Annotated in this window: 48 protein-coding genes (1 of these 48 running past the window's edge); 9 read left to right on the forward strand and 39 right to left on the reverse strand. The window is 69.8% G+C overall.

Going from position 1 to position 57,671, the window contains the following annotated elements; genetic code table 11:
* The 5 genes from ACFPZ3_RS51485 to ACFPZ3_RS51505 form a co-directional block, all read right to left on the reverse strand.
* On the reverse strand, positions 1–5,384 hold a 5,384-nt coding region (locus tag ACFPZ3_RS51485; RefSeq protein WP_379521772.1), incomplete at its 3' end, for an RHS repeat domain-containing protein.
* A 176-nt stretch (positions 5,385–5,560) separates the two neighbouring features.
* A complete protein-coding gene (locus tag ACFPZ3_RS51490; protein ID WP_379521773.1) occupies positions 5,561–8,791 on the reverse strand; it encodes a LamG-like jellyroll fold domain-containing protein in 3,231 nt (1,076 codons plus the stop codon).
* A 219-nt stretch (positions 8,792–9,010) separates the two neighbouring features.
* Positions 9,011–9,715: an alpha/beta hydrolase gene (locus tag ACFPZ3_RS51495; protein ID WP_379521886.1), complete on the reverse strand. Its 705-nt coding sequence runs from the start codon at positions 9,713–9,715 to the stop codon at positions 9,011–9,013.
* 11 nt (positions 9,716–9,726) lie between these two features.
* On the reverse strand, positions 9,727–9,957 hold the full coding sequence (locus ACFPZ3_RS51500) for an ATP/GTP-binding protein (RefSeq protein WP_379521774.1): 231 nt from the start codon (positions 9,955–9,957) through the stop codon (positions 9,727–9,729).
* A 56-nt stretch (positions 9,958–10,013) separates the two neighbouring features.
* Positions 10,014–11,468: a 3-hydroxyacyl-CoA dehydrogenase family protein gene (locus ACFPZ3_RS51505; RefSeq protein WP_379521775.1), complete on the reverse strand. Its 1,455-nt coding sequence runs from the start codon at positions 11,466–11,468 to the stop codon at positions 10,014–10,016.
* 36 nt (positions 11,469–11,504) lie between these two features.
* Between ACFPZ3_RS51505 and nucS the strand changes: the two genes are divergently transcribed.
* The 3 genes from nucS to ACFPZ3_RS51520 all read left to right on the forward strand — a co-directional run bounded on the left by nucS (position 11,505) and on the right by ACFPZ3_RS51520 (position 14,540).
* The gene (nucS, locus tag ACFPZ3_RS51510) at positions 11,505–12,167 is read left to right on the forward strand and encodes an endonuclease NucS (protein WP_379521776.1); all 663 of its coding nucleotides are present in this window, start codon (positions 11,505–11,507) and stop codon (positions 12,165–12,167) included.
* 213 nt (positions 12,168–12,380) lie between these two features.
* Positions 12,381–13,853 carry an aldehyde dehydrogenase family protein gene (locus ACFPZ3_RS51515; RefSeq protein ID WP_379521777.1) on the forward strand — a complete coding sequence of 491 codons (1,473 nt, stop codon included), beginning with the start codon at positions 12,381–12,383 and terminating at the stop codon, positions 13,851–13,853.
* A 144-nt stretch (positions 13,854–13,997) separates the two neighbouring features.
* On the forward strand, positions 13,998–14,540 hold the full coding sequence (locus ACFPZ3_RS51520) for a TetR/AcrR family transcriptional regulator (protein WP_379521778.1): 543 nt from the start codon (positions 13,998–14,000) through the stop codon (positions 14,538–14,540).
* A gap of 104 nt (positions 14,541–14,644) precedes the next feature.
* Here ACFPZ3_RS51520 and ACFPZ3_RS51525 read toward each other — a convergent pair whose 3' ends face one another.
* The 4 genes from ACFPZ3_RS51525 to ACFPZ3_RS51540 all read right to left on the reverse strand — a co-directional run bounded on the left by ACFPZ3_RS51525 (position 14,645) and on the right by ACFPZ3_RS51540 (position 18,216).
* On the reverse strand, positions 14,645–14,962 hold the full coding sequence (locus ACFPZ3_RS51525; protein ID WP_379521779.1) for an STAS domain-containing protein: 318 nt from the start codon (positions 14,960–14,962) through the stop codon (positions 14,645–14,647).
* 81 nt (positions 14,963–15,043) lie between these two features.
* Entirely contained in the window at positions 15,044–16,213 is a 1,170-nt protein-coding gene (locus ACFPZ3_RS51530; protein WP_379521780.1) for a sensor histidine kinase, read from the reverse strand.
* Positions 16,214–17,323, reverse strand: coding sequence for an ABC transporter permease (locus ACFPZ3_RS51535; protein ID WP_379521781.1), 1,110 nt, complete (start codon positions 17,321–17,323; stop codon positions 16,214–16,216). It lies immediately after the preceding gene.
* Positions 17,320–18,216, reverse strand: a complete 897-nt coding sequence (locus ACFPZ3_RS51540) for an ABC transporter ATP-binding protein (RefSeq protein ID WP_379521782.1) — start codon at positions 18,214–18,216, stop codon at positions 17,320–17,322. Before ACFPZ3_RS51540 ends, ACFPZ3_RS51535 begins: the two co-directional genes overlap by 4 nt.
* Positions 18,217–18,344: 128 nt before the next feature.
* Here ACFPZ3_RS51540 and ACFPZ3_RS51545 point away from each other — a divergent pair, with 128 nt between their 5' ends.
* Positions 18,345–18,938, forward strand: coding sequence for a cob(I)yrinic acid a,c-diamide adenosyltransferase (locus ACFPZ3_RS51545; protein WP_379521783.1), 594 nt, complete (start codon positions 18,345–18,347; stop codon positions 18,936–18,938).
* A gap of 274 nt (positions 18,939–19,212) precedes the next feature.
* Here the strand turns inward: ACFPZ3_RS51545 and ACFPZ3_RS51550 are convergent, their stop codons facing one another.
* The 24 genes from ACFPZ3_RS51550 to thrC form a co-directional block, all read right to left on the reverse strand.
* Positions 19,213–19,593: a DUF2550 domain-containing protein gene (locus ACFPZ3_RS51550; protein WP_379521784.1), complete on the reverse strand. Its 381-nt coding sequence runs from the start codon at positions 19,591–19,593 to the stop codon at positions 19,213–19,215.
* A gap of 28 nt (positions 19,594–19,621) precedes the next feature.
* On the reverse strand, positions 19,622–20,023 hold the full coding sequence (locus ACFPZ3_RS51555; protein WP_379521785.1) for a F0F1 ATP synthase subunit epsilon: 402 nt from the start codon (positions 20,021–20,023) through the stop codon (positions 19,622–19,624).
* Between the two features lie 66 nt (positions 20,024–20,089).
* Positions 20,090–21,538, reverse strand: a complete 1,449-nt coding sequence (atpD, locus tag ACFPZ3_RS51560) for a F0F1 ATP synthase subunit beta (RefSeq protein ID WP_379521786.1) — start codon at positions 21,536–21,538, stop codon at positions 20,090–20,092.
* 1 nt (position 21,539) lies between these two features.
* Positions 21,540–22,442 (reverse strand): F0F1 ATP synthase subunit gamma, encoded by a 903-nt coding sequence (locus tag ACFPZ3_RS51565; protein ID WP_379521787.1) that lies wholly within the window; start codon positions 22,440–22,442, stop codon positions 21,540–21,542.
* A 3-nt stretch (positions 22,443–22,445) separates the two neighbouring features.
* Entirely contained in the window at positions 22,446–24,095 is a 1,650-nt protein-coding gene (gene atpA / locus ACFPZ3_RS51570) for a F0F1 ATP synthase subunit alpha (protein ID WP_379521788.1), read from the reverse strand.
* A 23-nt stretch (positions 24,096–24,118) separates the two neighbouring features.
* Positions 24,119–24,928 (reverse strand): F0F1 ATP synthase subunit delta, encoded by an 810-nt coding sequence (locus ACFPZ3_RS51575; protein WP_379521789.1) that lies wholly within the window; start codon positions 24,926–24,928, stop codon positions 24,119–24,121.
* A complete protein-coding gene (locus ACFPZ3_RS51580) occupies positions 24,928–25,479 on the reverse strand; it encodes a F0F1 ATP synthase subunit B (RefSeq protein WP_379521887.1) in 552 nt (183 codons plus the stop codon). Before ACFPZ3_RS51580 ends, ACFPZ3_RS51575 begins: the two co-directional genes overlap by 1 nt.
* A 36-nt stretch (positions 25,480–25,515) precedes the next feature.
* Positions 25,516–25,746 (reverse strand): ATP synthase F0 subunit C, encoded by a 231-nt coding sequence (atpE, locus tag ACFPZ3_RS51585; protein WP_055506968.1) that lies wholly within the window; start codon positions 25,744–25,746, stop codon positions 25,516–25,518.
* Positions 25,747–25,817: 71 nt separating this feature from the next.
* Positions 25,818–26,612: a F0F1 ATP synthase subunit A gene (gene atpB, locus ACFPZ3_RS51590; protein WP_379521790.1), complete on the reverse strand. Its 795-nt coding sequence runs from the start codon at positions 26,610–26,612 to the stop codon at positions 25,818–25,820.
* A 69-nt stretch (positions 26,613–26,681) separates the two neighbouring features.
* Positions 26,682–26,897, reverse strand: coding sequence for an AtpZ/AtpI family protein (locus ACFPZ3_RS51595; RefSeq protein WP_379521791.1), 216 nt, complete (start codon positions 26,895–26,897; stop codon positions 26,682–26,684).
* Positions 26,898–26,962: 65 nt separating this feature from the next.
* Positions 26,963–27,385 (reverse strand): hypothetical protein, encoded by a 423-nt coding sequence (locus ACFPZ3_RS51600; RefSeq protein WP_379521792.1) that lies wholly within the window; start codon positions 27,383–27,385, stop codon positions 26,963–26,965.
* 130 nt (positions 27,386–27,515) lie between these two features.
* Entirely contained in the window at positions 27,516–28,802 is a 1,287-nt protein-coding gene (locus ACFPZ3_RS51605; RefSeq protein WP_379521793.1) for a glycosyltransferase family 4 protein, read from the reverse strand.
* Positions 28,803–28,859: 57 nt separating this feature from the next.
* On the reverse strand, positions 28,860–30,125 hold the full coding sequence (locus tag ACFPZ3_RS51610; protein ID WP_379521794.1) for a serine hydroxymethyltransferase: 1,266 nt from the start codon (positions 30,123–30,125) through the stop codon (positions 28,860–28,862).
* 58 nt (positions 30,126–30,183) lie between these two features.
* Positions 30,184–30,561 carry a hypothetical protein gene (locus tag ACFPZ3_RS51615; RefSeq protein ID WP_379521795.1) on the reverse strand — a complete coding sequence of 126 codons (378 nt, stop codon included), beginning with the start codon at positions 30,559–30,561 and terminating at the stop codon, positions 30,184–30,186.
* Positions 30,561–32,276 (reverse strand): hypothetical protein, encoded by a 1,716-nt coding sequence (locus tag ACFPZ3_RS51620; protein ID WP_379521796.1) that lies wholly within the window; start codon positions 32,274–32,276, stop codon positions 30,561–30,563. Before ACFPZ3_RS51620 ends, ACFPZ3_RS51615 begins: the two co-directional genes overlap by 1 nt.
* Before the next feature lie 1,228 nt (positions 32,277–33,504).
* Positions 33,505–34,152, reverse strand: coding sequence for an L-threonylcarbamoyladenylate synthase (locus ACFPZ3_RS51625; RefSeq protein ID WP_379521797.1), 648 nt, complete (start codon positions 34,150–34,152; stop codon positions 33,505–33,507).
* A 111-nt stretch (positions 34,153–34,263) separates the two neighbouring features.
* A complete protein-coding gene (gene prmC / locus ACFPZ3_RS51630) occupies positions 34,264–35,118 on the reverse strand; it encodes a peptide chain release factor N(5)-glutamine methyltransferase (protein ID WP_379521798.1) in 855 nt (284 codons plus the stop codon).
* Positions 35,115–36,167 carry a peptide chain release factor 1 gene (gene prfA, locus ACFPZ3_RS51635; protein WP_379521799.1) on the reverse strand — a complete coding sequence of 351 codons (1,053 nt, stop codon included), beginning with the start codon at positions 36,165–36,167 and terminating at the stop codon, positions 35,115–35,117. Before prfA ends, prmC begins: the two co-directional genes overlap by 4 nt.
* A gap of 89 nt (positions 36,168–36,256) precedes the next feature.
* Positions 36,257–36,475 carry a 50S ribosomal protein L31 gene (gene rpmE / locus ACFPZ3_RS51640; protein WP_379521800.1) on the reverse strand — a complete coding sequence of 73 codons (219 nt, stop codon included), beginning with the start codon at positions 36,473–36,475 and terminating at the stop codon, positions 36,257–36,259.
* Positions 36,476–36,613: 138 nt separating this feature from the next.
* Positions 36,614–37,249, reverse strand: coding sequence for a response regulator (locus tag ACFPZ3_RS51645; protein ID WP_379521801.1), 636 nt, complete (start codon positions 37,247–37,249; stop codon positions 36,614–36,616).
* 9 nt (positions 37,250–37,258) lie between these two features.
* Complete coding sequence (locus ACFPZ3_RS51650; RefSeq protein WP_379521802.1) at positions 37,259–38,515, reverse strand: sensor histidine kinase; 1,257 nt, start codon at positions 38,513–38,515, stop codon at positions 37,259–37,261.
* A 139-nt stretch (positions 38,516–38,654) separates the two neighbouring features.
* A complete protein-coding gene (gene rho / locus ACFPZ3_RS51655) occupies positions 38,655–40,766 on the reverse strand; it encodes a transcription termination factor Rho (protein WP_379521803.1) in 2,112 nt (703 codons plus the stop codon).
* A gap of 457 nt (positions 40,767–41,223) precedes the next feature.
* Complete coding sequence (thrB, locus tag ACFPZ3_RS51660) at positions 41,224–42,132, reverse strand: homoserine kinase (RefSeq protein ID WP_379521804.1); 909 nt, start codon at positions 42,130–42,132, stop codon at positions 41,224–41,226.
* A gap of 29 nt (positions 42,133–42,161) precedes the next feature.
* Positions 42,162–43,220: a threonine synthase gene (gene thrC / locus ACFPZ3_RS51665; RefSeq protein WP_379521805.1), complete on the reverse strand. Its 1,059-nt coding sequence runs from the start codon at positions 43,218–43,220 to the stop codon at positions 42,162–42,164.
* A 198-nt stretch (positions 43,221–43,418) separates the two neighbouring features.
* Here thrC and ACFPZ3_RS51670 point away from each other — a divergent pair, with 198 nt between their 5' ends.
* Positions 43,419–44,861 (forward strand): glycosyltransferase family 2 protein, encoded by a 1,443-nt coding sequence (locus tag ACFPZ3_RS51670; protein WP_379521806.1) that lies wholly within the window; start codon positions 43,419–43,421, stop codon positions 44,859–44,861.
* Between the two features lie 34 nt (positions 44,862–44,895).
* Here the strand turns inward: ACFPZ3_RS51670 and ACFPZ3_RS51675 are convergent, their stop codons facing one another.
* Entirely contained in the window at positions 44,896–46,536 is a 1,641-nt protein-coding gene (locus tag ACFPZ3_RS51675) for a glycosyltransferase family 2 protein (protein WP_379521807.1), read from the reverse strand.
* Positions 46,533–47,615, reverse strand: coding sequence for a glycosyltransferase family 2 protein (locus ACFPZ3_RS51680; RefSeq protein ID WP_379521808.1), 1,083 nt, complete (start codon positions 47,613–47,615; stop codon positions 46,533–46,535). Before ACFPZ3_RS51680 ends, ACFPZ3_RS51675 begins: the two co-directional genes overlap by 4 nt.
* A 309-nt stretch (positions 47,616–47,924) precedes the next feature.
* On the opposite strand from ACFPZ3_RS51680, the gene ACFPZ3_RS51685 reads away from it, so the two are divergent.
* From ACFPZ3_RS51685 to ACFPZ3_RS51700, 4 genes are read left to right on the forward strand one after another with little or no spacing between them, the layout of a single operon-like run.
* Positions 47,925–48,302: a hypothetical protein gene (locus ACFPZ3_RS51685; RefSeq protein ID WP_379521809.1), complete on the forward strand. Its 378-nt coding sequence runs from the start codon at positions 47,925–47,927 to the stop codon at positions 48,300–48,302.
* A complete protein-coding gene (locus ACFPZ3_RS51690; protein WP_379521810.1) occupies positions 48,299–49,798 on the forward strand; it encodes a glycosyltransferase family 2 protein in 1,500 nt (499 codons plus the stop codon). The genes ACFPZ3_RS51685 and ACFPZ3_RS51690 overlap by 4 nt, the downstream gene beginning before the upstream one ends.
* Positions 49,795–51,747, forward strand: coding sequence for a glycosyltransferase (locus ACFPZ3_RS51695; RefSeq protein ID WP_379521811.1), 1,953 nt, complete (start codon positions 49,795–49,797; stop codon positions 51,745–51,747). Before ACFPZ3_RS51690 ends, ACFPZ3_RS51695 begins: the two co-directional genes overlap by 4 nt.
* 52 nt (positions 51,748–51,799) lie before the next feature.
* Positions 51,800–53,506, forward strand: a complete 1,707-nt coding sequence (locus ACFPZ3_RS51700; RefSeq protein WP_379521812.1) for a glycosyltransferase — start codon at positions 51,800–51,802, stop codon at positions 53,504–53,506.
* Between the two features lie 161 nt (positions 53,507–53,667).
* On the opposite strand, the gene ACFPZ3_RS51705 is transcribed toward ACFPZ3_RS51700, so the two are convergent.
* The 4 genes from ACFPZ3_RS51705 to ACFPZ3_RS51720 form a co-directional block, all read right to left on the reverse strand.
* A complete protein-coding gene (locus tag ACFPZ3_RS51705; protein WP_379521813.1) occupies positions 53,668–54,957 on the reverse strand; it encodes a homoserine dehydrogenase in 1,290 nt (429 codons plus the stop codon).
* Complete coding sequence (gene lysA, locus ACFPZ3_RS51710) at positions 54,954–56,336, reverse strand: diaminopimelate decarboxylase (RefSeq protein ID WP_379521814.1); 1,383 nt, start codon at positions 56,334–56,336, stop codon at positions 54,954–54,956. The genes ACFPZ3_RS51705 and lysA overlap by 4 nt, the downstream gene beginning before the upstream one ends.
* 124 nt (positions 56,337–56,460) lie before the next feature.
* Positions 56,461–57,081: an anticodon-binding protein gene (locus tag ACFPZ3_RS51715; protein WP_379521815.1), complete on the reverse strand. Its 621-nt coding sequence runs from the start codon at positions 57,079–57,081 to the stop codon at positions 56,461–56,463.
* A 31-nt stretch (positions 57,082–57,112) separates the two neighbouring features.
* On the reverse strand, positions 57,113–57,671 hold the 3' end of the coding sequence (locus ACFPZ3_RS51720; protein ID WP_379521816.1) for a hypothetical protein. The gene runs 1,286 nt beyond the window's last position; 559 of the gene's 1,845 nt are visible here — the last part of the coding sequence; the start codon falls outside the window, past its right edge — the gene reads right to left on this strand; it ends in the stop codon at positions 57,113–57,115.

Genomic DNA, 57,671 nt, shown 5'->3' on the forward strand with positions numbered 1-57,671 from the left:
CGCCTGGCCGCCGCCTGGGCGAGCTTCCTGGCGATGATGCGGGCCGCGATCCTGGCCGCGATGCCCACGACGATCCAGAAGAGCTGGCCGTCGGGGTCGCTCATGGTGACCGGGCTGTTGTTGGCGTAGGCGTAGGCGTTGAGCTGCTGCGGGTCCTCCTCGTCGATCACCGGGTCGACCGAGAGGAAACGGCCGAGCTTGGGGTCGTACTCGCGGGCGCCGAGGTGGACGAGCCCGATCGTCGTGTCCTGCGTGCCGCCGACGAATCCGCGTTGTCCCGGCCACCATGGCGGTGGTGTCCCTCGGTCCTCACCGAACGGGGTCTGCCTGCGGATGGCCAGTTCGCCGTTGCCGGCGTTCACCGCGGCCTGCGCGGTGCCCTGGTGGTCGTTGGCCAGGAAGTAGACCTGGTTGTCCGGCGTGCGCACCGCGACGGGCTGGTCGTTGATGGTGTAGTAGCGGGTCTGCTCGACGACGTCCTTGGCGTAGTCGAGGCGCAGCTCCATGTCGTCGATGTAGAGGGTGGCGTCGGTCGGGGTCTTGCGGAGCAGGCGGTCGCCGTCCGCGTCGTAGACGAACGACGTGGTCTTGCCCGCTTCCGTCACCGACTCCAGGTTGCCCTCGGCGTCCCAGATCAGGCTCTGGTCCGAGGTGCCGATCTTGCGCCGGGTGGTGTTGCCCGAGACGTCGTACTCGAACAGGTCGGCGCCGACGCTCTTGAGAGCGTGCGGCTGCTGGCCGCCCTGCTGCGGGTAGGTGTAGTCGCGGACCGTCTGGCTTCCGCCGCCCCAGGCGTGCTTGGTCTCCTTGGTCCGGTTGCCGGTGGCGTCGTAGGCGTAGCTGACCGCGTACGGGGCCACGCCGCCGATCTTGCCGGACGTCGGGGTGCCGGAGGCGCAGTCGTCGGTGGCCGTCCACGCCGAGGTCATGCGGCGCAGGTGGTCATAGCCGAAGCACTGCGTGTCCTGGCCACTGGCCTTGTCGGAGATCTTGGTGACGTTGCCGACGGCGTCGTAGGAGTAGCTGAGGTCCAGGTCGGTCGCGGTGGCGCCCTCCCTGTCCAGCCGCATGCCGGTCATCCTGCGGGTGGTCTCGTCGTGGGTGTAGGTGAGCCAGGTCTTCTTGTTGCCGGTGCCGAGCTCGTACTGCAGGGTCTCGCCCAGCTTGGAGTAGCGGGTCGCGGTCACGTACGACGACAGGCCGGTGACCTTGGTCGGCTGGCTCAGCTCGTCGTAGCTGTAGACGACCGACTCCTCCGCCAGGCCGCCCGCGGCCGGGAAGCTGACGGACTGGACCTGGTCGTCGATCGTGTAGCGGGTGTTGAGCACGTACGAGCCGGCCAGCTTGCCCTCACGCTGGGGGACGGTGACCGTCTGGCGCAGCGCGCGGTAGTCGGCGTCGATGGCGTTGATCTCGGCCGTGTACGCCTGCCCGCCCACGTAACGGACGCTGGCGTTCATGTGACCCTTGGCCAGGGCGTCGTACTTCCACTCGGCCAGCAGCGGACCCGTCTCCGAGCTCTCGCGCATCTGCGTCTTGCGGCCGAGCTGGTCGTAGCCGTACCACAGGGTCTTGCCGCGGGCGTCGGTGGTGGTGACGATCTCGTCGGCGTCGTTGTACGCCATCGTCGTGACGCCCTTGTCCGGGTCCTCCGACTTGATCTCCCGGCCGCGGAAGTCGTAGTGGTGCCGCCAGACGTTGCCCGCCGGATCGGTCACCGTGGACAGGCGGCCGGCGTGGTCGTAGGTGTACTTGGTGGACTCGTACTCGCCGGTCGGGGTCGCGCCCTTGTACTGGCGCAGCTCGATGAGCCGGTCCTCGGCGTCGCCGATGCGGGTGGTCGCCGTGCCGCCCGCGGGCGGCGTGACGTGGATCCTGTCGCCCTCCTGCTTGGCCGTGGCCCGGTACTTCTCCACGCCCTTCGCCTTGAGCACCTGGGCGTTCATCTCACCGGCGCCGTCGAAGGAGGACACGACCTGCGCGGGCACGGCGGCGTCCGCGACCGCCAGCAGCTCGGTGGCGGGCGTCCCGGTGGAGAAGTAGCCGGTGTTCGACTTGTACTGCTCGCCCTGGGAGTTGAAGAAGGTGTCGGTGATCGTGCGGCCGTCGCGCAGGGCGGGGTCCTGCGTCTGGTCGTCCCTGGGCGCGGGTTCCTGGGTCTGGCGCTCGCGCATGAGGCCGTCGTACAGCTCGTGGCTGGCGGTGTAGACGCCGTCGGCGCCCAGCGTCTTGGTGGTCACCACGCTGGGTCCGTCGGTGCGCATGACGTAGGAGTACTCGGTGCTGGGCGACTGTCCCGCCGCCTTGCTGCGGTCCGGCTGCCAGACCTTGACCAGGCGGCCGAGCGCGTCGTGCTCCATGTCCACGCGGCGGCCCGCGGCGTCGATCTCCGCGACGGGCTCGCCCCAGGCGGGTTCCACGACGGTGCGCTCGGCATGGCCGAGCTGGTTGGTCTCGGTGACCTCGGTCGCGAGCGCGCCCGTGGCCGGGGTGTAGGCGGTGGTGGACTTGGTGCCGACCGGGTCGGTCTCGCTGGTCTCGCGGCCGTAGACGTCGTAGGTGTGGACGCTGTCGTTGATCGTCGCGCCCTCGGCGGTGACGACCTGCTGGACGGTGGTCACGTCGCCCTTGGTGGGCGCCTGGCCGAACGCCTTGCCGTCGTACTGGACCTTCTCGTCGGAGATGACCTCACCGGCGGCCAGCGTGGACACGGCGGTGCCGCAGCCCGCGGCGACCTTCTGGACCCGGCTGGTGTAGTCCAGCATCCAGGAGGTGTCGTCGCGGGCGTAGGTGTAGCGCGTGCACTCGTCGTCGTCCGCGGTGGCCAGGTCGCCCTTCTCGTCCACCGTGGCGAGCAGGCCCTGGGTGTCGTAGGTGCGCTCTTCCCCGGTACGCCGCCACTTGTCCCCCGGCAGCGCGGTCCGGGTGACCATGGACTTGGCCTCGACGATGTGCGCCGTCTTGGTGACGCCGCCCTGCGTGGACTCCGCGGTCTTGAGCGACCACGGCTGCTCGACGGTCGCGGTCAGGACGGCCCCGCCGTCGCCGTCGTGCATGACCTCCTCGCGCTCGAAGCCGGCGTACTGGTCGAGGTCGTCGACCTTGACGCCCTCGGTGTCCTCGACCTGCGCGACGCGCTTGGAGCCGTCGGCCTGCTTGTCGCCGTGCATGCCGCGGAAGTAGCGGAACTCCGTGAGCGTGCGCTTGGTGTCCTGGCCGTCGCCCTCGCGCACCCGTACCCGGCCGAAGCCGCGGAAGTCGGCCCACGTGCGGTGCTCGGGCTTGACCAGGATGTTGTCGGCGTAGTGCCAGGCGGCGCCGTCGAGATACTCGTAGCCGGTGACGACGTTCGGCGAGGCCGCGACGCGGTCCACCTCGATCGTCTGGGCCACCACGTACTTGTGGAACCAGTCGGTGACCTCAGCCTCGTTCGGCGGGGCCCAGCGCTGCGGGAAGCACAGCTTGGCGTTCTTGTCGGCGGCCGGCAACTCGCCGGGCTTGCACTCGGCGGGGGCGTAGTTGATCCGCAACTCGCCGCCGGTCTCGTTGTTCACCGCCTGGACGCGCCACTTGACCAGCGGGGCGCGGCCCTCGTTGGCGTCCACCCGGTTGGGCAGCTGCACGCCGATGAAGGTGGTCTTGGGCAGCGTGATCGTGCCGCCCACGAGGCCGGTCTGCTGCACCGAGGCCAGCCACAACGACGGGCTCAGCCCGTCACCCGTGGCGGGGAACTGGTGGGTCAGCGCCCAGGAGTCCACCGGGTAGAACGCGCCGGCGGCGTTGCGGACCTGGGTGGTGACCTTGGTCAGCCGCTTGCGGGTGAAGAAGGTCGGGGCCAGGCGGTCGGTGCACTTCACGCCCGAGTCGCAGATCTGGTCGAACGGCACGTCCGGCCAGCTACTGGCGGTCTCCTTCTTCAGCTCGGTCGCGGCGCAGGTGATCGTGCCGCTGGGCAGGCAGCGCTCGGCCACGTCGAACACCACGCGGGCCGCGGGCGTCTTGGTGAACAGCTCGCCGGACAGGTAGCCGTAGTCGATGCGGTTCAGGTAGGCGGAGCGGTCGTACACGGTGCCCAGTTCGGGCTTCATGTTGCGGCCGTAGTAGTTCTTCTCCTGCGTGTACCAGTACGTGCTGGCGTTGCCGTGGCTGTCCACGGCGTAGTCGAGGTTCCACCGGTAGGCCTGCTGGCACCAGGCGTTGGCCGGGGTGCTGGAGTAGCAGGGCTCGCCGCTGTTGTTGCCGAACACCGGCACCGTCTGCACCGACTTGGTCTCGGCCTTGCCGGTGGCCCAGCCGGGCAGCCGGTTCAGGCCGAAGCTGTACTGGGTGCCGTCGGCCGTGGTGACCCGCCAGTACTCGCCGTTGTTGTCGCCGTTGGTGGCGCCGGTGAGGGCCTCGATGCGGGTGCCGTCGTCGCGCTTGGGCCGCCACTGCTTGGTCGTGGCGTCCTTGACCAGCTCGACGGAGGAGTTGCCGAGCGACAGGGTGGCGTTGTCCTGGTCCCAGCACAGGTCGCCGGTCTTCTTGCCGTCGATCATGCAGGACTTGTAGCGGCGTTCGACGTAGCCGCCCGGGTTGAGCTCGAAGCCCTCACCGGCCCACGACGCCTGGTTGTTGGTGGAGGCGGTGCGGCCGTCCACGCTCTGCGAGGAGTAGCCCAGCGCGATGTCCGGCTCGTCGCCGCCCAGCGCGGGCGGGGTGCGCATGTCGTAGTTCCAGGTGAAGTCGCCGGTCTGGGTGCCGACGCTCCAGTCCGCCGTGGGCGCCAGGGAGGTGGCGGAGTGGTCGCCGGACTGGCCGGAGGGGGCGGCGGCCAGCGCGTACACGGCGCCGGTCTGGACCTCGGCGGTCAGCGTGCCGTCCTTGGCGTTGTTCTCGCTCTTCACCGGCTCCGGCTGCGGGCAGTTCGCGAGGGTCGCGGCCTTGAGCGCGCACTCCTCGATCTTGACCATGCCGAGGCGGGCGCCGTAGTCGCCGCCGTAGGCGTAGCGGAAGCCGGAGTAGTCGATCTCCAGGCGGGTCTTGCCCGCCGCCTTGAGCGACACTCCCTGGCCCGGCGTGACGCGCATCGCCGGGCCGAGGCGGTCGGTGTCGAGCAGTTCGACACCGACCGGGTCAGCGGCTTTCTGGGAGGCGAGCTTGACGGGGAATCCGGCCGCCAAGGTGCTGACGCCGCCGCCCAGCTCCGCCTTCTGCGGTTTGGGCCAGGTGACGCCCGGTGGCGCCTTCCACGCCTGTTTCTGCACGGGATCGGCCATCGGGGGAAGGACCGGCACCTTCGTGCCCGTGACCGGGCTCTCCTTCTGCGTGGACGGGGTCGGACGGGAGGCGGCCTGGGCCGGCATGGCGTAGGCGACCGGCGCGATCAGGATGACCGAGAGCACGGTCGCGAGCCGGCGCGGCCAGGGTGACTCTCGCTTGGCCTCCTGGAATCGGTTCCAGGAGGGGTCGGGAAGTTCGGGTTCGACGGCAGACGGAGGGCGATTCCAGCGGGATTCGGGCAGGTTTAACTCATCCGGGTCCATTGAACCTCTCCCAGCGAGGGGGGTGCGAATCGGGATTACTGTGCGGCTAGCTGGGCAATCTGCTCGGCGCTCAGCACGCCGTCATAGGTGCGGACGTCGTCGACGGTCCCCGGCCAGTAGCCGGTGAAGACGCCCGCGGCCTTCGTCCGGCCCAGTTGCAGCGGGCTGGTGGCGTTCCACGCGCTCAGATGATCGGTGATGGTCGTGGTGGACAGGCGGCCGTTGACGTAGATGCGGAGCTGACCGGCCAGCGCGTCGTACACACCGGCGATGTGGGTCCACTCCAGGGGGTTCGGGATGGCGTCCGACCGGGTCCGTACGAGTGCGGCGGTGTCGGTGTCGGCGGCGGCCATGCCGAGCGTCCACCGGCCCTGTTCCTTGTCGAAGCCGAGCTGGAACCCGGCGGCCCTGCCGCCCGGCTGCGCCACGGCCGCCGTGTCACGGGTCGGCAGGTAGTCGAGCTGGGTCCAGGCGCTGACGGTGAAGCCCGTCCTGGTGTTGACCACGGGCCCGGTCGTCTGGGCGTAGCCGTTCACGCCGTCCAGCGCGAGCGCGCCGTCCAGCCAGCCCGACGTCCACGAGGCGGCTCCGGAGAGCGTCGCAGCGCTCGCCCGGCCGGAGGAGTCGGCCGCCGAGGTGCCGGACTCCTCATCCAGCTTCCAGTGGCCGACCAGCGTGGCAGCGCTGTTGACCAGATCGGCGACCTCGTCGGCGAACATGGCGCGGCCGTAGACCCGCACCTCGTCCACGTCTCCCGGCCAGTATTCCGAAGCCGCCCCTGCGACCTTTCCGCGGCCGATCGTCAGGGGGCCTGTGGCGTTCCATGGTGCGGTGACGGCGACCGTGGACTCCAGCCGGCCGTTCACGTAGAGCGAGATCTGGCCGGCCGCGGAGTCGTAGACGCCTGTCAGGTGGGTCCATTCGTTCAGCCTCGGCGCGGCGGCCGACAGCGCGCGCGTCACCGGTGCGGCGTCCGCGTCGGAGCCGGTCACGCCAAGCGCCCAGCGGTCGTTGGTCTTGGAGTACTGCAGCGCGAACGCCCCCGTCCTGCCGCCCTCCTGGGTGACGGCGGTGGCGGTCGCGGCGGAGCCGGTCAGGCGGGCCCAGGCGGTGACGGTGTAGTTGCGTCCGGTGTCGATGACGGGGCCCGAGGTCCTGGCGTAGGCGTTGGCGAGCTTCAGCGCCGTGCCGTTCTTACCCGGCGTCCAGGTGGCGCCGGTGAGCGTGGCCGGGTGGGCGCCGGCCGCGTCGGCCGCCACCGTGCCCTGGCCGTCGTCCATCGGCCAGTGGCCGCTGGGGCCCTTGCCGCCGTTGACGTTGAAGACGTAGGTGCGGATGGGTCCGGACTGGCCCGCGCGGTCCTTGCTGCGCACCGACAGCACGTTGGGTCCGTCGTGGCGCGGCGTCAGCGCGATCGTGGCCGTGCCGTCCGCGGCGGGCGCGACCTCGGCCTTCGGCGTGGTGTCCAGGCCCCACACGTACGTGGCCACGTCGGCGACGCCGTTCGGGCCGAAGGTGAACGTTCCGGGGAGTCCGACGCCGTCGCTCCAGGCGTTCTCCGTGAACTGCGGTGAGGAGACCTCGGGCTCCCTGCCCGGGGCCGTGGCGTCCACGGTGGCCTCGCACCAGGGGCTCCAGGCGCTGTTGGCCTTGCCGTCCTCGGCTCGGACGCGCCAGCGGACCAGGGCGCCGTCGACATACAGGGCCTGCGGGATCGTGGCGGAGAAGGCGGTGCCGGAGGAGCCGAGCGGGGTGACGTACTCGCCGCTCTTGGTGCCCGCGGCGTCGTACCACTCGAAACGGCCCTTGACGGAGTTGTCGGCGTCCTTCAGCTTGGCCCACAGCTTGGGCGTGGGGGTGCTGATCACCGGGCGGTCGTCACCGGAGACACAGGGGCCGCCCGGGTCCGACCACGCGTCGGCGGCCACGGGGGCGCCGGGCAGCGAGTTGTACTCGATGACCAGGCTCGGGTTGTTCTTGAACTTCTTCCAGGCGTAGACGTCGGTCTCGCTGGTGGCCCGCAGGCCGATGGTGACGTTGGCCCAGTTGTTGGCGGCGGCGTTCACCACCTGCGGGGTGACGTCGAACTCCACGCCGCCGGGCAGGCACTTCGGGCCCCAGCCCTTGGCCACGTTCACGGTGGCCAGCTTGGTGACCCACGCGGGCTGCTTGTTCCAGGTGGTGGCCTTGCTGATGGTGTTGGTGGCCCACGCCTCGACGTTGCGGGCGGTGCACGAGTACGACCACGTCTCATACGTACGCAGCGTGGCCTTGATGATCTGCTTGCCGTGGATGGCCGTGCCGGTGTTCATCTGGTAGAACGTGCGGTTCTTCTGCGACTCGACGTGCCCTACCCTGGCGACGTCGCTGGAGTTGAGGTAGTTGGAGTTGGGCCAGTTGCTCCACACCGCGGTCCAGGCGTTGCGCGCGGCCGAGAAGTACGGGTCCAGATAGACGGGGAACTTCGTCCCGGGATCCGTCATCATCTTGCGATCCGGCCGCAGCCGCAGCTTCTTGCCCGCCAGCTCCACGCCCATCGTGGCCTCCCGCGCCTCCGGGGAGCGGCCCTCCTTGAGCGCCTGCTGGCTCGTGATGCCCTCGGAGTCCCACATCTTCGGCGTGGGGGCGATGAAGATCGTGCCCTCGTTCGCGTCGGTGGCCTCCAGGTTGCCCGCCTTGTCCGACTCCAGCGTCAGACCCTTGACGGTCAGCGGGAACGTCAGCTCCGTCATGTTCGCCGCGGCGGCCCGCGACTTGACCACCAGGACGTGCGAGAAGCCGTCCACGTCCGCGGTGACCTGCAGGTCCACGCCGGGCATGACCTCGGCGTAGGTGGCGGTGTCGCCCTTCAGCGTCGGCTTGGGCAGCGTGCCCGTCCAGCCGATGTCCATGGACTTGGCGCCGCGCGACAGGCGGGCCAGCGGGGCGCTGCCGCCGCCGGAGAGCGTCAGGCCGACCGCGGCGGCCACGGGCTCGACGGCGCCGTCGGGGCGCAGGCGGAGCGTGGTGTCCACGGGGACCCAGCGGTCGTCCTTGCGCACGCGGATCGGGCGGACGTTCAGCTCCATGGAGAGCGTGCCGTCCGGCTGGGCGTAGACCGTGCGGGTCTCGCTGCGCATCGACTCGACCTCGACGGGGCCGCCCCGCGTTCTGGCCTGCGCGACCGCTGCCCGCTCCGTCTCAGGAGGAGTCTGTGTGACCGGATCAGGAGTCTGTGTGGTCGCGGCCCGTTCGGGCTCGGCGACAGCTGGATGGACCACTGCCATCGTCGTGATAGATAACGCCGCCGCAACCAGCCCGTGCACTACCCGCATACGTTCCTCGCCCATACTGAGCTGGGGATTACGCGCGGACAGCGACCGCCCGGCGTCTCCACGATCTTCGGTTGACGATCGGATTCTTACCCTCACCCAGGCGCAGGTCCAGACTTCTGGTCATTCTGCTCAAGGAATTCTTCACGATCACCACTAATACGGAGATATCCGTCATACCTCCGTGGGCAGCGGCCAGGCGACCGGGTTGACCCGCTTGACGATCTCGTTCAGGGCGATGCGCACGTACGGTTCCCCCACCCACAGGTGCTTGGCCCCGTCGACCCCGATGACCTCCGCCTGCGGCACGCGGGCGAACCTGCCGCGGGCCTCCTCGGGCCGCAGGTAGTCGTCGAACTCGGGCACCAGCGCCACCAGCGGCCGCCCGAACCGCGCCCAGGCGTCCAGGTCGGCGTCGGTGGCCCTGTGCAGCGGCGGCGACAGCAGGATCGCGCCCTCCACCAGCGGATCGTGGGCCCACTTCAGCGTCAGCTCGGTGCCGAACGACCAGCCGACCACCCACACGTGCGGCAGGTCGTGGAATTCGGCGTACTCCAGCGCAGCGGCCACGTCGAACCGCTCCCCCTCGCCCCCGTCGAACGCCCCCTCCGAGGTGCCGCGATCGGAGGAGGTGCCCCGGGTGTTGAAGCGCAGCACGGCCAGGTCGGCGAGCGCGGGCAACCGGTTGGCGGCCTTCTTGTAGACGTGGCTGTCCATGAACCCGCCGTGGGTGGGCAGCGGGTGCAGGGTAACCAGTGTCGCCACGGGCGGCCGGTCGAGGGGCTGGGCCAGCTCGCCGACCAGGGTCAGGCCGTCGCCCGTGTGCAGCTCGATCGGCTCACGCCGGGCGGGCAGCACGGACGCCGCGCGAATCTCCACCATCGATCCCTTCAGTAGCGGCTGCGGCCGTGGCCGCGATCGAGTCTCTTACGCCAGCAGGCCGAGTGCCAGTGGCGGCGTTCCTCGTCACCGCCCGGCCAGTTCGGCCAGGCCACGATGTGCGGCTGGCCACTGCGGATCTCCTGGTCGCAACCCGGACAGCGGTAGTTCTTGTCCGAGGAGCCGCCGTTGAGCATGCGCACTTTCCACTCGCCGTCAGGCCATTCCTCCACTTTGTCCAAGCCGGTAGGGAAGCCGAAGGGGCGGGAGGACTCCCTGCGGCGGGCGCGGCGAGGGCTCATCGGCGCGGGAACTCGCTCGCGCCGGCGGTGACGAGCTGGTCGAGCAGGGGGGCGGGGGCGAAGGCCGGCTCACGATACTCGGCGTAGAGTGCCCGCAGCCCGTCGCGTACGCGGGCCAGGCCCAGGGACTCCAGCAGCTCGAAGGGCCCGGCCGGGTAGCCGCAGCCCAGGCGCATGGCCGCGTCGATGTCGTCGATCGAGGCATACCCCGAGTCATGCATGCGCACGGCGTCGTTCAGATAGGGGAACAGCAGCGCGTCCACCACGAACCCGGCCCTGTCCTTGACCGGCACCGGATCCAGCCCCAGGACCTTCATCAGGTCGATGGCCCCGCCGACCGCCTCGTCGGAGGTCAGTGCCGTGCGGGCGAGCTCGGCCACCCGGTCGCCGACGAGGTGCACGCCGAGCATCGTGGCGGGGTCGCGCAGGCGTACGGCGTGCTCGACCACAGGCCGGTCGTCGAGCCGCAACACGACGTCGCCGTTCGCGGAACGTTTGAACCCGGCCGCCCCCAGCCGCTCCGCCAGCTCCTCGGCGCCGGGGCCGCCTGCCACGTCGAACGTGGTCACCCCCGAACGCGCCGGGCCGCGCGGATGAGCGGTCTCCTCGCCGTAGAACCCGCGCCCCGACTTGCGCCCCAGCAACCCGGCGGTGACCAGCTCCCGCAGCAGGGGCGAGGGCGCGTGCCGGCGATCGCGGGTCTCGTCGAACAGCACCTCCATCACCTCGTAGGAGGTGTCGAGCCCGATCAGGTCCAGCAGCGCGAACGGGCCCATCGGCAGCCCCGCGCCCAGCTTCATCGCCACGTCGATGTCGTCGCGCCCGGCCACGCCCAGCTCCATCAGCACGGTGGCGTGGTTGAGATAGGGCAGCAGCAGCCGGTTGACCACGAACCCGGCCCGGTCCCCCACCGTCACGGCCGTCTTGCCCAGGCGCTCCGCCAGCTCCGCGATCTCCCGGACGACGTCCGGCTCGCTCACCACCGTCCCCACGACCTCGACCAGGCGCATCACCGGCGCGGGATTGAAGAAGTGCATGCCGATCACCCGGTCTGGGCGGCCGGTGGCGGCGGCGATGGCGGTGACCGACAGGGAGGAGGTGTTGGTGGCCAGCACGGTCTCGGGCTTGCAGATGCCGTCGAGGTCACGGAACAGGGAGATCTTGTAGTCGAGGATCTCCGGGATGGCCTCGACGACCAGATCGGCGTCGCGCAGGTCCTCGCGGGAGGTGGTCAGCGTCACCCGGCCCAGGATCTCCTCCCGCCGCTCGGGGGTGAGCCTGCCCTTGTCCACGGCGCGCGAGGTGGAGCGTTCGAGATGCCCTCTTCCCCTGGCCAGCGCCTCGGCATCGGCCTCCGCGCCGATCACGCGCAGCCCCGCCCGCGCGAACACCTCGGCGATCCCGGCACCCATGGTGCCGAGCCCGACCACTCCCACTCGTTCGAACGCCATGCGTCCAGTTTTCCAGAGGCACTAAGGTGGACCGTCATGCGGCTGGTCATCGCGCGCTGCAGCGTGGATTACATCGGACGGCTCACGGCACATCTGCCGATGGCGCCAAGGCTTGTGCTCATCAAGGCGGACGGCAGCGTGAGCATCCACGCCGACGACCGCGCGTTCAAGCCGCTCAACTGGATGAACCCGCCGTGCAAGCTCAAGGAGGACGGCGAGACCTGGACCGTCACGCACGGCAAGACCAGCGAGAAGCTGGTGCTGACCATGGAGGAGATCCTCCATGACTCCAGCCACGAGCTGGGGGTGGACCCGGGGCTGATCAAGGACGGCGTGGAGGCCCACCTGCAGGAGCTGCTCGCCGAGCACATCACGACGCTGGGCGACGGATATTCGCTGATCCGCCGCGAGTTCATGACGGCGATCGGTCCCGTGGACATCCTGTGCAGGGACGCGACGGGCGCGACGGTCGCCGTGGAGATCAAGCGGCGGGGCGAGATCGACGGCGTCGAGCAGCTCACCCGCTACCTGGAGCTCCTCAACCGCGATCCGCTGATATCCCCTGTCCGCGGCGTCTTCGCGGCTCAGGAGATCAAGCCCCAGGCGCGCGTGCTCGCCACCGACCGGGGCATCTCCTGCGTCACGCTCGACTACGCCTCCCTGCGCGGCATCGAGCCCGAGAATCCCACCCTCTTCTGACTTCCACGCCGGGAACGCCTGTGGGGGCGCTGACGGGCATATCGTCCTCGACGCTGCCCGTTACGCCTCCGCGGCGTTCGCGGCGGTCTGGGGCCGGATCAGCGGCGCCAAGGCCCCTACCACGGCCGCCGCGGCCGCTATCTGCACACGGCCACGGAACCCGGCCGGCAGTGCCGCCTGGTAAGTGGTGGGTTACCGGTTTATCGTGACGCCATGACCACGGTGACGTTCGACTCACTCAACCCGGCTACCGGCGAGATCGTCGGCAGTCACCCCAAACACACCCCCGACACCGTCCACCAGGCGGTCGCCCGCGCCGAGGAGGCGGCCGCGTGGTGGGCCGCCCTGCCCCCGGCGGAGCGCAGGCGACGGCTCCTCGACTACAAGGCGGTCCTGACCCAGAACATCAGGGACCTGACCACCCTGATCCACCAGGAGACGGGCAAGCCGCTCGGCGACGCCACCCTGGAGGTCGTCCTGGCCATCACCCACCTCGACTGGGCCGCCCGCAACGCCCAGAAGGTCCTCGGCCGCCGCCGCGTGGCGACGGGCATGATCGGCCTCAACCTGACGGCCACCCTCGAATACCTCCCCCTCGGCGTCGTCGGCGTCATCGGCCCGTGGAACTACCCGATCTTCACCCCCATGGGCTCCATCTCCTACGCCCTCGCGGCGGGCAACGCCGTGGTCTTCAAGCCCAGCGAGCTGACCCCGGGCATCGGGGTCCGCCTGGCCGAGCTCTTCCAGGAGTCCGTCCCCGAGTACGAGGTGTTCCAGACCATCACGGGCCTGGGCGAGACGGGGGCCGCGCTGGCCGCCGATCCCAGGGTCAAGAAGGTGGCCTTCACCGGCTCGACGGCCACGGCCAAGCGCGTCATGGCGGCCTGCGCCGAGAACCTGACGCCGATCGTGGCCGAGTGCGGCGGCAAGGACGCGTTCATCGTGGACGCCGACGCCGACCTGAAGGCCGCCGCCGACGCCTGCCTGTGGGGCGCGATGTCCAACGCCGGCCAGACCTGCGCGGGCGTCGAACGCGTCTACGTCGTGGACGCCGTCTATGAAAGTTTCATGCGCGAGCTGACCGCCGGGGCGACAAAGGTGAAGGCGGGCGAGGACTACGGCCCGATCACGATGCCTGGCCAGGTGGACATCATCAAGCGGCACATCGACGACGCCACCAAGTCGGGCAGGACGGTGACGGGCGGCCCCGACGCGGTGCGGGGCCCGTACGTGGATCCGGTGATCGTCGAGGACGTGCCCGAGGACTCGCCCGCGGTGCGCGAGGAGACGTTCGGCCCCACCATCACCGTGCGGCGCACCCGCGACGCGCAGGAGGCGCTGGAGCTGGCCAACGCCTCCGCGTACGGCCTGGGCGGCACGATATTCAGCCGCGACGCCCGCCGCGCGACGGAGCTGGCCCGCCTGATGCGCACCGGAATGACGGCGATCAACTCGGTCATCTCCTTCGCCGGAGTGCCCGCTCTGCCCTTCGGCGGAGTCGGCGATTCCGGGTTCGGCAGGATCCACGGGGCCGACGGTCTGCGCGAGTTCGCCAGGCCCAAGGCCATCTCCCGCCAGCGGTTCGCGATGCCCGGGATGAACCTGACTTCCTTCAACCGCGGCCCCGCCGAACTTGAGCGACTGGTCAGGCTTGTCACGTTCTTGCACGGACGACGTAAAAGATAATCTTCTTGCCCTTTCCCAAAACCGATCATCCGTCCATAATTGTGTGCTCTGGGGGCCACGATCATGTTGGACGGGTGGAATGTGAACCGGTCTTACCGGGGAATGTCGGCTGAGCAAAGGCTGGCGGACAGACGGGAGCGGCTGATGACGGCCGCGTACACGCTATACGCGAAGCCGGGTTTCGCGGCGACGACCATCGAAAGGCTGTGCTCGGAGGCCAGGATCTCCAACCGCGCCTTCTACGAATGTTTCGGCGGCCGCGAGGAGCTCCTGCAGGCGTTACACGAGCGCTGCGTGGAGGAAAGCCTGGCCGTCGTTGCCAAGGCGTTACAGGAGGCGCCGCACACGCTCGACGGAAGGGTCAAGGGAGGGATTCGCGCATATATCGAGTTCACAACGGCCGACTGGCGGCGGGCTCGCATCATGCACGTCGAGGTACGCAGATCAGGAGACGTCCTGGCGCTGTCGAGGCAGCGGGCGGTGGAGTCCTTCGCCCGGCTCGTGGAAGAGGCCTCCGCCGATTTCCCGCTGGCCCCGAACTTGAATCGGCGACTGGTTGCACTGGGAGTAATTGGGGCGTTACAAGAGCTGCTGATCGAATGGCTGTTGACCGAAGAGCAGCCGGAGATCGACGAACTCGTCGCCGTGGCCGTGCACATCTTCGACCGCAGCCTCGGCGGCGGTTGAAACGCATTCGCGCTTTTGCGTCCACGGACAACCGAAATCTACATTTTGTCTAAGTAAGGAAAGAGCGGGTAACGGCTGATCGTTACCCGCTCCGATATGTCACATCAGGCCACCGCGGCAGCCGGAACCTCCACGTGCAGCACCCGATTCAGCCGGGTCACCGCGAGTATCCGCATGATCCTCGGTGGCACCCCCCGAAGAACGAGGCGGCGTTGCACGCTCAACGCGCGCCGATGCGCGCCCACCAGCACTCCGAGACCGGTCGCGTCGATCATCTCCAGCTTGGAGAGATCGAGGATCAGGTCGCCCTCACCGGAGTCGAGCGCATCGTGCAGCCGCTCACGCACTCCCGCCGACGTGCCGGCATCGAGCCGGGCGCCTATCCTCACCACCTGGGCCCTCGGATTGCCCCGGACGCGCATGCCACCTCCTCAGTCACGCACGTAGCGTAGTCAAACCCCCGCGCGAAACGCGCGACGAGGTGAACCCTCGTCGTGAGTCCCCTACCCATCTATCGGCAATGACACGACTGCCTTGAGCAGGAACTCTCCATCCGGCGTGGGATGCGCCGTCATCTCGCCGCCCACGGCGGCCAGTCGCTCGCCCATCCCCGCCAGGCCGCTCCCCAGGTCCGCGGCCTGCCGCCGGGCCACCCCGTCATTGCGTACGACGAGCTCCGCCTCCCGCTCGGTGAAGCGGAGCGTGATGTCGCAGAACGTAGCGGTGCTGTGCTTGAGAACGTTGGTCACCGCCTCGCGCACCGCGTACGCGAACACCGGCTCCACTCCGTCAGGAAGCTCGCGGTAGGGCAGCCGCACCTCACAGCGGACCCCCGCCGCTTCGAGCACTCCTTTCACGCTATTCAGTTCGGCGGCCAAGTCAAGCTCGCGGTAACCGCGCACGGCCTGCCGCAGGTCCTTCAGCGCCTTCCTGGTCAGCCGGTTCACCTCGGCCATCTCGGTCTTGGCCTTGCCGGTGTCCACGTCCGACAGCCGTACGGCCAGCTCGGTCTTGACCGCGATGGCGGAGAGCTGGTGCCCCACGAGATCGTGCAGATCCCTGGCGAAGCGCAACCGCTCCTCGGCCAGCGCCAGCCGCGTGTGCGCCTCCCGGCCCTTGTGGGCCTCTTCCGCCAGCGACCAGATCCAGATCCAGATCCTGTTGGACATGGGCTGAAGCCAGCAGAAGATCCCGTAGAACAGCGTGTTGAAGAGCAACAGCTGACCCGGCGTCAGACCGAACCCCACGGCGGCCACGCTGACCCCCCACCCCAGCGTGGACAGTGCGGCGCCGACCAGCCACGTGCCCAGCGCGATCAGGCGGGCCGTGCGCCGCGGGAGCTCCAGCGTGGCGATGGACAACCAGCACACGATCACCCAGCCCCAGCTCAGCGCGTCGGCCCCGCCCAGGCCGGCCACCAGCAACGCGAGAACCGCCGCCACCACCACCTCTCTGGCGGGGTAACGGCGGCGGTCCAGCACCGCGTTGATGTTCCGGAGACTGAGCCAGGTGAAGCCGACCGCGGCGACCAGCGCGGGCGCGGTACGCCACCAGTCGATCAGTCCCACATCGAGACCGACCGCGACGTTGATGGCGATGACCCCCCACAGGGCGATGAAGCCCGAGATCAACACCTTCCAGGTGATGCGCCGCGCCCGCTCGATCTCGTTCATCTACCGGCTACGCAGCACGTCGCCGAGTTTCAGCCGGGCGCCCGTCCGCAACACCGCCCGCTCGTAGACCTTGGCCCCGAAGGACAGGACCGCGACCACGGCCGCCAGCATCACCAGCATGGACAGCCCCACCTGCCAGAAGGGCACCTCGGACGCGGCCATCCGCACCGGCATGATCATGGAGGAGAACGGCGGGATGTAGGAGACCACCGTGGCCAGCGTGCCCGTGGGCTCGTTGCTGACGTAGAAGGCCACGAAGTACGTGGCCATGATCATCATCGTCAGCGGCGTCAGCACGGTGCTGACCTCTTCCTGACGAGAGACCAGGGAGGCCATCGCGGCCGACAATGTGGCGAAGAAGGCGTATCCGAGCACGAACCACACCAGCACCGCCAGCACCAGCGCCGGCATTCCGGGAGGAAGGTCCGCGGCGCTGCCGGAGGCCGCCGCCGTGGCGAGCCCGACCACCGCGATCGTGAACAGGTTGATCAGGCCGAGCACGCCCAGCCCCAGGATCTTGCCGCCGAGCAGCTGCCACGGCCGTACGGAGGAGAGCAGGATCTCCACGATCCGGCTGCCCTTCTCCTCCACCACGCCCATGGCGACCGCCACGACCTGCCCCATGATCAGCATGAAGAGCACGAAGACGAGCAGGGTGGCGACGGCCTGACGAGCACCCTCGTACCGGGTGTCCGCGCCCACGGACTGCATCTCCAAGCGCGGGATGGCCACGCCGGCGGCGCCGAGCTTGAACTCACGGTTGACGCTCTGCAGGAGCACTTCGAGCTGGGAGTCGATCTCCCCGTCGGTGAACACCTTGGTGCCGTTGACCAGCACCGCGTCCACGTCCCCGTTGAGCACGGCCTGCTTGGCGGCCGCCTCGTCGGCGAACTTGCGCCACTCGAAGTCCACCTCCGGCGCCGCCGTGTGCAGCGGGAGCTGCTGGGAGTTGACGGTGCCGATGGTGTAGGAGTCGCCGCCGCCGATGACCGTCGGCAGGAAGGAGACCACCGCCACCAGCACGGCCGTGACGAGGAGGCCGATCACGAAGGCCTTGGTCCGGATCTGCGTGGTGATCTCGCGCCGGGCGACCAGCAACAGTCCGTTCACGCCACGGCCTCCTTGAAGATCTCGGTGAGCGTGGGTTGTTCGACGCCGAAGTGCTCGACGCGCCCCGCCTTCGAGGCGCGGCGCAGGATCTCCTGGTCGTCGCCGTCCGTCGTACGCAACGTGTGCCGATCCCCCTGCACGGTGACCGTCCCTGGCAGCCCGTCGGCCCAGCCGGGAGCCGGCTCGCGGACGACCACGCGCAACGCGTTGCCCTCCGCGGCCCGCAGGTCGGCCACGGTTCCGGTGGCCACCATCCGGCCGGCGGAGACGATGCCCACCGAGTCGCACAGCCGCTCGACCAGTTCGAGCTGGTGGCTGGAGAAGATCACCGGAACGCCGCCCCTGCACCGCTCCTGCAGCGCCTCGGCCAGCGCGTCCACCGCGATCGGGTCCAGCCCGGAGAACGGCTCGTCCAGGATCAGCACCTCGGGTTCGTGCACCAGCGCCACGGCGAGCTGCACGCGCTGCTGATTGCCCAGCGACAGCGCCTGCACGGCATCGCGCCTGCGCTCGGTCAGCCCGAGCCGCTCCAGCAGGTCGTCGGTGGCCTTCTTCGCGGCCTGCACGCTCAGCCCGTGCAACCGGCCGAAGTACTCGATCTGGTCGGCGACCCGCATCTTCTGGTACAGCCCGCGCTCTTCAGGCATGTACCCGAACCGCTGCCGGTCGTCGTAGCCAAGGGGCTCACCCCGCCAGCTCACCGAGCCGGAGTCTGCCTGGAGCACGCCCATCACGATGCGCATCGTCGTGGTCTTGCCGGCGCCGTTCGCGCCGACGAACCCGAACATCTCACCCGGCCGCACGGCGAAGCTGATCCCGTCCAGGGCGACCTTGCCGCCAGGCGCGTCGGGACCCCCGGTGAAACGCTTGCGCAGCTCGTTGATCTCGAGCATCAGGTCATCTCCTTCATCATGGGGTCAATAGTGGCCCAAACCGCGTTCGACCAGGTAGTCGCCGAAATCATCGGCCCCATGTGGATCCCGCGTGCGATCCGGATGACATTTGTCATTACGCTGAGGCCATGACGCGCGCCGACAAGGACAAGCCGGTCGTCCTCTCCCGCATCTACACCCGTGCGGGCGACGACGGCACCACAGCGCTGGTCGACATGAGCCGGACCTCGAAGACCGATTCCCGGCTGGCGGCCTACGCCGACGTGGAGGAGGCCAACGCCCACCTGGGGGTCGCGCTCGCCCACGGCACGCTCTCCGCCGACCTGGTGGCGGTGCTGATCCGGGTGCAGAACGAACTGTTCGACGTGGGGGCCGACCTGGCCACACCCGTCGTCGAGAACCCGGAGTTCCCGCCGCTGCGGGTGGAGGCGTCCTACATCACCTGGCTGGAGGAGCAGTGCGACCGCCTCAACGCCGATCTGCAACCGCTGCGCAGCTTCATCCTGCCCGGCGGCGACCCCGCCACTGCCTCGCTGCACGTGGCCCGCGTCACGGTCCGCAGGGCTGAGCGCACGACGTGGGCGGCCCTGCAGGAGCACGACGACATGAACCCGCTCACGGCGAAATATCTCAACCGCCTGTCCGACCTGCTCTTCATCGCCTGCCGCGTCGCCCACGCCGGCACCGAGATCCTCTGGAAGCCCGGCGGCAGCCGATCATAATCATCATCTTTTACGCGCTGCCGTGGCTCTCCACCCGCCGCACTTCGGCTGACGGCCCTCCAGGAAACGCCCTCTGACCCATCACCGCTGCCCCACCGCTACGCGAGCCCGCCTTGCCCGGTTACGTGGTTCACGATTGGCCACGGAAGTCGGCCGGCGGGGCGCTCCGTAACGGTGGCGCGCCACTGACCGGTCAGAGGGCGTTTCCCTGGACAGGTGCCGGCCGGGGACGGCGGGTGGCAGACCACGGCAGCGCGTAGAGGATGGAAGGTTTTCAGGCGACGTCGAGATAGGCGCTGGGGGGAGCGGATTCCAGCCAGGCCAGGAACCCTGTCAGGGCGTCGGCGCTCATCCCCAGGGAGATCCCCCGGGTGGTGCCCCCGCAGTCGACGGCGAACAGGCCGCCGTCGATCTCGCGACGGGCGGATACAACAAGGCCGCGCCTCGCGATAGCGTGGCGCGGCCTGAGTCGGATGCCCATGAGCGGAATCCAGTGGAGTTCCCCGTCGGCGTAGCGGGCTACCCCGCTCTGCCATCCGCGTTCTCCCTCACGCAGCCGGCAGGGCATGTTCCCCCGCGATCTGGCCAGCATCACACCCCGCAGGAATATGAGGGCGGCCAGCAGCACTATGAGAACCACTACCGTCGCTACCATGCCGCCCCCTGAACCCGCTTGAACAGTATTAAACCTCTTCGCCCGCCGCGCGCAGCCGAGCCTTGGCACGCTTGGCCTCGACCGCCGCGTCGGCGTCCTCCTGGTTGGCCTCGATCGAGGCCTGAGCCCGGTCGAGAGCGTCGCGAGCCGCCGCGACGTCGACCTCGGAACCGAGCTCGGCCACCTCGGCCAGCACGGAAACCTCGTCGTCGGCCACGGAGATGAACCCACCGTGCACCGCCGCCACCAGCTCCGGCTCGCCTTCCCGCTTCACGCGTAGCACACCGCCCTCGACGAGGACGCCGAGCACAGGTGCGTGTTGCGGCATAATACCGATCTCGCCGTCCACGGTCTTGGCAATCACCATGTCGGCCTCGCCCGACCAGATCTCACGCTCGGGTGAGACAACCCCTACGCGTAGCTTCGCCACTGGTGTAGGTTCCTTTCCGATCAGGTGGTGGTACGGCAATCAAGCCATACCACCACCATAGGGCGATTACCGACGCTCGAGTTCCTTGGCCTTGGCGATGGCCTGCTCGATGCCGCCGACCATGTAGAACGCCTGCTCGGGCAGGTGGTCGTACTCACCCGCGCAGAGGCCCTTGAACGAGGCGATGGTCTCGTCGAGGGGCACGGTCTCGCCCGGCTGGCCGGTGAAGGCCTCGGCCGCGTACATCGGGTGCGACAGGAAGCGCTCGATGCGGCGGGCCCGCTGGACGGTGACCTTGTCCTCCTCGGAGAGCTCGTCGATACCGAGGATCGCGATGATGTCCTGGAGCTCGCGGAACTTCTGCAGGATCCGCTTGGTCTCCTGGGCCACCCGGTAGTGCTCCTCGCCCACGATCTGCGGGTCGAGGATCCGGGAGGTGGAGTCGAGCGGGTCCACCGCGGGGTAGATGCCCTTCTCCGAGATCGGCCGCGACAGAACGGTCTGCGCGTCGAGGTGCGCGAACGCGTTGTGCGGGGCCGGGTCGGTGATGTCGTCCGCGGGCACGTAGATCGCCTGCATCGAGGTGATCGAGTGACCACGCGTCGAGGTGATGCGCTCCTGGAGCACACCCATCTCGTCGGCCAGCGTGGGCTGGTAACCCACGGCGGACGGCATACGGCCGAGCAGCGTCGAGACCTCGGAACCGGCCTGCGTGAAGCGGAAGATGTTGTCGATGAACAGCAGCACGTCCTGCCCCTGCACATCGCGGAAGTATTCCGCCATCGTCAGCGCCGACAGGGCGACCCGCAGACGGGTGCCCGGCGGCTCGTCCATCTGGCCGAAGACGAGCGCGGTGTCCTTGAGGACGTCCGCCTCCTCCATCTCCAGCCACAGGTCGTTGCCCTCACGGGTGCGCTCGCCCACACCGGCGAAGCACGAGGTGCCACCGAAGTTACGGGCGACCCGGCGGATCATCTCCTGGATCAGCACGGTCTTGCCCACACCGGCGCCGCCGAACAGGCCGATCTTCCCACCCTGCACGTACGGGGTGAGCAGGTCGATGACCTTGATGCCGGTGACCAGCAGCTCCGTGCGGGACTCGAGCTGGTCGAAGGGCGGGGACGGCCGGTGGATGCCCCACCGCTCCTCGATCTTGAGCGAGGAGGTCGGCACGTCGAGCGTCTCGCCCAGCGCGTTCCACACGTGGCCCTTGACGACGTCGCCGACCGGCACCGAGATCGCGGCGCCCGTGTCGGTCACCGCCTGGCCACGGACCAGGCCGTCGGTGGGCTGCATGGAGATGGCCCGGACCAGGTTGTCACCCAGGTGCTGGGCGACCTCAAGGGTCAGGGTCTTGGCCTCGCCGCCGAGGGTCACCTCGACCTTGAGGGCGTTATAGATCTCGGGCATCGCCTCGATGGAGAACTCCACGTCGACGACGGCGCCGGTGACACGTGCCACGCGGCCAGTGCCGGCCGCGGCGGCTTCTACAGTTTCAACAGCCTCTGCAGTCATTTCACTCTTTCCCCGCTGCGCTGTCAGCGAGCGCGTTGGCGCCACCGACGATCTCGCTGATTTCCTGGGTGATCTCCGCCTGGCGAGCCTGGTTCATCTGCTGGGTGAGCACCCGCATCAGCTCATTGGCGTTGTCGGTCGCCGACTTCATCGCGCGCCGCCGCGCGGCCTCTTCCGAGGCCGCGGACTGGAGCAACGCGGTGAAGATGCGCGACTCCACATAACGCGGCAGCAGTGACTCCAGCACGTCGCCGGCGGTCGGCTCGAACTCGAAGTACGGCGGAATCACGGTCGTCTCCGTCGCCTCGGTCTCCTCGACCTCCAGCGGCAGGACTCGCTTGACCACGACGTTCTGCGTGAGCATCGAGACGAACTCGGTCGAGACGATGTGGATCTCGTCGATCCCGTCGTCCGCCTTGAACGAGTCGATCAGCGTGGTCGCGATCTCCTTGGCGTCGGCGTAGGCCGGCTTGCGCGAGAACCCGACCCAGCTGCCGCCCATCTCGCGGTTGCGGAAGGTGTGCCAGGTGACACCCTTCCGCCCGGTGACGAACGGCACCACGGTCAGGCCGCGGCTCTCCAGCAACCCGCGCAGGGCCTCGGCCTCGCGCAGCGCGTTGGCGTTGAAGCCGCCGCAGAATCCGCTGTCGCTGGTGACGATGAGCACTCCCGCCCTGGCGGGGTTCTCCTTCGCCACGGTCAGCGGATGGTCGACGCTGGCCGCGTTGCTGACGACGCCGGTGACGGCGCGAATGATCTCACGCTCGTACGGCAGCGCCGCCTGCATCCGCTGCTGCGCCTTCACGATCCGTGAAGAGGCGATGAGCTCCTGGGCGCGCGTGATCTTCGCGGTCGACTTGACCGAGGTGATCCGCCGCCGCAGCAGCCTTAGCTGGGCACCCATGTCCTACTTCTCCGCCGCAGGCCGGACGACCTTCTTGATCTTTTCCTGACCGACCTCGTCCGCACCGAGCGGCGCCACCGGCTCGTCCTTGACCAGCAGCTCACCCGAGGAGGTGGTGAAGCCCTTCTTGAACTCCGTGATGGCGTCCTTGAGGGTGGTCACCGTGTCGTCGGCCAAGTCCCTGGTCTCGCGGATGGTGTCGAAGACACCCTTGTGCGAGGACTGGATGTAGTCCAGGAACTCCATCTCGAAGCGGCGAACGTCCTCGATCGGCACCTCGTCCAGCTCGCCCGTCGTGCCGGCCCAGATCGAGGCCACCTCGCGCTCCAGCGAGAACGGGCTGTACTGGGCCTGCTTGAGCAGCTCCACCAGCCGCTGGCCACGCTCGAGCTGCGCCTTGGACGCGGCATCCAGGTCGGAGGCGAAGGCCGCGAAGGCCTCCAGGTCACGGTACTGCGAGAGCGACAGACGCAGCGTACCGGCGACCTTCCTCATGGCCTTGGACTGAGCGGCGCCACCGACTCGGGAGACCGAGACACCGACGTTGATGGCCGGGCGCACACCCGCGTTGAACAGGTCGGTCTCGAGGAAGACCTGGCCGTCGGTGATGGAGATGACGTTGGTCGGGATGAAGGCCGAGACGTCGTTGCCCTTGGTCTCGATGACCGGAAGACCCGTCATCGAGCCGGCGCCCATGTCGTCGGAGAGCTTGGCGCAGCGCTCCAGCAGACGGGAGTGGAGGTAGAAGACGTCGCCGGGGAACGCCTCACGGCCCGGCGGACGGCGCAGCAGCAGCGAGACCGCGCGGTACGCGTCGGCCTGCTTGGTCAGGTCGTCGAAGACGATCAGGACGTGCTTGCCCTGGTACATCCAGTGCTGACCGATCGCCGAGCCGGCGTAGGGCGCGATGTACTTGTAGCCGGCGGGGTCGGAGGCGGGGGCGGCGACGATGGTGGTGTATTCCATCGCGCCTGCCTCCTCCAGGCGAGCGCGCACCTGCGCGACGGTCGAGCCCTTCTGGCCGACCGCGACGTAGACGCAGCGGACCTGCTTGGCGGGGTCGCCAGAGGCCCAGTTCTCGCGCTGGTTGAGGATCGTGTCCACGGCGATCGCGGTCTTGCCGGTGCCACGGTCGCCGATGATCAGCTGTCGCTGGCCCCGGCCGATCGCGGTCATGGCGTCGATCGCCTTGATGCCGGTGGCCAGCGACTCCTTCACCGGCTGCCGCTGAACGACGCTGGGGGCCTGCAGCTCGAGAGCGCGAACGCTCTCGGCCTCGATCGCGCCCTTGCCGTCGAGCGGGTTGCCGAGCGGGTCGACCACACGGCCGAGGAAGTTGTCGCCAACGGGCACGGACAGGATCTCGCCCGTCCTGCGGACCGTCTGGCCCTCCTCGACCTTGCTGAAGTCGCCCAGGATAACGACACCGATCTCGCGGGTGTCGAGGTTAAGTGCCAGGCCGCGCGTGCCGTCCTCGAACTCGAGCAGTTCGTTCGCCATCGCCGAGGGAAGGCCGGAGACATGGGCAATGCCGTCGCCGGCGTCGACGACGGTCCCGATCTCCTCGCGCGCGGCGCCTTCCGGTTCGTACGCCTGGACGAAGCGCTCAAGCGCGTCCCGGATCTCGTCCGGCCGGATCGTAAGCTCCGCCATCTCTACTCTGTCTCCCTATTCGCCTAGCCGGCCAACCGGCGGCGGACTTCTTCGATTCGTCCCACAATGGTGGTGTCGATGAGCTCGTCGCCGATGCGAACCGAGAACCCACCGAGCACTCGCTGGTCCACCTCGACGTTCAGGTGCACGTCGCGGCCATAAGAGACGCGCAGCCACGTGGCCAGGCGCTCCTTCTGTGCCTCGCTCAGCTCGACCGCGGTACGCACCACCGCCACGAGGCGCTGGCGCTGCTGCGCCACGAGCTGACTCGCCTCTTCCAGGCCCGTCTCCAGGCTACGCCCGCGCGGGTGCACCACCAGCTGCGTGATCAGACGCAGGCTGGCCGGTGCGACCTTGCCCTCGAGCAGGTTGCGCAGTAGGTCGCGCTTGCCCTCCTCGGGAGCGGCCGCGTCGGCGAGCGCACGGCGCAGGTCGGGGTTGGCGGCAACGATGCGGCTGAAGCGGAAGAGCTCGTCCTCCACCTCGTCGAGCCTGGACTGGCTCTCGGCCTCGGCGGCCGCGGCGACCACGCCGAACCGTTCGAGCGAGTCGGCCAGGTCACCGGAGCGCGACCACTTCGCCGAAACGGCTGCCTCGGCCGTGGCCATCGCCGCCTCGCCGACCTTGCCTTCGAGCAACGAGCGCGTGATGCTCGCCTTCTGCTCACCGGCCCTGGCCGGGTCGGACAGGGCGCGGCGCAGGCCGTGCTCACGGTCGAGCAGATCCGCGACCGCGAACAGCTCGTCGGAGAGCGTGCCGAGGTCAGCACTGCCGGCCACCGCGTTGAACCGCTCTTCGACGTCGGCCAGCGAGGCCCTGCTCAAACCGCGCATCAGCGCACCGCCTGCGCGTTGCTGTTCTCGAGCTCATCGAGGAACCGGTCCACGATGCGGCTCTGCCTGGCCTCGTCCTCAAGGGACTCACCGACGATGCGGCCGGCCAGGTCGGTGGACAGACGCCCGATCTCCGCGCGGAGCTGGGCGAAGGCCGCCTGCCGGTCCGCCTCGATCTGGGCGTGGGCCGCCTCGACGAGACGGCGGGCCTCGGCCTGCGCCTCCTCGCGGAGTTCGGCCTTGATCTGCGCGGCCTGCTCGCGGGCCTCCTCACGGAGCCTGCCTGCCTCACGCCGAGCCTCTTCGAGCTGGTCGGCGTAACGCTTCTGCAGGGCCTGAGCTTCGGCCTGCGCCTCCTCCGCCCTCTTGATGCCGCCCTCGATCGCGTCGGTCCGCTCCGCCAGCGTCTTCTGGATGCGGGGAACGAGGAGCTTGCCGACAACGAACAGAACGACGGCGAACGAGAAGATACCGACGACGAGCTCGTAGGTGTGCGGAATGAGTGGGTTAGCACCCTCCTCCGCTGCGAGGAGCGTAGCTGCCTTAATCATCATGGTCGCAGCCTTTCGTCAGGGTTTCTTCTGGCCTCAGAGCTGCGCGAAGATGAAGGGCGCGACCAGACCGAGCAGTGCGAGGGCCTCGGTGAGGACGAAGCCGAGGAGCATGTTCTGGCGGATCAGACCGTAGGCCTCGGGCTGACGCGCGATGGCCTGCACGCCCTGACCGAAGATGATGCCGACGCCGATGCCGGGGCCGATGGCGGCAAGACCGTAACCGATGGCGGTGACGTTGCCGGAGACCTCAGCGAGAACGCTCATTGCTGTTATTCCTTTACTGGACGGCCGGTGAAGGGAGTCCCACCGGTCATGGATATTCCGGTATGTGGTTCTCAGTGATCTGGGTGCAGCGAGCCGCCGATGTACATCGCCGCCAGCATCGCGAAGAGGAACGCCTGCAAGAACTGGATGAAGATCTCGAAGGCGGTGAAGATGATGGTCATGATCACGCCGACGATGCCGACGGGAGCTCCCAGCGGGGTGAGCTGTTCGAACAGGAACCAGAAGCCCACCATGCTGAAGAAGGCCAGCAGCATGTGACCGGCGAACATGTTGGCGAACAGTCGCACCGCGTGCGTGAACGGCGCGATCACCAGGTTGGAGAGGAACTCGATCGGCGCCAGCAGGAAGTAGATGCCCTTGGGCAGACCAGGCGGGAACATCATGTTCTTGAAGTAGCCGCCGGCGCCCTGGTGCTTGACGCCCAGGTAGATCTTGAGCACGTAGATCGAGAGCGCCAGCACCGCCGGGAAGGCGATGTGCGAGGCCACGGGGAACTGCAGGACCGGGATGACGCCCATGATGTTCCACAGGAAGACCAGGAAGAAGAGCGTCACCAGCAGGCCCATCCACCGGTCGGCGTCCTTGCCCAGGAAGGGCCGGGCGACCTGGTCGCGGACGAACATGTAGCCGTACTCGACCACGTTCTGCACGCCCCGAGGCACGACCTTGGGGTTGGAGAAGGCAGCCCAGGTGATGCCGATCACCAGAACGGCGCTGAGCAGCGCCAGCAGGACCGGCTTGGTGAACCAGTCGACCCCGGGAATGATCGGCGGCAGGTTGAACAGCTCATCAGGCGTAGGCGCCCCGAACTGGTCAGCGGGTGCGAGGACCGTCAGCGCACTCACGCGGCGTTCCCTTCAACGTCGTTGTGTGGATCAAGAGGATTCCCTCAGCGAAGCCGTCGCTGCGGCGGACTAGCGAGAGAACTTCCGGTACGCCAGATAGCCGGCGAGCACCAGCCCCAGGACGATGCCTATGGGGAAGAATGCGGACATGTCCAGCCACCGGTCCAGCAACCACCCGATGCCGCCATAGATAGCCATCCCGGCGAGCAGAGAGCTCGGGATAGCCCACATGGCATCGGCGAAGTCGCGACCGTCTTCTTCCGGTCGGCGTTCCTGTGCGCTCATCGCGGCCCTGACGATAGCAGGCAAGTAGAGGACTAGTCATATCGGACCCCGTCCGTGAACCAGCCTCATGAGTCGCCCTTACCGGGGACGTTGGCTTCGGGGTCGACGTAAAGCATCTTGGTCTTCACGAAGGCTCGGACTTCGAAACCCGTCCAGACCAGCGTGCACACCACGACGGCCCAGGCGAAGGCCTGGTTGTTCCAGGCCGTGGTGTCGCGGAACGAGACCAGCACGATCATGATTGCGACGATCTTGACGAGGTAACTGCCCATCGCGGCGATCGCCATCATCTGCGGGGAGATCCGGGCGGCATAGGAGACGGCTACCACGCTGACGCTGAAGAAAACCCCGACCAGCAAGGTGCCGATGACCGCGCCCAGTGCTCCCTTGCCGCCGGCTACCAGGAGCGCCACGACCACGGCGACCAGCCCGACCAGGGCGGTCGGAATCGCGGCGCTCTTAAGGACGCGCACGTCGTTGGCCTGCATGTATGCTCCATCAGCAAATTATCAAGCGAGCGTTTGCTACCTCCAGAACCGGAGTATCTGGAGTCCCTGCTCGTGAAAGATATCACAAGCTCACGGAAGGCCGCTTTTACCTGCCGCTTCTAGTTCGCGATCAAGGGCGGCTCGGAAATACGGGAATGACCGGGTTTCCCTCGGTCGTCGCGCGGGCGGTCGTGGATCCGTCCGCCGGCGGCACCTGCCGTCTGACCTGTGTGTCCGGCAGGATCGGCGGCATCGGCCCGGTGGGCGGGCCGTCGTCGTCGGGCTCCTTGCCCCGCGGGGCCGAGTGCGCGCCGCCCCTGCCCCGCCAGCGCGGAGCCGCCATCAGGACCAGCACGGCCAGGGCCAGCACGATGACCACGGGGAACATCAGCACCGGCACACCCTGCCGCGACATCAGCACCACGCCGAAGGCGAACAGGAACGCCCACGCGTACATGATCAGCACCGAGCGCCGCATCGAGTGGCCGATGTCCAGCAGCCGGTGGTGCAGGTGACCGCGGTCGGGCGCGAACGGCGACAGGCCCTGCGAGGTGCGTCTGACCACCGCGGTGATCAGGTCGACGAGCGGCAGGACCAGCACGGCGGCGGGCAACATGAGCGGCACCAGCACGCCGACCTTGTTCATGTCCTCGATGGCCGCCGGGTCGAGCGGGGTCACGGTCACGATCGAGGAGGCGAGCACCAGCCCGATCAGCATCGCGCCCGTGTCGCCCATGAAGATCTTCGCCGGGTGGAAGTTGTGCGGCAGGAACCCCAGGCAGGTGCCGATGAGGACGGCGGCGATGGCGGCGGTCGTGGTGATGTTGCCGACGCTCATGCTCTGCGCGAGGAAGATCGAGTAAGCCCAGGTGGCCATGGCCGCGATGCACACGATCCCGGCCGCCAGCCCGTCGAGCCCGTCCACGAAGTTGACCGCGTTGATGGTCACCACCACGACCAGGATGGTGATGATCGTGCTGAGCGTGTAGTCGAGGCTGGTGGAGCCGCCCCAGTCCTTGGGCAGCGGGATGTAGAGCAGCCGCATGTCGAAGAAGACCAGCACGCCGGCCGCCGCGATCTGACCCCCGAGCTTGATGAAGGCGTCCATGCCCCACCAGTCGTCCAGGAATCCGGTCAGCGTGATGAGCCCGCCCGCGACGATGAGCGCGGTGACCGCGTTGGCGTCGGACTCGGCCAGCGCGGCGCCGGTATGGGTGAGATGGGAGGCGGTCAGGAGGCCCACGACCAGGCCGCCGTACATCGCCAGGCCACCGAGCCTGGGCGTCGGCGTGGTGTGCACGTCGCGCTCGCGAACCTCGGGCATGGCGCCGATGCGAATGGCGAAGCGGCGCACCAGCGGAACCAGCAGGTAGGTCACCGCCGCTGAGATGAGCGCCATGAAGAGGTATTCGCGCACGTACCTAGTTTCCAGGATGCTCCGGCCGACTGTGACCGGAAAACGACTCAGACCAGCTTAATATTCGCTGAGATATGGCTGATGTATGGCAAGAAGCGCCGACACTCTGTCCCTGACCTCCGCCGCGGCGGCCGGATGCCGCACCGCCAGCGTCACCAGAGTGCCCACCTCCTTGAGTTCCCGCGGTCCCATCCCCTGGGTGGTCACGCACGGCGTACCGACGCGGATCCCCGAAGTGATCGTCGCCGGTTCCGGATCATACGGCACCACGTTCCGGTTGAGTGTGATTCCAGCGGCCGCGCACCTGCGCTCCGCCTCCGCCCCCGACACTCCCACATCACGCAGGTCGATCAGCGCCAGATGGGTGTCGGTGCCGCCGGACACGGCCCGCATACCCTCCACGGCCAGCGCCTCCGTCAGCGCCTGCGCGTTCGCGATCACCCGCCTGGCGTAGCCGGCGAACTCCGGCCGCATCGCCTCCGCGAACGCCACCGCCTTCGCCGCCACCACGTGCATCATCGGCCCGCCCTGCACGAACGGGTAGACCGCCCGGTCGATCTTCTTGGCCAGCTCCTCCGTGCACAGGATGGCGCCGCCGCGCGGTCCGCGCAGCGCCTTGTGGGTGGTGAGCGTCACGACGTCCGCGTACGGCACCGCCGACGGGATCACACCCGCCGCCATCAGCCCGATCGGGTGCGCCACGTCGGCCAGCAACCACGCCCCCACCTCGTCCGCGATGCCGCGGAAGGCCATGTAGTCGATCAGCCTCGGGTACGCGGTGGCGCCGCACACGATGAGCTTCGGCTGGTGCCGCAGCGCCAGGTCGCGCACCTCGTCGTAGTCGATGAGCTCGGTGTCGCGTCGCACCCCGTACGACACGACGTCGAACCATCTTCCCGAGAAGTTCACCTTCGAGCCGTGCGTGAGGTGGCCGCCGTGCGGGAGCGCCATGGCCAGCATCGTGTCGCCGGGCTGCAGGAGGGCGGCGTAGGCGGCCAGATTCGCCGAGGCGCCGGAATGAGGCTGGACGTTGGCGTGCTCGGCCCCGAACAACGCCCGCGCCCGCTCGACCGCCAGCCGCTCGGCCCTGTCCACCACCTCGCAGCCGCCGTAGTAGCGCCTGTCCGGGTAACCCTCGGCGTACTTGTTCGTCAGGGTGGAGCCCAGGGCGGCCATGACGGCCGGCGAGGTGAAGTTCTCGCTCGCGATCAACTGGATCCCGCCGCGCACCCTGTCGAGCTCGTCGATCAGGACCTGCGCTATCTCGGGATCTCGCCTCCGCAGCAGCCCGAAGTCCGGGCCATAGTAGGGCTCCGCACCCATTTCCCCACTGTACGACCTAATGTCCGGTTCTCCCATACACCGGCGGGGCCCGGAAATTTCATCGCGGGTAGTAGGCGTGCGGCGCGCTTGCCGTCGTGTGCACCCATCGCGGCGTATCGGCCGCCTCATCGCTGATCGCGGAGAGCACGGCGAGCCGGTAGGCGATGAGCCTCTTGCGCCATTCCTTGATGTCCTCGACGTAACGCTTCCCCACGGGCGCCTCCCACGTCTGGGGGCTCATGGCCAGGGAGTACGCCCTGTCGAGGACCGTGCTGAGGGTGTCCAGCTCGCTCTTGGCGGACTCCCACGCCGCCACGAGCCGTTTGTATTCGGGATTGAACAGCCAGGCGTGGGGGTCGTCCAACGCTTTACCCGGGATGAGGGGCGGGGTCTCGTCCACCCCCTTGTCCTTGGGGGCCGGTGGGTCGGCGTACATCACGCGCTCCTTTCCGGCCTACCGGACTCCACCGCACCCGGCGGACCGTCCTCTGGCATCCACGCATCCTTTCCGTACTCGCCTGGCGGGATCTCGAGGGAGGACATGTCCTGCGGCTGGATGTCGCGGTGGTGCTCGATCACGGTCGTGAGCGCGTCCAGATCGGGCGGTACGACCTCCGCCGCCACGACCTCAGTCCCATCATCGGCCCACCCCTGAACACCCATCCCCGACTCAGCCACCGTCTTGTAACCGGGTTCCACGTCGTAACCGATCAGAATCCCGTAGGCAGGCGACCCACCACGAACCCCACCCCCACCATCCCCCAGCACCCGCTCCCCCTCCACCGCAACGCTCGTCCCGGCTCCCCCTTGCACCGCAACGCTCGTCCCGGCTCCTCCCTCCACCGCAACGCTCGTCCCGGCTCCCTGCCCGGCACCGGCGACATCGCCGCCTTGCACCGCACCGCCCAAAGCGGCACCCGCATCCCGAGCCGATCCCGAGCCGTAAGCTCCTGCATCAGCGCCATCGCCTCCATACACCCCGACGCTCGCATTGACGCCCGCGCTGGCCTCCACGCCCGGAGCCGAGCCCGCTCCGTAGACGCCCGACCCCACGCCACCGCCCCCCTGCACCCCAGCGGCGCCGCTGCCTCCCCGCCCGTCCGTGCTCCCATCGGCATCCGTCGTCGTGGGTGGTGTGTCGGTGGTGGCGCCATTGGGCGTTTCGGCGGAGGGGTTGGTCGGCGGGATCGTGACCGGCTTCCCTCGCTCACCCGTCCCTTGATCGCCCGTCCCACGATCACCGGTGCCCTGGTCACCAGTCTCCTGGCCACCCGTCCCCTGGCCACCCTGGTCGCCCGTGCCGCCAGCGCCCTGGCCACCCGTCCCCTGGCCATCCTGATCGCCCGGACCCTGGCCACCCGTGCCGCCGGTGCCCTGGCCACCCTGGTCGCCTGTGGCGCCGGTGCCTGTACCGCCAGTGCCTTGATCGCCAGTTCCCTGGCCGCCTTGGTCGCCCGTACCCTGGCCGGTTCCCTGGCCGCCGCCAGTGCCCTGATCGGGTAGTTCGCCTGTCGGCGGGGCCGGTGTCGTGTCCTTGCCGCCCGGTGTGGTGCCCGTGTCGCCGCCCGGCGTCGCATCCTTGTCCGAATCGCAGGCATCGTCGGTGGCGGGGGGAGCCGTGTCGTCGGCTGGTGTGGTGGCTGCACCCGCCACCTCGCCCGTCGAGACGCCGTCCGAGGTGACGTCCGTTGGTGGAAGGGACACCGGCTGGCCTGCGCCCGTGCTCGGTCTGGCCGGGTCAACGGAACCCGTGGGGCCATCCGGCCTGACGTCCTGCTCAGCCCAATCGCCCTTGCCGTATTCTCCGGCCGGAACGTCCACACCGGGCATGTCCTGCGGCCCAATGTCCCGATGGTTCTCGATCACCGTCTCCAGCGCGTCCAGGTCGGGCGGATTCGCCCCTGCGGAGACCACGTCGCTGCCGTCGTTGGCGTAGTTGCCAATGGTCGTGGCATCGGCGACACCGGCGGGAACGTTCGGCATCTCGGCCGGTGGCACGCGATCGGGGTGCTGCAGCATGTCCTCCACGACCTCAGCGGTCGGCGGATCGAGCGGCACCTGCAGAACCTTGACCCCATCGACCACCACAACCTGTGGCTTGGCCGCGCTCTGCCCGTCCTGGACGGGATTGTCCGTCCCCCCACCATCCACCCCGACCCCGACACCCTGCCCCGTCCCAGTGCCCTGCCCGGTTCCAGTGTCCGTCCCCGTCCCAGTGCCCGTCCCCGTCCCAGTGCCCGTCCCAGTGCCTTGGCCGGTCCCGGTGTCCGTCCCAGTCCCAGTGCCCTGGCCGATCCCGGTATCCGCCCCAGTGCCCGTGCCCTGGCCGGTCCCAGTGCCCGTCCCCGTGCCAGTGTCCGTCCCCGTGCCCGTTCCTGTGCCTTGGCCGGTCCCGGTGTCCGCCCCAGTCCCAGTGCCCTGGCCGGCCCCAGTGTCCGTCCCCGTGCCGGTGCCCGTTCCTGTGCCCTGGCCAGCCCCGGTATCCGTCCCCGTGCCAGTGCCCACTCCTGTGCCCTGGCCCGTCCCGGTATCCGCCCCAGTCCCAGTGCCCTGGCCCGTCCCGGTGTCCGTCCCTGTGCCGGTGTCCGTCCCGGTTCCCTGGCCGATCCCAGTGCCCTGACCAGCCCCGGCGTCCTGTCCCGTCCCCTGGCCGGTCCCGGTCTCTGCCCCAGTGCCCTGACCGGTTCCGGTGCCAGTTCCGGTCCCAGTGCCCTGACCGGTTCCGGTGCCAGTTCCGGTCCCAGTGCCCTGGCCGGTTCCGGTGTCTTTGCCGTCGTCACAGCTCTTCCCGTCGGAGTCGGTGGTGCCGTCGGCCCCAGTCCCGCCCCGCGCGCCGGTCTCGCCGTCGGAGCCGGTCTTCCCGTCCGAGCCGGTCTTCCCGTCCGAGCCAGTTTTGCCGTCAGACCCGGTCTTGCCGTCGGAGTCGGGCTTCGCCCCGTCTGTGCCGGTCCCGCCGGTCCCAGCGCCGTCCCTAGCCGGAGGCGTCACTTCCTCATCCGCGCGCGGATTCCCGTACAGGTCCTGATCCCCGCGCACATCCTTCTGCCCGGCCCCCGCCGGCGGATCGACCCGTTTCTCCAGCGCCCCGAGCCGGACGTTGACGTCCTTGACCATGTCATCGACGGCATCGGCGATGTGCACAGGACGATGGGCGATCCCGGCGGACAGCCCGGCCTGGTGCATGACAAGCCTGATCCGGTCCTCGACCGTGCGCATCCGCGTGGCCGCGCTCTTCACCTCGGCCAGCAGGTCACGGACCAATTGGGGATCCATGCCGTCGTACTTGCCCATCGGCCACTCCCGGACGTATCGCAGCTCCGGGCCTTACCGTAATCATGGCCCGAGCGCGATAGCAGCCGGAATAAGCAGCCGGTATACCTCAGTCGTCGGTGGCGACGTAGCCGATGATGCCGCGCAGCTTCTCCACCGGGATGGCCCCGCGCCGCAACATCCGGGGCACGGCCGTGGTGAGGTCGAGGATGGTGGAGGGCGTGTTGTCGGTGGTCTTGCCGCCGTCGAGGTAGACCGGGATCGACTCGCCGAGTTGCTCCTCGGCCTCCTCGGCCGTGGTCGCGGCGGGCGCGCCCGAGCGGTTGGCGCTGGAGACCGCCATGGGGCCGGTCTCCTTGAGCAGTTCGAGCGCGACGGGGTGGAGCGGCATGCGGATGGCCACCGTCCCCTTGGCGTCCCCCAGGTCCCAGGAAAGGGCCCTGTTGGCCTTGCAGACCAGCGTGAGCGCCCCCGGCCAGAAGGCGTCTATCAGGTCCTGCCCGTACGGCCCCAGGTCGTCCACGAGCGCCGTGGCGGCCCTGACGGTGCCCACCAGCACGGGCGGCGGCATGTCACGGCCCCGGCCCTTGGTGTCGAGCAGCGCGGTGACGGCCGCGGGGGTGAAGGCGTCGGCGCCGATGCCGTACACGGTGTCGGTCGGCAGCACCACGAGCTCGCCTCTGCGTACGGCGGCCGCGGCCTCCGTCAGGCCCTCGGCCCGCTGTTCGGGGTCGGAGCAGTCAAAACGTCGTCCCACGATCTCTTCGCCTCGCTCCGCCCGGTAGACGAGCGGCGCTGTCGAGGCCTCCCCCTTCCTCCTCAGACGGCCGACGGTGCCAATGGGGCAGCCGAGCCGCTCGCGTGCATCCTAGTCCTGGCCCAGCCTGGCCGTGACGAAGCGGTCTCTTCTGGTGAGATCCTGGCGCAGACGTACGTCCCGCCAGCCGTTGTCCTCAGGGAAGGTCAGGTAGACGGACCTGCCCTGCTCGTCGGCGTGCTCCACGGCCATCCAGCCCCCTGGACGCAGCAGGCGGCGGGCGGTGCGCTCCACCGCGCGGACCTCGCCGAGCCCGTCGTCGCCCGAGCCGTAAAGAGCCCTGGAGGGGTCGTAGTGACGCACCTCTGGGTCGCGCGGGATCGCGCCGGGCGGGATGTAGGGCGGGTTGGAGATGACCAGGTCGACCTTGCCGTTGAGCTCGGGCAACGCCTCGGCGAGATCTTCCGGGTGCAGGTGCGTGCGGCCCTGGCCGTGCTCGGAGATGTTGCGTTTGGCCCATGTGTACGCCTCGGGGTCGACCTCCACGGCGTGCACCTCGGCCAGCGCCACCTCCTGGGCGATCGACAGCGCGATCGCGCCGGACCCGGTGCCCAGATCGACCACGAGGGGGGCGGTCACGTCCATCTCCCGCAGGGTCTCGATGGCCCATCCGGCCATGACCTCGGTCTCCGGCCGCGGCACGAACACGCCGGGCCCGACCGCGAGCTCCAGGTAGCGGAAGTAGGCGTGGCCGGTGATGTGCTGCAGTGGCTCGCGGGCCTCGCGCCGCGCGACGCCCTCCCAGAAGAGCGCGTCGAAGTCGGCGTCCCTGACCGTGTGGAGCTCACTCCTGCGCACGCCGTGGACGAACGCCGCGATCTCCTCCGCGTCCGTGCGCGGTGACGGAACGCCTGCCTCGGCCAGCCGGGCGGTGGCGAGCGCGATTTCGTCCAGCAGAAATGTCATGAGTGTTGTGCGAGCTTCTCCGCCGTCTCGGCGTCGATGAGGGCTTGGGTGACGGCGTTGAGCTCACCGTCGAGAACCTGGTCGAGGTTATACGCCTTGAAGCCGACTCGGTGGTCGGAAATACGGTTTTCCGGGAAGTTGTAGGTGCGTACGCGCTCGGAGCGGTCCATGGTGCGGACCTGCGACTTGCGCTCGGCCTGGGCGGCGGCCTCGGCCTGTTCCTGAGCGATGGCCAGCAGTCGCGCGCGCAGGATGCGCAGGGCCGACTCCTTGTTCTGGAGCTGGCTCTTCTCGTTCTGGCACGAGACGACGACGCCGGTGGGCAGGTGGGTGATGCGGACCGCGGAGTCGGTGGTGTTGACGCTCTGGCCGCCGGGGCCGCTGGAGCGGTAGACGTCGATGCGCAGGTCGTTGGGGTCGATCTGAACCTCGACATCCTCCGCCTCCGGGTAGACGAGCACGCCCGCGGCGCTGGTGTGGATGCGGCCCTGGGACTCGGTGACGGGCACCCGCTGCACGCGGTGCACACCGCCCTCGAACTTGAGCCTGGACCACACGCCCTCGTCGCCCTTGGCCCGGATGCCGACCGTGACGTCTTTGTATCCGCCCAGGTCGGAGGGCTGGCTGTCGATGACCTCGGTCTTCCAGCCGAGCCGCTCGGCGTAGCGCAGATACATGCGCAGCAGGTCGCCGGCGAACAACGCGGACTCCTCGCCGCCCTCGCCCGCCTTGATCTCCATGATGATGTCCTTGTCATCATTGGGATCACGCGGGATGAGCAGGTGCTTGAGCCGCTCCTCCAGCTGGGGGATGCGCTCTTCGATCTGCACGGCCTCGGCGGCGAACCCCTCGTCCTCCTTGGCCAGCTCCTTGGCGGCCGTCAGATCCTCGCGGGCCGAGCCGAGCTCGCGGTAGGTGCCGACGATCGGCGTGAGCTGCGAGTAGCGCTTCCCGAGCGTGCGGGCCTTGTTCTGGTCGGCGTGCACGGCGGGGTCGGCGAGCTGCAGCTCCAGCTCGGAATACTCCTTGAGCAACTCGTCGAGGTTCACCGTGGATCCCTTATTCGTCAGAAGATATGGCCTTCACCAACAACGCCGACCCGGCGCACCGGGGTGCGTCCGGGCCGGCGTCGGTGGAGCTAGTTGCCCGTGGCCTTCTTGCCGAAGCGCTTCTCGAAGCGAGCCACCCGGCCGCCGGTGTCGAGGATCTTCTGCTTGCCCGTGTAGAACGGGTGACAGGCAGAGCACACGTCGGCGTGGATCACGCCGTTCTTGGCGGTGCTACGCGTGGTGAACGTGTTGCCGCAGGAGCAGGACACCTGCGTCACGTGGTAATCGGGGTGGATGTCGCTCTTCATCGCTGTCCTTTCGGGGTGCGGCCGCCGGGTCGCCTTTACGAACGGCGTGAACCGGAGCCGCAAAATCGGTCAGCTACCAGTGTGCCAGATCGTGCAACCATCCCAGGCCGTCAGGCATTCCTGTCGATCTATCGCCTGTCACCGGCCCAGGTATGTGAGCACGGCGAGCACCCGCCGATGGTCCTCCGGCGCCGGCCCGAGCGCCAGCTTGGCGAAGATGCCGGAGATGTGCTTCTCCACCGCACCCTCCGTGACGACCAGCCTGGCGGCGATGGCGGTGTTGGAGCGCCCCTCGGCCATCAGGGAGAGCACCTCGCGCTCCCGGGGCGACAACGAGTCGAGCGGCGCGCCACGGCGCTGACGGCTGAGCAACTGCACGACCACCTCGGGGTCGATCACCGTGCCCCCGGCCGCCACCTGCCGCACCGCCTCCAGGAACTCGGCCACGTCGGCCACCCGCTCCTTCAGCAGGTATCCGACGGCCCTGCCGATGAGGTCGCCGGCGTAACGCTCCTCCACGTACTGGGACAGCACCAGAATCGGGAAGTCCGGCCGGGCCTCGCGCACCCTCAGCGCCGCCCTCAGCCCCTCGTCGGTGTGGGTGGGCGGCATGCGTACGTCGACGATCGCCAGGTCGGGCTCATGCTCCAGCACCGCCGCCACCAGCGAGGACCCGTCGGAGACGCTCGCGACCGTCTCGATCCCGCCGTCGGCCAGCAGCCGCGCGAGCCCCTCGCGCAGCAGTACGGAATCCTCGGCGATGACCACGCGCATGGCCCTTTATTACCACTCGCAGGGCAACTCCGCTCGTACCAGCGTCGGACCGCCCAGCGGACTGTGCACCACCAGCACGCCGTCGATGGTGGCCGCCCGGTCGGCCAGCCCGGACAGGCCGCCGCCGGGGCTGAGGGCCGCGCCGCCGATGCCGTTGTCCCACACGTCCACCACCACACCACGGTGGTCCCTGATCACCGTGACGGACGCCTCGGTGGCGCCGGAGTGCTTGGCCATGTTGGTCAGCGTCTCGGCCACGGTGAAGTACGCGATGCTCTCCACCGCGGGCGGCGGGCGATCCTCCAGCTCCACGGAGACGTCCACCCGGATCGGCGCCCTGGCGGCCAGCCCCGACAGCGCGGCGTCCAGCCCGCGGTCGCTCAGGATGGCCGGGTGAATGCCCCTGGCCAGGTTCCGCAACTCGGCGATGGCCGCCTTGGTGCCCGCGTGGGCCTGCGTGATGAGCGCCCTGACCTCGTCGGGATCGGTGTCGAACTTCGACTGCGCCCGCCCCAGGTCCACCGCCACCGACAGCAGCCGCTGCTGCGCGCCGTCGTGCAGGTCGCGCTCGATCCTGCGCCGCTCGGCCTCTGCCGCGTCGATCCCGCGCGCCCTGCTGGCCCGCAGGCGCTCCTCCTGGTTGCCCCCGAGCAGCACCGTGGCCAGCGTGCCGTGCAACCAGGCCATCCCCCGTACGAGATACGCCGTCAGCACCAGCACCACGGCCCCGAAGAACGCGACGAGGCCGGCGCTCATCCAGTCGTCGACCACCAGCTCGTCGTAGTCCTCCGAGCGCCCGTGCAGGGCGAGCAGCAGCGGCTGGATGAGCAGCATGACCGAGGTGAACCACCCGGTGAACGTCAGCACCACCTCGACCGCGCCGAGCGGCAGCAACATCAGCAGGTAACCCAGGTCCTGCCAGGTGGCGGGGTCGGACAGCAACCAGCGCAGATGGGCGCCGACCCCGCCCTCAGGCCGCGGACGGTACGGATCGGCGATCCTGACCCCGAACGCCGCCCGTAACATCCGGCGCTCCAGCATCGCCCCGCCGCGCCATATGAGCACGGTGGCCATCATGAGCGGCACACCCACCCAGACGACCGCCAGCGTGAGCGACAGCGGCACGGCCAGGCCGAGCACGACGAACCAGCCGAGCCCGAAGAACCCCGTGACCAGCAGGTACGGGGCCGCCCGCCAGGTCATCGGATCCACCACAACCCCGAGCGGGCCCTTGGCCCCGAGCGGCACACGGTCCTTCAGTCGCATGTAGTTCAGACTGCACGCGCGAAACCGTCCGGTGAATACGGCAGGCGGCACTTGCCGGGGTAGGGCTAACCCCCGCCCCCCGCGAAAAGCGAAGAAGCGGCAGGGGAAGAACCCCTGCCGCCCCTCCGAACGCGGGCCGCTAGTCGCGGTCGTTGCTCACCGTGGTCTTCTGGACCTGCAGGAGGAACTCCGCGTTGGACTTGGTCTCCTTCATCTTCTCAAGGAGCAGCTCAAGCGCCTGCTGCATGTCGAGCGCGTGCAGCACCCGGCGCAGCTTCCAGACGATCTGGAGCTCGTCCTTGCCCATGAGGATCTCTTCCTTACGGGTGCCGGACGCGTCGACGTCCACCGCGGGGAAGATCCGCTTGTCGGCCAGGGATCGGTTGAGCTTGAGCTCGGCGTTGCCGGTGCCCTTGAACTCCTCGAAGATGACCTCGTCCATCTTGGACCCGGTCTCGACCAGGGCCGTGGCGAGGATCGTCAGCGAGCCGCCGTTCTCGATGTTGCGGGCGGCGCCGAAGAACCGCTTCGGCGGGTAGAGCGCCGTGGAGTCGACACCACCCGACAGGATGCGACCGGACGCCGGGGCCGCCAGGTTGTAGGCGCGGCCGAGGCGGGTGATCGAGTCGAGCAGCACGACCACGTCGTGGCCCAGCTCCACCAGGCGCTTGGCCCGCTCGATGGCAAGCTCGGCGACCGTGGTGTGGTCTTCTGCGGGACGGTCGAAGGTCGAGTGGATGACCTCGCCCTTCACCGACCGCTGCATGTCGGTGACCTCTTCAGGCCGCTCGTCCACGAGCACGACCATCAGGTGGCACTCGGGGTTGTTGCGGGTGATCGCGTTGGCGATGGCCTGCAGCACCATCGTCTTACCGGCCTTGGGCGGCGAGACGATGAGGCCACGCTGGCCCTTGCCGATCGGCGAGACGAGGTCGATGATCCGCGTGGTGAGGATGTTCGGCTCGGTCTCGAGACGCAGGCGATCCTGCGGGTAGAGCGGCGTCAGCTTGTTGAAGTCGGGCCGGTTGCGGGCCTGCTCCGGGTCCATGCCGTTGACGGTGTCGAGGCGGACCAGCGCGTTGAACTTCTCGCGCCGCTCGCCGTCGCGCGGTTGCCGCACGGCGCCGGTGATGACGTCGCCCTTGCGCAGGCCGTTGCGGCGGATCTGGGCCAGCGAGACGTAGACGTCGTTGCTGCCCGGCAGGTAGCCGCTGGTCCTGACGAAGGCGTAGTTGTCGAGGATGTCGAGGATGCCGGCGATCGGGATGAGCACGTCGTCGTCGCCGACCACGGGCTCGCCGCTCTCGTAGCGCTCACGGCCACGACCGCGGTTGCGCTCCCTGAAACGGCCCCTGCGACCGCGTCCGCCACGATCGTCGTCGTCGCCACCGCGCTGGTCACGCTGGTCACGAGCGTCGCCGCGCTGGTCGCCGCGGTTGCCGGAGTCGGCTGCGCGCTCGCGCTGGTCGCCGCGCCCGCCGTCACGAACGCCATCGCGCCCGCCGTCACGAATGCCGTCACGGCCACCGTCACGAAGGCCGTCGCGGCCACTGTCACGAACGCTGTCGCGGCCACTGTCACGAACGCTGTCGCGCCCGCCGTCACGGCTGTCGGAGCGGCTGTCAGAACGGCTGTCGGTACGGCTGTCGGTACGGCCGCCGTCACCGCGGTCACCGGAACGGTCGCCGCGGTCGCCACGCTCGCGGCGCTCACCGCGACCACGGCGCTCGCGCCGGCTCTCGCCGCGCTCGGAGCGCGGCTCGCCCTGCGTGACCTCGGCCGACTGGGCCTCCTGCTGCTGCTCCACAACGGTCTCCACCGGGGCCGCGACCGGCTCGGGCGCGACGGCCACGGGCTCGGGGGCGGGCGCCGCGACGGGCTGCGGAGCGGGGTCCTCAACGGTCTTGGTGCGGGAGCGTTCCCTGCGTGTACGGGTGGGCCGCTCTGCCGCGGGGGCCGCCTCCGTCGTGGACGGGGCGGGTGCCTCCGCCGGTGCGGCTACTGCTGCGCCGTCTCCGGAACCGCCACCCTGCTTCTCCTGGATGGCCGCGATGAGCTGGCTCTTCCGCATGCGCCCGGTCCCGCTGATGCCCAGCTCCGCGGCCATCTTCTGCAGCTCGGGCAGCACCTTGGCGGACAGGCCGGTGCCGGAGCGACGCGCACGCGGCTTGGCCGCGGCGCGGGTGGGGGTGTCGCCGGACGCCGGCTCAGCGCCTGATGCGTCGGAGAGGAGTTCGGTGGTGTCGCTCAACTAAAAGGTCCTTCCCAGGGGTCGGGCGCCGGTTTCGTTCTGCCGGGCGTCCCGGAGGTGCTTGCGATCCGGCGGGACAGACCGGGTCGGGGTGCACTTTGCGATCTTCGGCTGTCGCTGGAGACAGTCGCCACTCTTGGGGAGGGGTTCGTCCACGCCGCCGATGGCCCTTGGCGCGTGGCCGACACCCCCCAGATTGCTGTCGCCAACCAGATGTCGAGATGATTCGAACGCGCAGGTCCCCGTCGTCGCCACCTCGCGTTGAGCCAACCGGGTGTGGGCCAACCGGAGGCAACGGATTCCGGGGAGACAGCCATGCCGCCCACGCCTCGCGACGTGAAGCATGATGCAGCGATGTATGGCTGACAAGCACGCACCCACCAAGGGGGCATCTGGTGCGGCTATCAGCCTAACATCACCAGCGCACACGGCTATTCCCTGAAGGTCTAAAGAGGCATCAGCGTGTCTCGGGGAACTGAACGTTCGCACCAACCGGGTCGACGTCCATAAGCTGGATGTGCCAGTCATTACCCACTTCTGGCGCGATCAAATCCTGCGTATCCGATGTCGAAAACGCAAGAACTGTGGGACCCGCTCCCGAAACGACCGCGGGCACGCCCACTGCACGCAGACGTTCTACCAGATCCGTGCTCTGCCTCATGGCAGGCGCGCGGTAATGCTGGTGGAGGCGGTCTTCCGTGGCGGCGAGCAGAAGCTCTCGTTCGGGCCGCTGGGTCAGCGCGGCGATCAGCAACGCGGCCCTGCCGGCGTTGAAGGAGGCGTCCTTGTGGGGCACGTCCTTCGGCAAGAGCCCCCGCGCGGCCTCCGTGGACAGCCGCGTCGACGGAATGACGACGACTGGACGGACACGCTGGTCGGGAGTCAGTTTCACCATATGCGGCGCGCCGGCGTGGTCGGACCACGCCACGGTCAGTCCGCCCGCCAGGCAGGGGGCGACGTTGTCGGGATGGCCCTCCATCTCGGTGGCCAGCGCGAGCACGTCGTCGTCGGAGAAATGTTCGCCATCGGCCAAAGCGCGCGCGGCGAGAATGCCCGCGCACACGGCGGCCGACGACGATCCCAGGCCGCGGGCGTGCGGAATCATGTTGCGGCAACGCAGGCGTATGCCTTCCGGCTGGGGCAGCCCCATGCGGCCGAACGCCGCGCGCATCGCCTTGACGACCAGATGCCCCTCGCCGAGATCCACCTCCCCCGCGCCTTCGCCCTCCACGGTGACGTGGACGCCGCGTTCGCCGGTGAGCGCGGCCTCGACCTCGTCGTGGAGGCTCAGTGCCAGCCCCAGCGCGTCGAACCCGGGCCCCAGGTTCGCCGATGTGGCGGGCACACGGATCTCAACGGTCCTCATCAGTTCACTTTTCTCCCCGTACGCCCCCGTCAGGCGAGGTTGAGCGCCGCCGCGGCGGCGTGGACGTCGATCGGGATGACCACCGGCGCCGGCGCTCCCGAGATGGCCCAGTCAGGGTCCTTCAGGCCGTTGCCGGTGACCGTGCAGACGATGCGCTGCCCCGACTCCACCATGCCCTGAGCGTGGGCTTGCAGCAAGCCCGCGACGCCGGCGGCCGAGGCGAGTTCCACGAACACGCCCTCCTCCTGAGCCAGCAGCTTGTACGCGGCCGCGATCTGCCGGTCGGTCACCGCCTGGATGATCCCGCCGGAATCGTCGCGGGCCGAGGTGGCCAGCGACCAGGAGGCGGGGTTGCCGATGCGGATCGCGGTGGCGATCGTGTGCGGATGTGCGACGGGCGCGCCCTCGACGATGGGCGCCGCGCCGCTGGCCTGGAAGCCGAACATGCGCGGAAGCTTCGTCGACACGCCGTCGTCGAAGTATTCGCGGTAGCCCATCCAGTAGGCCGAGATGTTGCCCGCGTTGCCCACCGGGATGCAGTGGATGTCGGGCGCGTCGCCGAGCGTGTCGACGATCTCGAACGCCGCCGTCTTCTGCCCCTGCAACCTGAACGGGTTGACCGAGTTGACCAGCGCGATCGGATAGCTGGATGACAACTTGCGGGTCATCTCCAGGCAGTCGTCGAACGACCCCTCGACCTGTAGCAGCGTGGCCCCGTGAACGAGCGCCTGGGCCAGCTTGCCCATGGCGATCTTCCCCCGCGGCACCAGCACGGCACAGGTCAGCCCGGCGCGTACGGCGTAGGCCGCCGCGGAGGCCGAGGTGTTGCCGGTGGAGGCGCAGATGACCGCCTTGGCCCCCTCCTCCACCGCCTTGCTGATGGCCATGGTCATCCCGCGGTCCTTGAAGCTGCCCGTCGGGTTGGCCCCCTCCACCTTGAGGTAGACGTCACACCCCGTGAGGGCCGAGACGCGGTGCGCGGGCACCAGCGGCGTGCCGCCCTCGAGCAGCGTGATGACCGGCGTCTTCGCGGTGACCGGAAGACGCTCGCGGTACTCCTCGATGAGGCCACGCCACGACCTGCTCATGATGACTCCCTACCTGCGGTGTTGGGCACAGAGTGTACGGGGTGATGGCGCCCGTCGCGGAGCCGCGTCCACGGGTCGGACTTGTTCATTGGACAGGGTCACTATTCAGGAAATTCTCAGCATCTCCCGATAAGGTCTCGGCAGGGGGTCACGACCATGAACGCGCGTCCTGCTCTGAGGCAGAACGACTATTCACCAGTGGCGGCACCGCAGCTCGGCGCCTGGTCACCCGCCCTTTCCGTGAGTGTGGTGATACCCGCTCACGGCGGGCAGGACAAGCTCGACCTGACGCTGGCGGCGCTGGCCGCGCAGACGTACCCGGAACACCTCATGGAGGTCCTGGTCGTCGACGACGGCAGCAGGCCGCCGATCCGGCTGCCGGAGATCCGTCCCGTCAACACCCGTCTCGTACCCGTACGGGACGGCTGGGGCATCTCCAACGCCGTCAACACCGGCGCCAAGGCCGCCGACGGCGAGATCATCCAGCGGCTCGACTCCGACATGGTGGCCTGCCGCGAGCACATCGAGGCCATGGCCCGGTGGCATCACGTCACGGACTACCTGGTCTCGATCGGGATGAAGAAGTTCGTCGACGCGCCGCCGGTCACCGCGGAGCAGGTCTACCGGGCGCGGCACCTGGGAGAGCTGTTCGACCTGGCCGCGGCCGTGTCGAGCTCGACCGAGGCGACGATCGCCAAGACCGACGGGCTGCGCAAGAGCCGCAATCCCTATCACGTGTGCACCGGGCCGACCTTCGCCCTGCCCCGGGAGGTCTTCCACGCCGTGGGCGGGCTCGATCCGACCGTGGCGCGGGGGGAGGACACCGAGTTCTCCTACCGGCTGGCCATGTACGGAGTTGTCTTCGTGCCCGAGATGGACGCCCAGGCCGTACACCTGGGGCTGCCTTCCCAGCATCGCGACCGGGAGCGGGCCGTGCGGGCGGTGGAGCCGTACCTGGCGCATCGGATTCCGCTGCGCAGGGACCTGCGCAAGGATCGGGGGCGGCGGTGGCTGGTCCCGTACGTGGAGGTCGTGCTCGACGTCGCCGGCGCGCCCGAGTCCGTGGTGCGGCAGGCGGTGGCGGCGGCGCTGGACGGCAAGGTGCAGGACGTCGTGGTGACGCTGGTGGGGCCGTGGTCACGGCTCGACTCCCGCAGTCGTTTCGCGCTGTCCGACCCGAGTTTCGAGCTGCGGCTCATGCGTGACCTGTTCGCGCACGACGAACGCGTCCGCCTCATCGACGAGGCCGCGCCGACGCCCGCGCCGACCCCGTTCCGCTACCGTGGGCCGGTGGACGTGCCGCTGCACCGGGCGACGCTGGAGCGGATGATCGAGTCGGTGCAGAAGGATCTCGCGGGCATCCTGGTCGTGGATCTGCCGGACGGGCGCACGGCCCGGCTCGAACGCACCTCCGCCCTGGGCCGCGCGGAGCTGCTCGCCGACGCGGGCGACGACGTGGACGACATCATCGACACCACCCATGGGGTACGCCACGAGCCGCCGGACCGCTTCTGGCCCGCCCCCACCCAGCCCGAGCCGGTCACCATCCCGGCCCCGGCGAAGGAGCAGGTGGAGCTCGCGGTCGAGCCGCCGGAGAAGACGCTGCTCCGCCGCCTGAAGTCGGCCCTGCGTCCCAACTGAGGGCGCCCCAACTGAGGGCGCCCCAACTGAGGGGTCAGCCGCGCAGGCGTTTGCGGAGCGCGCGTTTCATCGTGGCGGAGACCAGCGTGCGCAGGCCCTGCTGGGCGCGGCCGACGGCGGCGAGCTGGCGGCGCAGGGTGCCGACCTCGCGGCGCAGCTCCACGGTCGACTTGCGCCAGCGGCCCGCCTCCTCCCGCCACTTGGCCACCTGGCCCCGCAGTCTTTCGGTCTCCTTGGCGAGCCTGGCGGCCTCGGCCTGGGCCTCCGTGCGGGCCCGGTAGGCGCCCCGGCGTCCCAGCGGCGGCGCGGGGTCGGTGGTGAAGCCGCAGGTCTCGCCCTCCACCCAGGTGACGCCCGACACCGCGTCCACCACGTCGTCCAGGTCCTCCCCCGCCTCCGCCACGAGGCGGGCCCTGGCGAAGGCGGACACCCGTTCCAGGCGGGCCGCGACCACGCCCTCCGGCGACTCGTGGAGCAGCACGTTCACCAGGCCGAGGCCCTCGTCGCGGGCCAGGTCCAGCAGGCGCGCGAGGGTGTCCTCGCCGGGGATCCAGCCGGTGGGCAGGCGCAGCACGTACGGGACGGCGGGGTCGACGTCGTCCGAGGCGGCCAGGCGTACCCGGGCCTCGTGCTCGTAGTGGCCCTGGACCAGCACCAGGTCGAGATTGGGGTCCTTGAGCGGGGCACGGGGGTCGCGGGAGAGGGTGTCCCAGGGGCCGATGAGGTGCGCGGACAGGTCGGGCACGGTGCCCGCCAGCAGGGCGTCCACCGTCGCGCGCACGTCGTCGTATCCGGCGGTGCCGTCCACCACGGCGGTGACGTACGGGATCTTCCACCGCCGCCCAGGATGGCCCCTGAGCCAGCGGTAGGCCGGGATGCGGTCGGCCACGAACGCGTGGCTCACCCGGTCGATGGGCTGCTTGTCGCGCATCCGCATCGTCGGGCCGAGGTGGTAGGCGCGGGCCGCGGGTTCCGGTACGAAGACCGCGCCCGCCTGCCCCAGCCGGTAGCCCATCTCGGTGTCCTGGCCCAGGATCAGGTCGTCGTCCATCGGCCCCGCCGCCGCGATCAGCCGGGCGTTGACCGAGGTGGCGCCCCCGACGTGCAGGCTGAAGGGGCGTTGCGGGTTGTCGGTGAGGCCGTCGGTGCGCTCGACCAGGTCCACGATCCAGGCGTGCGGCTCGGCGGGCTCGAAGTGTCTCTCCAGGTCCTCGGGCAACTCGGCCGGCGGTTCCGCCTCGGTGAACCTGATGTAGCCGGTCACGACGAGGTAGGGGGCGGTGTGGTGCCAGCGCATGTGCGCCTCGATCGCGCCCGGGGTGAGCACGACGTCGGAGTCGAGCCAGTGGATCACCTCGCCGGTGGCCTCGGCCAGGCCCGCGTTGCGCGCGTTAGCCCGGCCCGGCTTCGCGCAGACGATCAGGCGGGTTCCGGCGGGGCGGGCGGCGGGCAGGCGCAGCGGGGGCTCGCTGCCGTTGTCGACGACGATGACCTCGGTGAGCGCGGCCGGGTACGTCTGCCTGGCCAGGGCGGCGAGCACCAGGTCGAGCTTGTCCTGGCCGCCGTAGGCCGGGATGACGACGCTGACCGTCAGCCGGGGCGTGAGGTGCTCCTGCGGGGCGAGCACCCGGTAGTCGTTGCCACGCACCCGGGCCGTTAAGCCCCGTGTGCTCATGCCGCTTCCATCAGCAGGCTCGGGCGGAAGCCGCGCCACTGGTTGGCGGCCACCTTGACGAAGTGGGCCAGCGGCAACTGCCAGGTGTGGTCGCCGCTGAGCCCCCTGCGCAGGACGTAGCCCAGCCCGTGGGTCCGGTAGATGCGAGCGTCCGCTTTTTTCGCTGATTTCAGGAATTCGAGATCAACAGCCCGTGGCAATCCAGGAAATCCGCCTATTTCCTGGAATTTCTCGCGAGGCACCATGATCGTGCCTCCGGCCACATGATCGGCCCAAACCTCGCTCGGATAGCTCGCCCCGCTCGCGAACGTCGTCCGCCTGATCGTCGCCTTCAACGGCTCCAGATAGAAGAACTCCGCGGTCGTGCCCACCACGTCGGCCCCGGCGTAGGTCAGCGCCATGAACAGGTCGGCCAGGTGCCGCGGGCCGTACCAGTCGTCATCGTCCCACTTCGCCAGACAGTCGCCGCTCGCCAGCGCCGCCGCCTGGTTGAGCACCTCGCCGAACGGCACGGAGGCGTCCGCCTCGACCCACCTCACGGGCAGCGAACAGGACTCGACCGCCTCGCGCACCTGCTCGAACGCCACCCCGTGCAGCCCCAGCAGCACCTCCGCCGCCACCTCGCGCTGGCGCTCCATCTGAGCCAGCGCGACGCCGACGAGGCCGGGCCGCTTGGTGGCCATCACGATGCTGACCTGGGGGTTGTTCTGGGGCGATGCGGCGTGGGCGAAGCGGCGCAACCGCACGCTGTGCTCCTCGCGCCGCAGGTCGGCCAGGGAACGCGCGGTGCCGTCGGAGGCGTGGCCGAGCCAGTCGCGGTCGGTGAGCAGCGCGGCGAGGCCGGCGGGCACCCAGGGCGCGGCGTGGCCGGCGGTCAGCGGGACCCCGGCCGCGGCCAGGCCCAGGAGGCCGTCGAGCGGCACGGGCGCGTCGGGCCACTCGACCTCCAGGCCGCGCAGCGGACGCAGCGCGGCCACGTCGGGCGGCAGGCCCTCGACCGCCCAGTCGGTGTCGGCCCAGTGCAGGCGGGCCAGCCCCTTCTCCGGCGTACGTGCGAAGCCGCAGGGGGTAACGGACATGGGTGGTGTGCTCCTCGACCGCTGGGACTCAATCGGCGCCTACCTTACGCCCGTTTTACCGGCGGGTAGACGCGGGCGCCGCATTCGGCAGGCCCGGCGGCGCAGGTCGAGCGGGCCGAAGTTTCCCTGTGATCCTTTCAGAACTTATGGCACGGTAGTTGCCAGTGTTTATTAAGGTGTCAATAATCCCATGATGTCCGTGATGCCTCCGATGTCCTGCTACTCGTGAACTACGAAAGGTATGCGCGGATGCTTTCGCCCCGCCGTCTGGCAGCGACCGTCGCACCCCTCGCAGCACTGAGCCTCGGCGTGCTCGCGCTTCTCGTGCTCGCCGAGCTGATCACGTTCGGCGAGGCGGTGGCGGTGGTGGCGTTCCTCCTCTCGCTGGCTGCCCTCGCCCTGCTCCTGCTCACCGTGCGCCGCCTCGACGGCAAGGCGCACCGGATCGACCTGCGGATCAAGAAACACGAGGCCGAGCTCACCAGGACCACCGCCTCGCTCAAGAACATCGAGAACCGGCTGGACGTGCTGGCGCGGGCCGTCGAGGAATCCGCCGGGCGGCGGGCCGACGACCTCGGCGCGATCCTGGCCTCACTCGGGGAGGACCGGGTGAACGCCATGACCCGGGCGCGCGAGGTGGAGGAGTTGCGCGAGGAGGTCCGCGGTCTGACCGAGGACCGCGTATGACGCGGGTCAGGCACAACGACTACGGCGTGCTGCGACCGCCCGCGCTGGGCGCGTGGGAGCCGTCGTTGCGGGTGTCCGTGGTCATCCCGGCCTACGACTGCGCGGAGGCGCTGGAGCGTACGGTTCCGGCGCTGGCGCGGCAGACGTACCCCGCCGAACTGGTCGAGATCGTCGTCGCCGACGACGGGAGCGAGCCGCCGCTCCGGGTGCCCGGGGCGCGGGTCGTACGGGTCGCGGAGGGCTGGGGACGCGGCGCGGCCCGGCAGAGCGGGCAGCTCGCCGCCACCGGGGACGTGATCCACTGGCTCGACTCCGACATGATCCTGGCCGAGGACCACCTTGAGGCGCACATGCGCTGGCACCACCTGATCGACCACGCGGTGGTGATCGGCGACACGCGGTTCGTGCGGGCGCCGGGCGAGGAGGGCGTCCAGTCGGAGTACACGCGCAAGGCCCTGGAGTCCACCAGGAGGCTCAAGGACGCGGGGACGAGCGCGTACCTGCAGCACACGGGCGCCTCCTCCTCCGTGCGCGCCGAACTGCTGCGTGCGGCCGGGGGCGTGGACGCCTCACTGAACATGGCCGAGGACACCGAACTCGGCTACCGGCTGGCCCAGGCGGGGGCGGTGTTCATCGCCGACGCCGAGGCCAGGGGGTGGCACGCCGGGCCCTCCACCGTGATGGTGCGGGAGGAGGAGGTGCACCGGCACAACTGGTCCTATCTGGGCGATCTGATCCCGGATCTGCGCTGGTTGCGCGGGCATCCCCGGCGTACCTGGCTCGTTCCGTACGTGCGGGTCGCGGTGATCGCCACGACGTACGAGCAGACGCGGGCGAGCGTGGACTCGGCGCTGGCCGGCACGCTCACCGACGCGGCGGTCACGATCGCGGGGCCGTGGGGCGAGCTGACCGGCGAGCGCCACGCCGGCCTCGACGATCCCCTGCTGGACCTGCGGCTCCTGAGCCATCACTACGCTCATGAGCCCCGGGTGGAGTTCGCGCGGAGCGTACCCGGCTCGGCCGCGCCCGCTCCTTTCCTCCTCACGCTGCCCTCCGGGTGGGTGCTGGGCGCCGACACGCTGGCCAAGCTCGTCCGGCACGCGGAACGCGACCTGCTCGGCCTGGTCTGCGTGGCACTCGCCGAGGAGGAGAGCGAGGTCGTGGCCGCGCGGCTGGAGCGGACGGCCGCCTTCGCCCGCGCCGCGCTGTTCCCCGGCGGGGCCGACGACCTGGTGGACGAGATGTTCGGTTCGGAGTGGGTCAGCGGAGCCGAGTACGACTTCGCGACCGCCGAGGAGGCCGAGCCGCCCGCCGGGGAGCCGGCCAAGTGGCGGGCGCTGGCGGGGCAGCGGCTGGGCGAGGTCAAGGAGCTGCGGGCCGAGGTGGAACGGCTGAACGCGGAGATCGAACGGCTGACCGCCCCCGATGACGATGCTGACGAGGCTCCTCGTGGGCCGCTGGGCGCGATCATGCGGCAGCTCCGGAGCGCCGGATGATCCGTCAGCTGCTGGCGGACCTGGACGGGGCGCCGGTGTTCTTCGCCGGGATCGACGATGCCGAGGCGCTCTACGCCGATGGCCGTACCGGGGTGGTGGACCTGGATCGGGACCTGCTGGAGGCGCCGCGAGAAGGCGCACGTGAGGTTCTCGTCCTGGCCGGGACGCCCGCCGACCTGCGCAGGATCGCCACCCTGCACAAACTGTTGCCGCAGGCCGAGCGGGTGGTGGTGGCCGTGCTCGACACGCCGCCCGCCCATCCCGCGCCCGTGCCGACGCCCACGCCTGCGCAGCGCTGGCGGTCGCTGACGGACTTGCGGGTGTACCGGGCCGAGGGTCGGGTCTGGGTGGTGGACGCGCGTTTCTCCGCCGCCACGCCCGCCGGACGTACGGTGGCGGCCACGGCCCGGGCCTTCGCCGGGCACCGCCTCGACGTCATCGCGGCGCCGGCCGCGGCGATCGCGGGAGTGGGGGCGGCCGACTGGCGGCCAGGAGATCCCAACGCCACGCCCGCCGAGGTGGGCGGGCCGGTTCCTGAACGGGTGGGAGCACCTGGCGGTGACGTGGTGCTGCGGACCGGCGTTCCCAAGGCCGGCGACGAGGCGGGCGACGGGTGGGGAGGCGACGAGTGGGACGGGGACGAGAGGCCGATCGAGCGCCCGACGTCGCGGGCCGCGAGCTGGCAGAGCCTGGGCCGGCCAGGGATGACCGGGTCGCCGCTGGCCGATCCCGACGTGCTCGGCGAGCCGTCCATGATCCCCCCGGTGGACGAGCGGCTCGTGAACCCGCAGGGCTTCGTGACCATCCCCTCCCGCGGCATGGCCACCCTGGCAGAGCGTGACGGCCGCTGGTCGGTGGTGCTGGAGGGGAAGGTCGTGACGTCGTTCGCCGAGTCGGGCGGGGTCACCGACGCGGACGTGGCCAGGTTGCGGCAGATCCGCGGCGTCGAGGTGGACTGGCGGCGCGCGCACAGCGGCCCTCTGGCGGCCGTACGCGTGCTCGCCGGGCTGGCCGCCGCCGGGGTGCCGCTGGTGGCCCCGCGAGCGCCGCGCTGGGCGGGCGCGCTCGGGAAGGACCTGATCGGGCTGCTCATGGCCCGCCCCGAGCTGTCGGACGAACTGCGCCGGGAGGAGCACAGCATCCGCCTGCGCAGGTCCGCGCTGCGCACGCACGGCGTGGCGGCCCGCTGGGAGCAGCTCGGCGCCCCCGCGCCCGCTCCCCCGCTCACCTCGGTCGTGCTCGCGACCCGCCGTACCGACATGGTTTCGTTCGCCCTCGACCAGATCGCCCGGCAGCGCGACGCCCGGCTCGAAGTGGTGCTCGCCCTGCACGGCGTGCCCCAGGGGCATCCGGACGTGGCGGCGGCGATCGCGGCGTTCGAGGGGCCGCTGACCGTGTACGAGGCCGATCGCCGGGCCGTCTTCGGCCAGGTGCTGAACGACGCCGCCGCCAGGGCATCGGGGTCGTTCCTGCTGAAGATGGACGACGACGACTGGTACGGGCCCGGCTTCCTGGCCGACCTGCTGCTGGCGCACGCGTACTCGGGGGCCCAGGTGGTCGGGACGGTGCCGGAGTTCGTGTACCTGTCCTCCATCGACGTCACCGTGCACCGCAGGCAGGTCACCGAGCAGATCACCAGCTTCGTGGCCGGGGGGACGATCCTGGTGGAGCGGTCGGCGTTCCAGGCGGTGGGCGGGTTCCGGCCGCTGCGGCGGTCGGTGGACACCCAGTTCCAGGAGGCGTTGCAGGCGGCGGGCGGGCAGATCTACCGTACGCACGGGCTCGGGTACATCCTGCGCAGAGGCCCCGCCGCCGATCACACCTGGCAGGAGCCGATCGGGACGTTCCTGCGGCGCAACAGGCGGCAGTGGCGCGGCTTCCACCCGAGCGCCCTCATGGACCTGGACACGATCCCCGCCGCATCCACGAACGGAAACCCCCGCCCATGAGCGGGACCCCTTTCGTGAACGGGACCCCTCTCGTGAACGGAGCCCTCCGCTCATGAGCGGGACCTCGCGGCCGGTCACCAGCGGCGGCGGCCGGGTGCCGCGCATCCGCCGCAACGACTTCGGCCTCCTCGTCCCGCCCGCCCTGGGCGCCTGGGAGCCCACGCTCACCGTCACCGTCGTCATCCCGGCCCACGACCGCCAGGAGACCCTGGACCTGACGCTGGCCGCCCTGTCGGCGCAGAGCTACCCTGAGCGCTTCCTCGACGTGATCGTCGTGGACGACGGCAGCGCCACGCCGCTGCGCCTGCCCGAGATCGTCCCGTCCCGTACCAAGCTGATCCCCAGCCCGCCGGGCGGATGGGGACGGGCCTGGGCGGTGCAGGCGGGCCTCGACGCGGCGACAGGCGAGGTCGTCTTCGTGCTGGACGCCGACATGGTGCCGCACCGGCGGCACGTGGAGGCCCAGCTGCGCTGGCATCACCTGGCCCCGTACGTGGTGGCGCTCGGCTGGATCGACTTCACCGCGGCCGACCAGGCACTCCCCGGCCAGGAACAGGTCAGGCAGGCGCTGGAGTCGGGCACAGAAGAGGCCCTCTTCCCCCTCTCGCCACACCGCCACGACTGGGCCGAGCAGATCATCCGTGACCACGACGGCCTGCGTACCGCCCCGAACTCCCTGGCCACCCGGATCCACGTGGGGGCCACGGTCTCCTATCCGGCGGCGTTGCTGCGCGCCGCAGGCGGCATGGACACCTCCCTGGTGCTGGCCGAGGACACCGAACTGGGCTACCGGCTGACGCAGGCGGGCGCGGTGTACGTCCCCGACCCCGAGTCCAGGGCGTGGCACATCGGGCTGCCCACGGCCATGCGCGACTTCCAGGCGCTGAAGCGCCACAACGACCCTTACGTGGCCGATCGGGTCCCGTACCGGCGCTATCTGCGGACGGACGTGGGGCGGCAGTGGCTGGTGCCGTACGTGGAGGTGGCCGTGCCGGCGGGCTCGTACGAGGACGTACGGGCGACCGTCGACACCCTCCTGGCCGGTTCACTCCCGGACCTCAGGGTCACCGTCGCCGGCCCCTGGGACACACTCCCCTCCGGCCGCCGCTCCCCCCTCACCGACCCCCACCTGGACCTCCTCCTCATCCACGCCTGCTTCGCCCACGACCCCCGCGTCCACCTCACCACCGGCTCCCCTCCACCCGGCACACCCCCGTTCCGCCTGTCGGTCCCGCCCGGCTGGGTCGTGGCAAACGACGCGGTGGAACGCCTGGTGGAGCACATGGAGCAACACGACCTGGGCACGCTCCGCGTCGCCCTGGAGGAAACGGCGCACGGCGAGGTGACCGTGGCCCGCCTGGACCGCACCGCCGCCCTTTCCCGCGCCGCCCTGGTCTCCGAGCCCGGCGACGACCTGGACGACCTCATCGACGCCCTGTTCGGCCTGGAATGGCTGGACGGGGAGACGTGGGGCTTCCGCCGCCGGCCGGCCACGTACCCACCGCGCAAGAGACCTCCGTCGGAGCTCGCCCTACGCGAGAAGGAACTCACCCTCCTCCGCGAGCGCCTCACCGCCCTCCGCGCGGAGATGGCGCAACTGCGCAGGGAGTCGGGCAAGAACGGCCGGGACGCGGCGCGGTGGCGCGAGAAGGCGGAGTCGTGGCGGCGCGAGGCGGCGCGACTGGCCAGGAACCAGAACCGCACAGTACTCAAACGAGCCATCCGCCGAGTCCGCGACCTGGCCTTCCCCGACAACTAGCCGCGCACGTCGGTGTCCTTCGGGTGACGGGCCGACGCATAAACGAAATGCACGGTTCGTCGCTTCGGGCTCATGGTGCGAGCACCTCACCGTGGTCCTCGTCCGGCAGGGGCAGGCTGAGCCGGGCGGTCAGCGCGGGGTCGGCCAGGATCCGGGCGGTCCTACTCGTCGCCCTCCACCCGCATCACGCTCGCCACCGCCCGCACGATGTCCAGTTCGCGCAGACCCTCCATGGTCGCCGACAGGGCGGCGTCCGTGGCGCGGTGGGTGACGATGACGAGTTGGGCGTCGTCGCCGTGGCCCTCCTGGCGTACGGTCTGGATCGACACGTCGTGCTTGGCGAACAGCTCCGCCACCTGCGCCAGAACGCCCGGCTTGTCGGCGACGTCGAGGGCCACGTGGCAGCGGGTGACGGTCTCACCCATGGGGTGCACGGCCAGCGACGCGTATGTGGACTCCTCGGGGCCGCGGGTGCCGGCGAGGCGGTTGCGGCCGACGGCCACCAGGTCGCCTAGGACGGCGGAGGCCGTGGGGGCGCCACCGGCGCCCTTGCCGTAGAACATGAGCTGGCCCGCCGACTCCGCCTCCACGAAGACCGCGTTGTACGCCTCCCGCACCCCCGCCAGCGGATGCGAGCGCGGGATCATGGCCGGGTGCACCCGCACGCCGAAGGAGCGGCCGTCGTCGGAGCGGGCGCAGATGGCCAGCAGCTTGATGACGTTGCCCATGGCCTTGGCGGAGGCGACGTCGGTGGCGGTGATGTCGGTGATGCCCTCCCGGTGCACCTCCTCGGCGCGTACGCGGCTGTGGAAGGCGAGCCCGGCCAGGATGGCGGCCTTGGCGGCGGCGTCGAAGCCCTCGACGTCGGCCGTCGGGTCGGCCTCCGCGTAGCCGAGCGTCTGGGCCTCCTCCAGGGCATCGGTGAAGGACGCGCCCGTGGAGTCCATCTTGTCGAGGATGTAGTTGGTGGTGCCGTTGACGATGCCCAGCACCCGTTTGACGTGGTCGCCGGCCAGCGACTCGCGCAGGGGGCGCAGGAGCGGGATGGCCCCGGCCACGCTGGCCTCGAAGTAGAGGTCGCCCCTGCCGGTCCTGGCGGCCTCGTGCAGGGTGGCGCCGTCCTCGGCCAGCAGCGCCTTGTTGGCGGTGACCACCGACTTGCCCCTGGACAGGGCGGAGACGATCAGCGAGCGGGCGGGCTCGATGCCGCCGATGACCTCGATCACGATGTCCACGTCGTCGCGGGCGACCAGCGCCTCGGCGTCGGTGGTCAGCAGCGCCGGGTCGACCTCGATGTCGCGTTTGCGGCCGAGCCTGCGTACGGCGACCCCGGCCAGCTCCAGCGGCGCGCCGACGCGGGCGGTCAGGTCGCCGGCCTGCTCGTGCATGAGCCTGATGACCTGCGAGCCGACGACGCCGCAGCCCAGAAGAGCCACTTTCAGCGGTTTCACAGCTGCCCCCTCAACAAGTCGTCCTCGGTCTCACCCTGCACGATCACGCGGGAGACGCCGCCGGAGACGGCGACCACGGCGGGCCTGGGCAGGTAGTTGTAGTTGTTCGCCAGCGAACGGCAGTAGGCGCCCGTCGACGCCACGGCGATCAGGTCGCCCGGGGCGAGGTCGGCGGGCAGGTGGAAGTCGCGCACGATGATGTCGCCGCTCTCGCAGTGCTTGCCGACCAGGCGGCTGAGCATGGGCTCGGCCTCGCTGCCGCGGCTGACCAGCGCCGCGGTGTATTCGGCGCCGTAGAGCGCCGTGCGCAGGTTGTCGCTCATGCCGCCGTCGATGCTCACGTAGGTGCGCAGCCCCTCGACGTCCTTGATCGTGCCGACCTCGTAGAGGGTGATGCCGCCTGGGCCGACGATCGTCCGGCCGGGCTCGACGGTCAGGCGGGGGACGGGCAGGCCCGCTCCCGTGCAGACCTTCGCGACGATCTCCTGCAGGCTGTCGGCGAGCTCCTTGATGTCGGGGGCCTCGTCGCCGTCGACGTAGGCGATGCCGTAGCCGCCGCCGAGGTCCAGCTCGGGCAGCACCACACCGTGCTCCTCCTTGATCTGGACCAGCAGGGAGGCGAGCCGCCGCGCGGCCACCTCGAACCCGGCGGTGTCGACGATCTGGGAGCCGATGTGGGAGTGCAGGCCGAGGAGCTCAAGCTGCGGCAGGGCCAGGATCCTGCGTACGGCCTCCGCCGCCGCCCCCGTGCTCAGCGACAGCCCGAACTTCTGGTCGTCGTGCGCCGTGGCGATGAACTCGTGCGTGTGCGCCTCGACCCCGGTGGTCACCCTGACCATCACCTTGGGCCGCTTGCCCTGCTGCTCGGCGAGGTAGCCGAGTCTGGCGATCTCGTCGTAGGAGTCGACCACGATGTGCCCGACCCCGGCCTCCAGCGCCTTGCCGAGCTCGGCCGTGGACTTGTTGTTGCCGTGCATGGTGATGCGCTCGGCCGGGAACCCGACGCTCAGCGCCACCGCCAGCTCGCCGGCGCTGGCCACGTCGAGCCCGAGGCCCTCCTCCTGCAGCCAGCGCACGATCTCCTTGCACAGGAACGCCTTGCCGGCGTAGTGGACCTCGGAGCCGGCGAAGGCGGTGGCGTAGTCGCGCATGCGCGAGCGTACGTCGTCCTCGTCGAGGACGTAGAGGGGCGTGCCGTGGTCGCGGGCCAGGTCACGCACGTCCACGCCGCCGACCGTGAGCGTGCCCTCGACCCGGGTCGACGTTCGGGGCCAGATCGCGGGATTGATCCGGTTGAGGTCGGCGGGCGCCAGCGGCGGGCGCTCCTGGGGCAGCATCTCTGCGTGCCGGTCCCCGGCGGGGTGGGCGAATCGACTCACCCGATCGAGGCTATCGGACGCGCAAGTAAGCCATGACCCCCTGACCACGTATCGAGACACGTTCAAGCCCCAGAAGGGATATTTTTACGCTTTTTCGCCGTTTCGCCGGATATTTTGTGATCCGTTACAGCCTGTCAGGGCCTGGCAGCACTTTCCGCACGACCTCCGCCACGCGCACCCGCGCCGCGTGCACCTGCCCCGGCTCCTCGTCCCCGACCGGCACGGCGGGCGCCCATTCGTGCGCGTCGTGGTAGGCGAGCGCGAGGCGCAGCAGGTAACTCTCCCACCCGGGCTCCCGGCTGACCAGCCGCCCCGGCACCTCGGCCAGCACGCGCAGCACCCACCGGTGGTACGGGTCGGACAACAACTCGGGGCTGAATCCCGTGGGCACCCCCAATTGCCTGGCCCACCGCTGCACGGCACTGGCCCGCGCATGCCCGTACCGGACGACGAATCCGGGGTTTTCCCAGGTGCGGGGGAAGTCCGGCCACGCGGGCTCGAACGGGACGTCCGGAGGTTCGGCGGTCGCCAGCGTTCCGGGGGCGCCCACGACGATCCGCAGGAACCCCTTCCCCCGGACCTCCACGGAGTCCACCCCGTCGAGCGCCCGCACCCGGACCGCGAGCTCCTCTGCGGGCAGGCGCCGGCGTAGCGCGGCGGCCGAGACGTACACGGCCTCCCGCTCCCACGTCCCCTCGGGCGTGGGCGGCTCCCCCAGCACCCCGGCCAGCTCGTCGGGCGTCATGGCGACGACCCTACGCGCGTCTTCCCCGGCCTCAGATGAGCGCGTGCGGCTCCGCCGAGCCGTATTCGACCAGGTGCGCCGCGCCCAGGAGCCAGCGGTCCTCGTCGCGGACCCGTACGTAGCCGAACCGGTCCGCCGAGAAGACCTTGACGCCGTCCGTGCGGCACTGCCGCATGAGCACCTCGTCCCAGCCCTCGGTGAGGTCGGCGAAGCCCAGCTCGCGCACGGTGTTGCGCCTGGCCAGGAGGGTGCCGCCGGTGATCTCCGGGAGGTAGGAGTACTCGGCGTCCGGCTGCTTGAGCAGCGTGGCCTGGGGCTTGCGCAGGTGGGCGTAGAAGGCGCCCTTGCCGACGATGTCGGCGCTGCTGAACAGGAAGGCGCGCCGCAGGTCGGACAGGTAGTGCGGGCCGTAGACGTCGCGCGGGTCCATGACGGCGACCAGGTCGGACTCGCACAGGTCGATGCCGGCGTCGAGCATCGCGCCCTCGGTCATCGACGGGACCGGGCGGCGGTAGACGACCTCCACGTCCGGCAGCACGTCGCGGGCCCGCAGCTCGGCCTCCGGCGGGCCGATGACGATGAGCTGGTCG

The organism is Nonomuraea insulae (assembly GCF_042656245.1).

Coding starts and splice junctions, on each gene's coding strand:
- ACFPZ3_RS51490 (WP_379521773.1), bottom strand. CDS start 8,791: ATGGCAGTGGTCCATCCAGCTGTCGCCGAGCCCGAACGGGCCGCGACC.
- ACFPZ3_RS51505 (WP_379521775.1), bottom strand. CDS start 11,468: ATGGCGTTCGAACGAGTGGGAGTGGTCGGGCTCGGCACCATGGGTGCC.
- nucS (WP_379521776.1), top strand. CDS start 11,505: ATGCGGCTGGTCATCGCGCGCTGCAGCGTGGATTACATCGGACGGCTC.
- ACFPZ3_RS51515 (WP_379521777.1), top strand. CDS start 12,381: ATGACCACGGTGACGTTCGACTCACTCAACCCGGCTACCGGCGAGATC.
- ACFPZ3_RS51520 (WP_379521778.1), top strand. CDS start 13,998: ATGACGGCCGCGTACACGCTATACGCGAAGCCGGGTTTCGCGGCGACG.
- ACFPZ3_RS51525 (WP_379521779.1), bottom strand. CDS start 14,962: ATGCGCGTCCGGGGCAATCCGAGGGCCCAGGTGGTGAGGATAGGCGCC.
- ACFPZ3_RS51530 (WP_379521780.1), bottom strand. CDS start 16,213: ATGAACGAGATCGAGCGGGCGCGGCGCATCACCTGGAAGGTGTTGATC.
- ACFPZ3_RS51540 (WP_379521782.1), bottom strand. CDS start 18,216: ATGCTCGAGATCAACGAGCTGCGCAAGCGTTTCACCGGGGGTCCCGAC.
- ACFPZ3_RS51545 (WP_379521783.1), top strand. CDS start 18,345: ATGACGCGCGCCGACAAGGACAAGCCGGTCGTCCTCTCCCGCATCTAC.
- ACFPZ3_RS51550 (WP_379521784.1), bottom strand. CDS start 19,593: ATGGTAGCGACGGTAGTGGTTCTCATAGTGCTGCTGGCCGCCCTCATA.
- atpD (WP_379521786.1), bottom strand. CDS start 21,538: ATGACTGCAGAGGCTGTTGAAACTGTAGAAGCCGCCGCGGCCGGCACT.
- ACFPZ3_RS51565 (WP_379521787.1), bottom strand. CDS start 22,442: ATGGGTGCCCAGCTAAGGCTGCTGCGGCGGCGGATCACCTCGGTCAAG.
- atpA (WP_379521788.1), bottom strand. CDS start 24,095: ATGGCGGAGCTTACGATCCGGCCGGACGAGATCCGGGACGCGCTTGAG.
- ACFPZ3_RS51575 (WP_379521789.1), bottom strand. CDS start 24,928: ATGCGCGGTTTGAGCAGGGCCTCGCTGGCCGACGTCGAAGAGCGGTTC.
- ACFPZ3_RS51580 (WP_379521887.1), bottom strand. CDS start 25,479: ATGATTAAGGCAGCTACGCTCCTCGCAGCGGAGGAGGGTGCTAACCCA.
- atpE (WP_055506968.1), bottom strand. CDS start 25,746: ATGAGCGTTCTCGCTGAGGTCTCCGGCAACGTCACCGCCATCGGTTAC.
- ACFPZ3_RS51595 (WP_379521791.1), bottom strand. CDS start 26,897: ATGAGCGCACAGGAACGCCGACCGGAAGAAGACGGTCGCGACTTCGCC.
- ACFPZ3_RS51600 (WP_379521792.1), bottom strand. CDS start 27,385: ATGCAGGCCAACGACGTGCGCGTCCTTAAGAGCGCCGCGATTCCGACC.
- ACFPZ3_RS51610 (WP_379521794.1), bottom strand. CDS start 30,125: ATGGGTGCGGAGCCCTACTATGGCCCGGACTTCGGGCTGCTGCGGAGG.
- ACFPZ3_RS51615 (WP_379521795.1), bottom strand. CDS start 30,561: ATGTACGCCGACCCACCGGCCCCCAAGGACAAGGGGGTGGACGAGACC.
- prmC (WP_379521798.1), bottom strand. CDS start 35,118: ATGACATTTCTGCTGGACGAAATCGCGCTCGCCACCGCCCGGCTGGCC.
- rpmE (WP_379521800.1), bottom strand. CDS start 36,475: ATGAAGAGCGACATCCACCCCGATTACCACGTGACGCAGGTGTCCTGC.
- ACFPZ3_RS51645 (WP_379521801.1), bottom strand. CDS start 37,249: ATGCGCGTGGTCATCGCCGAGGATTCCGTACTGCTGCGCGAGGGGCTC.
- ACFPZ3_RS51650 (WP_379521802.1), bottom strand. CDS start 38,515: ATGCGACTGAAGGACCGTGTGCCGCTCGGGGCCAAGGGCCCGCTCGGG.
- thrB (WP_379521804.1), bottom strand. CDS start 42,132: ATGAGGACCGTTGAGATCCGTGTGCCCGCCACATCGGCGAACCTGGGG.
- thrC (WP_379521805.1), bottom strand. CDS start 43,220: ATGAGCAGGTCGTGGCGTGGCCTCATCGAGGAGTACCGCGAGCGTCTT.
- ACFPZ3_RS51675 (WP_379521807.1), bottom strand. CDS start 46,536: ATGAGCACACGGGGCTTAACGGCCCGGGTGCGTGGCAACGACTACCGG.
- ACFPZ3_RS51680 (WP_379521808.1), bottom strand. CDS start 47,615: ATGTCCGTTACCCCCTGCGGCTTCGCACGTACGCCGGAGAAGGGGCTG.
- ACFPZ3_RS51690 (WP_379521810.1), top strand. CDS start 48,299: ATGACGCGGGTCAGGCACAACGACTACGGCGTGCTGCGACCGCCCGCG.
- ACFPZ3_RS51695 (WP_379521811.1), top strand. CDS start 49,795: ATGATCCGTCAGCTGCTGGCGGACCTGGACGGGGCGCCGGTGTTCTTC.
- ACFPZ3_RS51700 (WP_379521812.1), top strand. CDS start 51,800: ATGAGCGGGACCTCGCGGCCGGTCACCAGCGGCGGCGGCCGGGTGCCG.
- ACFPZ3_RS51715 (WP_379521815.1), bottom strand. CDS start 57,081: ATGACGCCCGACGAGCTGGCCGGGGTGCTGGGGGAGCCGCCCACGCCC.